The following is a 57,671-nucleotide window of genomic DNA, read 5'->3' as shown; positions in this document are numbered from 1 at the left end:
TGGCCTCGACCGGCCGGCTGGCGCTGACGTACTCGGACGACTACGACGGCAACGGCTTCAACGAGATGCGGCTGCGGGACGCGTTCAGCAACTCCTGAGTCTCGGGGAGTGCCCTCACTCCTGAGTCCCGCACAGTCTGAACGCCCAAGGGCGGCGCCCCTGGAAGGGGTGCCGCCCTTGGTACTGCGCGGTTAGGGTGGCTGGTGGCTCCCGCGCGGGCCGGGTCGGACACGACGGGGGGGGGCTCGTTGGTGGAGGGTTGGCGCCCGCAGAAGCCGAAGGCGCAAGCCGAGGTACCGACGGGACACACAGGCCGTGGCGTGCCCCCGTCGCTGCGCGGGTGGCTCGGGCCGACCGCGGCCCTCGCCGCGCTGGTGGTCGTCGTGCTCGGGGTCCTGTACGCCGGCCAGGGTGAGCCCGGGGCGGTGGACAGGTGGATCATCCAGCCGACGGCGGACGGCGTGCGGCCGCCCTGGCGGTACGTCGCTCTGGCCGTGGACTTCCTGGGGGAGCCCGCAGGAGCGGCGACGCTGGTCGTGGCCGTCGTGACGGGGTGCCTGCTGCTTCGGTGGCCTCGGGCGGCGGTGCTCGTCGTCGCCGGCGCCGGCACGACCGTGGGGACGGCGACGCTGCTCAAGCACCTGGTGGGACGCACCATCCACGGCGACGACAACCTGTCCTACCCGAGCGGGCACACCGCCTTCGCCACCGCGCTCGCCTTCGCGGTGGCGCTGCTCGCGGCCGGCCGGCTCGGCCTCGGCAGGACGGCCGGCACGTCACTCGTGCTCGCCGCGACGCTGGTGGCCGGCGCCGCCATGGGCTGGGCGGAGGTCGCCCTGGGCGCGCACTACCCGACCGACGCCCTCGGCGGCTGGTGCACCGCCCTGGCGGTGACACCGGCGACCGCGTGGCTGGTCGACCGGATGGCCGACCGGCCGGCCGGGCGGACGGCCGACGCCGGCCGACGGGAACGTCACTGACGTCACGTCAGGCTGAGCGGCGGAACACGGGCTTCACCGGCCGTCCGGCCAGCCAGGGGGTGGGGTCGCCGGCGTCCAGTGCCTTCCGGTACACCGCGCATGCCTGGGCCACCACGTCGACGGTGTGGTCGATGTCGGCGTCGCCGAGCGCGCTGCTCACCACGAACGACGGGGCCAGCACCCCGCCCGCGAGGAGCCGGCGCAGGAACAGGGTGCGGTACTGCTGCGACGGCTGCCCCTTCTCGTCGAGGGTGGCGAAGACCAGGTTGCTGGCCCGGCCCCGGACGACGACGTGGTCGCCGACGCCCATGGTGGCCGCGGCGTCGCGGACACCGGCGGCCAACCGCTCGCCGAGGGTGTGCAGCCGCGCGGTGACGCCCTCTTCGACGTACGTGGTGAGCACGGCCATCGCCGCTGCCAGGGAGTGCGTTTCCGCACCGTGCGTGGTGGACAGCAGGAACACCCGGTCGCCGGAGTGACGCAGCCCGCCGCGCTCCATCAGCTCGCGGCGCCCGGCCAGCGCCGAGACGGCGAATCCGTTGCCCAGCGCCTTGCCGAACGTGGAGAGGTCGGGGACGACGCCGTACAGGCCCTGGGCGCCCGCCTCGGACCAGCGCAGGCCGGTGATCATCTCGTCGAAGATCAGTACGCAGCCGTGCCGGTCGGCCAGCTCCCGCAGCCCGGCGAGGTACCCGGGCGGCGGTTCGGTGTGGGTGGCGGGTTCGAGGATCAGGCAGGCGACCTCGCCCTGGTACCGGGTGAGCAGCTCCTGGGTGGCGGCCAGGTCCCCGTAGGGGAACGTCACGGTGAGTTCGTCGGTCGCCGCCGGGATGCCGGCGGACATCGGCGTGGTGCCGATGAACCAGTCGTCGACGGAGAAGAACGGATGGTCGGCGCAGAGGGCCACCCGCGGGCGCCCGGTGACGGCGCGGGCGAGGCGCACCGCGGCGGTGGTGACGTCGGAGCCGTTCTTCGCGAACTTCACCATCTCGGCGGTCGGCACCGTCGCCAGGAAGCGTTCGGCGGCCTCGACCTCCACGATGGACGGCCGGACGAAGTTGCTGCCGCGGTCGAGTTCCCGCCGCACCGCCTCGATCACGCGTGGGTGGGCGTGGCCGAGGCTGACCGACCGGAGGCCGGAGCCGTACTCGATGTAGCGGTTGCCGTCGATGTCCCACACGTGGGCACCGCGGCCGTGGCTGATGACGGGGGCCAGGTTCTCGGGGTACTGGTCGTCGCCCTTGGCGTAGGTGTGCGCGCCCCCGGGGATCATGGCGTGCAGCCGCTCGTTCGCCGCCTGCGACCGGGGCAGGAGGAACTCTTCGGTGTCCAAGCCGACTTCACCCTTCCTTGTGCTTCAGGACCTCGGCGAGGCTCGGCGCCTCCCGGTCGCGCTGGGACATCGATGTGGCCGGCAGCGGCCACGGAATGGCGAGCTCCGGGTCGTCGAAGGCGATCGTCACGTCCTCGGCCGGATCGTGCGGGCGGTCGATCCGGTACGCGGTGTCAGCCGTTTCGGTGAGCGCCTGGAAGCCGTGCGCGCACCCCGCCGGGACGTACACGGTCACCTGCGTCTCGCCGGACAGTTCGAAGAAGGCACGGCCCAGGTACGTCGGCGAGTCCGGGCGCAGGTCCACGACGACGTCGAAGATCCTCCCGTACGAGCACCGCACCAGCTTGGCCTCGCCGGCGCCGGAGCGCAGGTGCAGGCCGCGCAGCACGCCCCGGACCGAGCGGGACACGCTGTCCTGGACGAAGGCGTTCGGGTCGAGGCCCACCGAGCGGACCACGTCGGCGTCGAAGGTGCGGCAGAAGAAGCCGCGTTCGTCGGCGTAGGGCGCCGGCTCGAACAGGTACGCGCCGGCGATCTCCGGGACTTGGGTCGCTTTCATGGAGCCTCCTGCCGGGCGGGGGTGCGGGCGTGGCCGGTGGCCGGAAACAGGGCCGCGGTCAACTCGGTGAACTGGAACTCCAGTTGCCGGACGGCGGCCAGGTTCCGTTCGGCGAGGGTCCGCCGCAGCTCCGCCGATCGCTTCTCCAGCTCCCGGAACTGCCGGAGCAGCCGGTCGGCGTCGAGTTCGCGCGCCGGGTGGCAGTACGCGCCGAGGCCCATCCGGTCCATGAGCGCCTCGCTCTTCGCCGCATAGGTGACGGCGAGCGTCGGCGTCCCGGTCTTCAGCGCGCAGATCAGGTTGTGGTAGCGGATCGCCACCACGGTGTCGGCAGCCGCCATCTCCTTCATCAGGTCGGCCAGTGAGGACGGTTCGGCAGCGGTGACCAGCGGCGAGTCCACCGCGTCGAGGATCGCGGCGACCACCGACGCATCGCAGTCGTCGCCGGTGAGCAGCCGGACCGGTCTGCCGTCGTCCGCCAGCGCGCGGACGAACCGGATCGTCCCGTCCAGGTAGCGCCGGTGGATCTCCTCGGCCCGGGCGCGGTCGTCGTTGCCGCCGTGGAAGTCCATGACGCCGACACAGACGGGGCCCGGCGAGCTCAGGGCCTGTTCCGAGGGCGCGTTCGCCCCCGGCGTCGGCAGGGCGAACGCGAGGTCCGGGTAGACCTCGTCGCGGGCGGTGTCCACGCCCATCGCCCGCATCGCGTCGCGGGACTGGGCGTCCCGGTACGACCGGTACGCGGCCAGCCGCGCCGACCAGCGCACCAGGGCCCGGGTCGGCCTCTCGCCGATCTCGGCGGCGCCGACGCTGACCAGCGCGACCCGGGTGCCCAGCAGCCGGCCGGTCGCGCAGAGCAGGAAGAGCGAGTACGGCAAGCCCCACGGCCGCAGCGGCAGCGTGGCCTCCAGGACGCCCATGCCCGGCACGATCACCACGTCGTGCCGGCGCACCCAGGCGGCGGTGCGGAAGGCGTCGACGAGTTTGCCCAGGCCCTTCCCCGCGATGGCGCCCGCACGCGACGCGGTCCGGTACTCCCCGCGGTACCAGTGCAGCCGCGTCGCGGGGATCCCGAACCGGGCCGTGACGGCCTCGGGTCCGCCGCACAGCGCGTCCACGGCCGCCTCCGGGTGCTCGGCGCGGAGGTATCCGAGCACGGCCTCCAGCGAACCGTCGTTGCCCAGGTTGCCGGAGCCGAGCAGGCCGAACACCCCGACGCGTGGCGCGGTCTTCATGCCCGCCTCCCCTCACGGCCGGCGACGAGCGCGTCGACCGAGACGGTGAGCCTGGCCGGGTCGACGGGGGCGCGGTCCTCGACCCTTTCGCCGGCGCCCGGACGGGCCCGGCTGGCCATCCACGCGGCCAGGTGGCGGTAGCAGGCGCGCCGGTCGGCCGGGGACAACGGCGCCCGCCGGATCGCCGAGACGAAGCCCCAGACGTACTCGGTCAGCAGCCGCGGCGTCGGGTGCAGCGGGCCGGCCCGGCGCGGGTCCAGGTTGACGCAGCGGGCACGCTTGCCGGGGTTCGCCCGCTCGGCGCGGGTGGGGTGGTCGCGGCGGAAGTACAGCAGCTGAGGCACCTGGTGGAAAGGCCCGCGCAGGCCGATCTCGGCGACGAACGTACGGTCCGCGTGATGGTAGCTGTCCATCGGCTTCACCCGGCGCAGCACGTCGGCCCGGATCACCCCGTAGAAGTCGTCGCCGCCGGGCTCGAACAGCATGCTGCGGAAGCGCTCCGGGGCGTGCGGGGAGCCGGTGGCGAGCGTGTACTCGTACGGGACCTTCACCCGGCCGTCGCCGTCGATGACCGCCTGGTCGGCGTGCGCGAGGATCACGTCCGGCCGCTCGTCCAGCGCTTCCACGCAGCGCCGCAGCAGGTCCCGGGCGTACAGGTCGTCGTGCGAGGCCCACTTGAAGAGCTCGCCGCGGCACTGGGTGAACACGTAGTTGTGGTTCGGCGTGGCGCCGACGTTCCGGGGCAGGCGGATGTACCGGATGCGGGAGTCCTGCGCGGCGTACGTGCGGCAGATGTCCTCGGTCCCGTCGGTCGAGGCGTTGTCGGAGATGACCAGCTCGAAGTCCTCGTAGGTCTGGCCGAGCAGGGCGTCGAGCGACTCGGCCAGGTACTCCTCGCCGTTGTACACGGGCAGGCCGATGCTCAGCCTGGGATGGGCGGTCATGGCGTCCTCACTTCGCGGATGGTGTCTTGATGGTGCTCGCGCAGGGCGGACCGCAACTGCAGCCACCACACGGCCGAGCCGCTGACGGTCGCGGCGGCGACGCCCCAGGCCGAGCCGACCGTGCCCGCGACGGCCGCCCCGCCGAGCCCCGCGCCGGCATAGCAGGCGGAGGCGAACAGTTGGGAGCGCAGGCTGCGCCGGGCCGCGCCGAGCGCGCGCAGCCCGGCCGCGGCGCCGGTGCCGAGGCCGGCGCCCGCCACGCCGAGGGTGACCGGCACGACGAGCTGCGCGGCGGAGTGCCAGACGCCGCCGAGCACGAGTTCACCGAGCCGGTCCGGCATCAGCAGCAGCGCCCCGCCCCAGAGCAGCGCGCCGGCGGCCTGCCCGCCGCCCAGCAGGAGGCAGAACGTGCCGAGCCGGTGCGGGGCCTGCCGCAGCACCCGGGCCGCCTCCGGGACGGTGACCAGCGAAAGCCCCATCAGCACGGCGAGGAACGGGCCGAGCAGGAGCTCGGCACCCCGCACCGCACCCACCGCACCGACGCCGACGATCGCCCCGAGCCCGTACGCCCGCACCTGGCTCGCGCCGCTGAGGCTGACGTTCTCCACCAGGTACCGGTAGCCGAGGTCGCGGTGCTCGCGAAGCCACTCGCGTACTCCGCTCACCTCGGGGCGGATACCGGACTGGAAGCAGCCGTACGCGGCGGCCACCGCGGCGGAGGCCCCCCAGGCGAGCACGAACGCGGCCACGCTGCCCACGTGGGCCGCCACGACCATGGCCGGGACGAGCGCGACGCACCACACGAGGTCGTTGACGAAGGCCTTACGGCCGGTGCCGGCGGCGAAGAACGAGAACCGCCAGGCGTCCTGCAGCAGCAGCCCCGGCAGCAGGACGCCGAGGCAGGCGAACGCGGGCCCCACACGGCCGCCGAGCCCGAGCCCGGCCACCAGACACACCGCACCGATGGCGGCGCCCACGCCGAGCGCGGTGCCCGACGACCGGGCTGCCGCCCCGCGCCAGGACGCGTCCGGCACGCCGCTGAAACGCACCACGAGAGGGTCGGTGGCGAGGCCGCGGGAGACGTTGAGCACCACGCCGTAGGTCACCCAGGCGAGGCTGAACACGCCGAACGCGGTCACCCCCAGCGAGCGGGCCACGTAGATCCCCACCGCGAAATTGCTGATGCTGGAGGCCGCCTGGTCGGCGAGCCCCCAGGACAGCCGGCCGGCGACGGCCCGCCTGGCGGTCCGCCGGGCGTGTCTGGCCGCCGGTGTCGTCTTCTCCCCCTCGGTGGTCACCGGCGTCATGCCTTGATCAGTCCGGCGCCGTGCAGGGCGTCGCCCGCGGCGGCGACGGTGTCGAAGGGCAGCCCGGACCGCTCGGCGACGTCGAGCAGACTGTGCTCGCCGTCGGAGAGGCTGAGCACCCAGAGCATGGCCATCTGGGCCTGCTTGGTGTCGCTCCGGCCGCCGAGCGCGTCGTACAACCCGCGTCGGCCCAACTGCGGTTCGCCGTAAGGGCTCAGGTTGACGTACTGCCGGTTGCCGTCCAGGACGGCGAACGCCTCGCGGCAGACGGCGAGCGTGTCGGCCATCGCCTCCGGGGAGACGAAGTCCAGGTTGTCCGCCGAGGTGTGGTACTCGGGATAGCCCGCGTAGGGGGTCCGGGTGAGCGAGCCCACGCCGAGGTCGAACCCGGGCGAGCAGTACTGTCGCTCGTCGTAGCCGTACGGCGTGAACCCGGTGACGCGGTGCGGGCGTTCGGAGGCGGCCAGCACGTGCCGCATCACCCGGTCGATCTCCGCGTCGCCCCGCCGGCTCTGCTTGTACGTCAGCTGACCCGCGTCGCCGGCGCACGCCAGCACCAGACCGTGCTTGACCCGGTCCACCCGCTCCGCGTTGCGGGCCAGCCATGTGATCGCCCCGATGGTGCCGGGCGCGAAGACGAACCGGTAGGTGTAGTACGGCCTCTGCCGGGCCAGCGCCCGGGCCAGGAACGTCGCCACCGCGACGCCGGCCAGGTTGTCGTTGGCCAGCGACGGGTGGCAGACGTGGCAGGAGACGATCACCTCGTCGGGGACCTGCCCGGGGACGACGTGCTCGGCGTAGGTGAGGTGGCCGTCCGCGAGGGTGGAGTCGATGCGCACCTCGTAGTCGCCGTCGGGCATCGCGTCCAGGGTCTCCTGGGCCAGGCAGAACCCCCAGTCCGGCTTGTAGTAACTGGTCCGGTACGGCACCCAAGTCGGCTGCTCCGGCAGGGTGTGCAGGTGCGCGCGCAGCTCGGACAGGGGCATGGTCGCCGACACCGGCACGCTGTAGCCGAGCACGTGCAGGCTGGACGCGGCGAAGTCGACGACCCGGTTCCCGGCGGTGTCGGCGATGTACGCGTCGCGGATGTTCCACTCCTGCGGCACGGTCCAGTCGAGCACCTGCGTGCCGGTCGGCACCTCGTGCCTCTGGAGCGGAATGTACTCCCCGACGATGTCCAAGGTGGCGCGCACACCGTCGCCGGTGATGCTCCGGCACAGCGGGTACATCCGCTCCACCAGCGTGTACATCTCCTCACCGATCCCGGTCACGGGCGCCACCGCAGGGTGTCGTCGACGGCGCCGGACCCGGACGCCGCGCGCAGCACGGCGAGGCGGGTGAAGCGTCGCTCGAAGTCCTCCCGGGTCAGCCCGAACTCGCGGTAGACATCGGCGAGTTCGAGCGCGCCCTGCTTCACCGTCCACTCGCAGTCGAAGCCGGGCACCGCGGCGCGGAAGCGGGAGAAGTCCACCCGGTACGACCGTGGATCGGCCCCGGTCTCCCCGGTGATCACCACCTTCGCCCCGGACACCGCCTCGGCGACCTGCCCGGCGATCTCGGCGACCGTGACGTTGTTGGTCTCGCTGCCGATGTTGAACGCCCGGTCGTGCACCGCTTCCCGCGGCGCGCTCAGCGCGGCCGTGAAGGCCCGTGCGATGTCGGCGGCGTGCACCAGCGGGCGCCAGGGGGTGCCGTCGGAGAGCACGAGGACCTCGCCGGACAGGAGCGCGTGGCCCACCAGGTTGTTGAGCACGATGTCGGCGCGCAGCCGGGGCGAGTAGCCGAAGGCGGTGGCGTTGCGCATGTACACCGGGGTGAAGTCGCCGTCGGCCAGGGCGTGCAGGTCGTCCTCCACCCGCACCTTGGACTCCGCGTACGGCGTCACCGGGCGCAGCGGGGCGTCCTCGGCGACCAGGTCGTCGCCGCCGGCGGCGCCGTAGACCGAGCAGGTCGACGCGTACAGGAAGCGCCGCACCCCGGCGTCGCGGGCCAGCCGGGCCAGCCGTACGGACGCGTGGTGGTTGATGTCGTAGGTGAGCTCCGGCGCCAGCGATCCCAGCGGGTCGTTGGAGAGCGCGGCCAGGTGGATCACGGCGTCCACCCCGGCCAGGTGGCCGGCCGTGACGTCGCGCAGGTCCACCCGGTGCCCCGGCGGATCGGCGGGCGCCGGGCCGAGGACGCAGTCGGCGAACAGGCCGGCGTCGAGGCCGACGACTTCGTGTCCGGCGGCCGTGAGGACCGGGGCCATGACGGTGCCCAGGTAGCCCTGGTGTCCGGTGAGCAGTACGCGCAAGGTTCATTCCCCCAGGTCGAGCGTGAGTTTGGTGGCGGCGAACGCCTCGGCGTAGCGCGCGTGGCATTCGATGCCGCGGATCCGGGCCAGGCCGAGGAAGGCCTCCCGGTCGTACCAGGGCCGGTGCCGCTGCGAGGGGTAGTGCTCCTGCAGCAGCCGTACCTTCTGCTCGGCGATCTCCGGCGACAGCGGCTGGTAGGCGGCCGGCCGGCCGAGATCGCCGTCCCACTTGACGATCTCGTAGCCGAGGACCAGGTGGTCGCGGAACGCGGTCGGAATCAGCCGCGCCAGGCCGCGGTGGTCCTGGTGCGCGTCGTCGGTGCGCGGGGCGAGGACCAGATCCGGGTCGGTCCGCTCGCGCAGCTCCTCGACGGCGGACTTGGCCTCCTCCCAGTGCGCGGGAAGCCGGCCGTCCGGCAGCTTGTGCACGGTCAGCCGCAGGTCGGCGCCGGGGCAGAAGGCGGCGAGCGCGGCCTGCTCCTCCTGCTCGCGCTCGCTGCCGCCGCCGGAGAGCACCAGCGCGTCGACACGGACACCCGGCCGCGCGAGGCACAGCGTGAGCAGCGTGCCGCCGGCGCCGATGGCGATGTCGTCGCAGTGCGCGCCCACCGCGACGATCCTCTCAAGGCGCCCCGCCCCGAGCCGGATCACGCGCTCACCCCGGCGCCGTCCCGCTCCCACACGGCCCACGGGCGGTCGCCCCGGGCGTAGGCCTCGTCGAGCGCGGCCCGCTCCTTCACGGTGTCGGTCGGCTTCCAGAAGCCGCGGTGCTGGTGCGCGACCAGCCGTCCTCGCTTGGCCAGTTGGGCGCATCCGTCGGAGACCAGGTCCCCGTTCTCCGGGATGTGGTCGAAGACCTCCTGGCGGAGCACGAAGTAGCCGCCGTTCTCCCACAGCGGCAGTTCGCTCACCGCGGTGATGCCGCCGACCAGGCCGTCCTCGCCCAAGTCGACGCAGTGGAACGAGGACTGCGGCGGGACCACCATCATCGACGCACCGGCGTCGCGCCGGGCGAAGTTCTCGATCATCTCCGGCAGCGGGGCGTCGGTGAGGACGTCGGCGTAGTTGGCGAGGAACATCTCGTCGCCGTCCAGGTGGTGCCGCACCCGGCGCAGCCGCTCCCCGATCGGTGACTCGATGCCGGTCTGCGCGAACGTGATCGTCCAGTCCGCGATGTCGGTGGACAGCAGCTCGGTCCGCCCGCCCCGCAGCACGAAGTCGTTGGACGTCGTCTCCTCGTAGTTGAGGAAGAAGTTCTTGATGTGGTGAGCCCCGTACCCGAGGCACAGGATGAACTCCGTGTGCCCGAAGTGCGCGTAGTAGCGCATGACGTGCCAGATCAGCGGCCTGGGGCCGACCATCGCCATCGGCTTGGGCACGTCGTCCGCGGCACCGCTGCGCATCCGCATCCCGTAACCGCCGCAGAACAGAACGACCTTCATGCTGTGACCTTTCGGGACGCGGCCTCGACAACGCTCAGTTCCGGGATGGGAAAGACCAGCCGGCCGCCCCAGTCGTGCACGTAGGACAGCTGCTCGACCAGCTCGGCCCGCAGGTTCCACGGGAGGACGAGGACGTAGTCCGGTCTGTCCGCGGCGATCCGCTCGGGCGGCAGGATCGGGATGCGGGTGCCCGGGGTGAACCTGCCGTGCTTGTAGGGGTTGCGGTCGACCGTGTACGCGAGCAGGTCGGGCCGGATGCCGCAGTGGTTGAGCAGGGTGTTGCCCTTGCCCGGGGCGCCGTAGCCGACGACCGTCTCGCCGCGCTCGGCCGCCTCGATGAGGAACTTGAGGAGGTCCCGGCGCACCTTGGCCACCCGGGCGGAGAACTCGGTGTACCCGGACAGCTCCTGGAGCCCGGCGGCCTTCTCCCGGGCCAGCACGTCGGCCACCCGCTGCGTCGGCCCGCCCGCCACCTCGGCCGGCCGGGCCCACAGCCGGACGGAGCCGCCGTGCGTGGGCAGCAACTCGACGTCCACGAGCGCGAGTCCGCCGCGGGCCAGGGCCCGGGTCGCGGAGGCGACCGTGTAGTACTGGAAGTGCTCGTGGTAGATCGTGTCGTACTGGTTCTCCTCGATCAGGGTCAGCAGGTGCTGCACCTCGATGGAGACCCAGCCGTCGTCGGCGACCAGGGCGCGCAGTCCCCGAGTGAACCCGACCACGTCGGGAATGTGCGCGTACACGTTGTTGGCCACGACGAGGTCCGCCGGGCCGTGTTCGGCGCGCACGGCCGAGCCGGTCTCCGGGCTCAGGAACTCCGTGAGCGTGGGCACACCCGCATCGCGCGCCGCGGCGCCGACGTTCACCGACGGCTCGATGCCCAGGCAGCGGATGCCCCGGTCCACCACGTGCTTGAGCAGGTATCCGTCGTTGCTCGCGACCTCGACCACGAAGGCGTCCGGGCCGAGCCCCACCCGCCGCACGGCATCGGCGACGAACGTGCGCGCGTGCTCCACCCAGGACGTCGAGTACGAGGAGAAGTACGCGTACTCCTTGAACGTCTCCTCCGGCGTGATCAGCGGCGGGATCTGCGCGAGCCAGCAGTCGGTGCAGACCCGCAGGTGCAGCGGGTACGCGGGCTCCGGCTGGTCCAGTTGGTCCGCGGCGAGAAAGCTCTCGCACGGCGGCGTCGCCCCCAGGTCGACGACGCTCGCCGGCGTCGCCGAGCCGCAGAGTCGGCATCGTGTCATCTAGTGCCCCCCATTGATTCCGTCCCCCATCGACTGCGTCCGCCCCGCGATCGCGGCGCGGTACTCCTCCTCCAGGCGCGCCAGCCCGACGGCCGGGCTGAAGCACTTCTCGTAACGGCGCCGGGCCGCCTGGCCCATCTCCCGGCCCAGGTCCGCTCGGGCCGCGATCCGGCGTATGCAGGACGCGAGCGAGGCGGGCTCGCCCGGCCGGTGCAGCAGCCCGGTCACCCCGTCCTCGACGAGTTCGACGAAGGCGCCGTGACCGGCGGCGACCGCCGGCACCCCCGCCGCCATCGCCTCCGCGACCACGAGGCCGAACGTCTCCATGGCCACCGAAGGAGCCACCACGGCGACCGACCGCGCCACGGCCTGCCGGACCTGAGCGGGGTCGAGCAGACCGGCGCAGCGCACGTCGTTCCGGCCCGCCGCCCACGCGGCCACCTCTCGCTCCAGCGGCCCCGCGCCGGCGAGCACGAGCGGCACGCCCACACCGCCGTCCGCCGCGATCTCGTCCCACGCGGCCATGAGCAGCCGCACCCCCTTGGCCTCCGCGAGCCTGCCGAGAAAGAGCAGTTGGTCTCCGTCGCCCGCCCGGCATGCGCCGGGGTCGGGTACGAAGTTGTGCTTCACCGTCAGCAACCCGGCCGGCATGCCCGACCGCACCAGGACGTCGCGCTGCGCCTCGGAGATGCAGAAGAACCGCTCCACGCCGGACCACCACCGCCGCCGGTTGACCGACAGGCTCACCGCGAGCGGCACCGTCGCGAGACGGGAGCCCCGGTAGCAGCCGTGCCGGACGGCGGGCAGCGGCGCCGCCGAGCCGACGCAGTCGGTGCACAGCCGGCCGTCCCGTTGCAGCGTGCCGGGCGGGCAGATCTGGGTGTAGTTGTGCAGCGTGGCGACGACGGGCACGCCGGCGTCGGCGCAGGCGGCGAGGACGGCGGGCGACAGGAGCGGGAAGACGTTGTGGACGTGCACCACATCCGGCCGCTCGGCGCGGAGCCTGGCGGTCAGCTCCGTGCGGACGGCCGGGTTCCACGGCACGAGCAGCGGCACCGCGACCTTGCCGAGCAGGGACCGGCCGGCGATGTCGTCGCTGCGCCGCTCGAACACCTCGACCCGGTGGCCGGCCGCGCGCAGCAGTTCCACCTCCTCGTCGACGACCCGGTTCTCGCCGCTCGGCTGCGCCGAGGAGTAGCGGTTGTGCACCACGAGGACGTGCATGGTCAGCTCGCCTCCCGATCCCGGGCCCAGCGCGGGATACCTGGTCGTGGGACTGGGGGTGTCGACAGCGGTGTGGCCGCGGCGGGCACCGCGAGCAGCGAGGCGGCCAGGGCCAGATGCAGCAGGTACGGTGAGGCGTCGCCGAGGCCGGCCTCGGTGTACGACGAGATCGCGACGTAGCTGATCAGGAAGATCGCGCAGGCCCTCGGCAGCGACGGCGGTCGCAGCAGCGCGACGCCGCCGAGCACGAGGATGACGGCCGCCACGAGGGCGACACCGATCAGACCCTGCTCGTTGTAGACGGCCAGCCAGCTGTTGTCGATCGGCAGCCCGCCGAACGACTTGTCGCCCAGGCCCACGCCGAAGAACTGCTCCGCCGTCGTCCGGGGCGCCGCCAGCAGGGCGTCCCAGACCTTGGCCCGGCCGGTGAGGCTGGAGAAGTTCTCCTTGCTCTGTCCGCGCAGGAACCACGCCTGGAGCGCGGAGGCGAACCCCACCGCGGCCACCGTGGCGCACAGCACCGCCCAGGTGAAGAAGCGGCGGGCCGCGGCACTGGTGAGGACGAGCGAGCCGATCGCCAACACCAGCCCGACGAGCAGGCCGACGGTGGCCGTCCGGGTGTGGGTGAGCGCGAGCAGGACGAGTGACGGAACCATGACCACCGCCGCGCCGGCCTTGTCGACCTGGCGGCCCAGGAGGAGCAGCACGGTCAGCCCGGTGATCACCGCCGTGTACTGCCCGATCTGCGGCGGGGTGAGCGGCCACAGCGCGCCGACCAGGCGCCCGCCGTAGAGGTCGGGCATGGCCGCGCCCGGTGAGATGGCCAGGCCCGCGGCCACCGACACGAGCACCGCGAAGTACATCCGGATGTGGTGGCGGACGAACGTCACACTGCCGTCCCACCAGCGGCTCACCAGCCACAGTGTGCTGACGAAGAGGGCCAGCCGGGTGCAGCGGAACAGCGCGCCGAATCCGGACTCCAGGTGCACGCTGGAGATCACGCTCGGCACCAGCAGCAGGGTGAGCAGGAACACGAAGGCGCTGGGTCTGATGCGCAGCCGCACATTGAGCACGAGCGCCAGCGCGAACGCGACGACCAGCGAGCCCATGGTGACCAGCTGGATGAGGGAGCGGGGCAGCGGGACGATGGTCTTCGCCCCGGCGGAGCCGAGGGTGTTGAGGCCCAGCAGCAGCCAGACGATCCCGACGGCCTTCGGTGTGGTGGCGGGGGCACGGTCCATCTCAACCACCGGCCCGTTTCGGGAAGGTGCTGCCCGCGTCCTGCCGGTAGGGCGGGCCCTGCCACTGCCATGCGTCGAGCACCTGGCTCGGGTCCTGGACGACGAACTGCCACGGTCCGCGGTAGGTGTTGTCGTGCCAGCGGTTGTGCTGCTCGAGGGTGATCGCCTCGGCCACCCGCTTGCCCTTGTACGGCGACCAGTCGGGATAGGTGCCGTAGTTGGCGAGCACCGCCATGCGGTCGCACTTCTCCGCGCACTTGACGACGGACGTGTCCAGGACGAAGCGGTTGTCGTGGATGTCCACCCGCTGCGTCTTCCACCGGCAGTCGGCGTACAGCGGTGCGCGGGCGATCGCCGGTTCCGCGCAGCGGTCCTTGTCCTTCACCAGCAGCGTGCAGTCACCGGACGAGGTGTTGGCCGGACTGTTGCAGAACCGGTCGGCGTTCTCCCACAGGGTGATCCCGTTCCAGTTGTTCTCCAGCACGTTCCGGTAGACGTCGATCTTGTCCGTACGGGCTTCGACCCGCGGTTCGCCGCCGGCCTCGGACAGGTAGACGGCCGCGAACGGGAAGTCGTCGCCGCGCTCGGCCTCCTTGCGGCCCTCGACCCAGTTGTTCCGCCGGATCGTGTTGTTCCGGATGACCGCGTTGTAGCTGATCTCGTAGATCAGCGCGGCGCCGTCGTTCCCCTCGATCAGATTGTCCTCGATGCGGAAGTCGTTGTTGTTGGTGTCCGCCCACAACCCGGTTCCGCGGTTGTCGTGCACCCAGTTGCCCCGTATCTCGGCGCCGTCGACGGCCCAGAACTTGATGCCTCCGGTGCAGCCGCAGCCGGGCTTGCGCCGCTCCCAGTCGCCGGTGTTGTTGCCGACGATCTCGTTGCCCTCGACCACCAGGGCGCGGATGGTGTTGCCGGTCTTGTACGCGTTCATTCCGTACTGGCCGTTGTCGCGCAGGCAGTTGCCGCGGACCCGCTGGCGGGCGCCGGCCATCAGCCCGGCGCCGTCGTTGTTCCGGATCGTGTCGTGTTCGATCACCCACCCGTCGGCCATGTCGTGGTTGACCACGCCCTCGTCGGTCGGCGCGACGAAGCGCTGCACGGTCAGGTAGCGGATGGTGACGTCGCGGGCGGTGCCGCCGAACGCGTACGCGTTCTTCTTCCCGCCGTCGATGACCGCGCCCGGCGCGCCGAGGTAGCTGTTCCCCTTCTTGGGCATGACCTGCGCGTAGCGCTCCGGCTCCAGCCGATGCGTGCCGGGTCGCAGCCAGAACGTGGTGCCCGGGGGGTTGCTCTTCGTCTTCTCAGCCAGGTCACCGACCACATCGGGGTCGACCGTCACCGCGCCCGCCGGCGCCTTCGCGGGCCCGGCCCCGGGCGTGGCGCACACCCGGGCCACGGCTGACGCGGCCGGTTTCCCCGGTGTGTCCGGCGAGTTCGTACAGCCGGTCGCCGCCAGCAGGGCCAGCGCCAGAGGTGCCGCGGGCCACGCCCGACGCCGGCACTTGATCCCCACGGGTCCCCTCCCCCCTAGCCCTCGAACGTCAGTACGGTGGTGAACCCCTGCACGCCGTCGGCGAAACCGGTGCCGATCAGCGTGGTGGTGGGTTCCTTGCGCCCGAATCCTGCGGAGTACCAGCCCAGCGGCGGCTCGGTCTCGCCGCGATGCGCACGCCAGGACAGCTCCCCGGGCAGGACGAGCACCGCGGAGCGGTCCTCGCCGTCCCGGGTCCAGGTGAGCTGTGCCCGGTTCCCCGCCAGGTCCGCGGCGATCGCCGGGCCGAGGTGGAACGCCAGCCGCACGGCCCGGCGCGGGCCGCGCACCTCGTCGACCACCCTCAGCTCCTGCTCGGCGGCCGTCAGTTCCACCCGGCGGCGGTGCACGGAGGGCCGGTAACCGTCGTGCTCCGCGCACCAGCGGGCCGTCCCCCCTGAGGAGGCGTCGGAGGTGTCCGCGACCAGGACGCGGCTCCTGGCGTGCCGGGTCCACAGGAACGGGCCGCCGGAGACGGACTGGTCACCGCCGTCCAGGCGCAGGGTGTTGTGGCCGAGGGTCGACCGGAAGTACCGCCGCCACTCGGGTTGCCCGTGGTAGCAGTACGTCCCCGGGTCGGCGAGCACGTCGACCCCGTCGTGCCGGACCTCGACGGACAGCGCGTCCGCGTGGGCGTGCGCGGCGATGGACAGGAAGCCGTGCGGACCACCGTCGCAGCGGCACCAGATCTCCCCCGGGCCGCGCAGGATGGTGAGCCCCGCGTCGGCGAAGTGGGCCGGCCGGCTTGCGGGGCGGGTCACAGACAGTTCGGCGGGTTTGATGAGCGCGGCCAGCAGCGGGGTGCGCACATCGGTGCCGGTCACCTCCGGCCACCAGGCGAGCCGGCCGAACACGGCGTCCCCGGTGGCCAGCAGCGAGGCCCAGCGGTCGGTGCCCGCGCCGTCCACGACCAGACCGTGCCCGTCGTCCGCGTCGCCCTGGCGCGGCGGCCTCAGCCGGTTGTCCACGACGGCCGCGAGCGCGTCGGTCATGCGCAGCAGCACCAGCCGGATCGACGCGGGGACCGGCGCTCCGGCGGCATCCGCCTCGGCCACCGCGGCCAGAGCGAGCTCCAGCACCAGGCCGTGATACTCGGTGGCCAGCTCGCGGTTGAGGCCGGAGGCGAAGGTGTTGCCGCGCAGATGCCGCTCCAGCGACCGCAGAGCGTCGGCTCGCCAGCGCGCCGAGGAGGGGAACCACCCGAACGCGCAGGCCGCGGCGAACTGCCCGGCGGCCTCGGCGATCACGTGGTTGTTCGCCGACGACCCCCGGCTGGGGAAGGCGGCCAGCCAGCGCTGGTGGTGCCAGATCTGGTGCAGCGCCACCGGGTTGTCCTCGAACAGAGTGGCCGCACCCGGCCAGCCGTCGAGCAGCCGGCGGATCCACACCCAGGACAGCAGCCGGATGCCCAGCTCGATGCCGCTGGTCCAGTGCACGCCGCGCAGCGGTGGGTTGGCCGTCCACCACGACCGCAGGTGCTCGGCCACGCGCTCGGCGTACCGCTCGTTCCCGGTGATCGCGTAGGCGGCGGCGAGCACGGTGAGGTACTGGTGCCGGGACGGCTCCCAGATCTGCTTGATGTCCCCGACCGCGACCTCGTTCCGGTACGGCACGTCGAAGGCGTAACCCCCCGGAGCCCGGCGCCCGGTCTTCGGGTCGTACCACCAGTCCGGGTCGGTCAGGTCGTCGCGGACCACCCCGAAGTACTCGGCGTGCCCGTCCATCAGCCGGTCCGCCTCGGCGAGGAGGCGTTTCGCGGCGTCCGGTGGCACCGCGGCGATCGTCCCCGCGGGCAGCACGGCGGTGAACCGGGCGCCGGTCACGCTCGGGCAGGCCGGCGGCGGCGCCGACCGCCACCGCCGCCTGCGCACCGCGTCGCCCACCCGGCCGCCGACCTCCCGCGGTCCCATCCGGGACAGCCGCCGCAGGTACCAGCCGGCGCTCATGGTCATCGTGCCTCCGCCAGCGTCACCGGGGCGCCGGCCGCCAGGCCGGCCTGCACGGCGAGGGTGGCCGCCGTGGTGGCGACCAGCGATTCCAGTGGCACCGGCATCGGCCCGCCGCTTCGCACCGCCTTGATGAACGCGGCGAGTTCGGCGTTCTGGCCCTTGTCCCGGGCCTTGGGCAGCCGCGAACTGACCCACTGCCGGCGGCGGCCGTCGTAGACAGTGGCACGCACGAAGTCGTCGAGCCGCAGCGCACGGCCGTCCGCGATCAGGTCCAGCGTCTCCTTCGGGAACCCGGACGGGCCGGAGGTGACGTAGCCGAGGGTGGCGGTGGACCCGTCCGGATAGCGCAGCACGACCTGGAGGTCCTCGTTGCCGGACGTGGCGGTCGCGTACACGGACACCGGGTCGGCGTCGAGCAGCCAGCTCGCCGTGTCGATGAAGTGCCCGCCTTCGCCCGCGAACCGCGAGCCCTCGGTGCCCTGTCGGAGGTACCAGCTGCCGTGGTCGAGGCGGCCGGCGTTGACCAGGTACCGCAGGTGCGCCGGACCGGTCCGGGTGCCGAACCGCTGCCTGGCCTCCCGCAGCAGCGGCGCGAACCGGCGGTTGAAGCCCACCTGCAGCCGGTCGTTGCCGGACTCCTCCACCGCCGCGAGCACGCCGGCCAGCTCGTCCTCGGTGAGGGCCAGGGGCTTCTCCACGAACACGGCCTTGCCGGCGAGCAGTGCCTTGCGGGTCAGTTCGGCGTGCGAGCTGTGCCGGGTGACGACGAACACCGCGTCGATGGACTTGTCGCCGAGCACGGCGTCGAGGTCGGTGGTCGCCTCGGCGAAGCCGAACTTCCGCTGCGCGTTGGCCGCGGACAGCGCCGTCGTGGTGACGACGGTCGACAACTCGACGCCGTCGCGCTGTGCCAGGTGCGGCAGCAGCATCGACGTCGCGTAGTTGCCCGCGCCGACGAACGCCAGCCGCACCGACGAGTTGGCGGCCCGGGCCGGAGCCGGCTTCACGTTCACCGAGGGCACGGCCACCGCGGGGGCCTTTGCCTCCTCCGCTTCAGCCGTCTGCCGGGGGTACCGGAACAGCACGGCCACGGCCTTCCGGTCGCCGTCCTTCAGGCTCTGGTACGTCTCTACGGCGTCATCGAAGTCGGCGACGTGGGAGATCAGGGGCTCGACGTCGACGCTGCCGCGGGCGAGGAGATCGAGGAAGCACGCCAGGTTGCGGCGCTCGGTCCAGCGGACGTAGCCGATCGGGTAGTCCCGCCCCTCCAGCTCGTACTCCGGGTCGTAGCGACCGGGGCCGTAACTGCGGGAGAACCGGACGTCGAGCTCCTTCTCGTAGTACGCGTTCCACGGCAGGTCCAGGCGGCACTTGCCGATGTCGATGACCCGGCCGCGGTCCCGGCAAAGCCGGGCGGCCAGTTCGACGGGCTGGTTGCTGCCGCCGCCGGCGGCCAGGTACACCTGGTCCACGCCCAGACCGCCGGTGAGTTCGGCGACGGCGGTTTCCACGGCCGCGGACGCGGGATCGCCGCAGGCCGCGGCGCCCAGGCGCGCGGCGAGTTCGCAGCGCACCGGGTCGGGGTCGGCACCGACGACGCGCACTCCCGAGGCGGCGAGGAGCTGCACCACCAGCTGCCCGATCAGCCCGAGGCCGATGACCAGCGCGACTTCGCCGAGCTGCGGCTCGCCTCGGCGGACGCCCTGCAGCGCGATCGACCCGACGGTGCCGAACGCGGCGTGCCGCGGCGCGAGGCCGTCCGGCACCCGGGCGTAGAGGTTCTTCGGCACCCAGTTCAGCTCGGCGTGCAGCGCGTGCTCATTGCCGGCGCAGGCCACGAGGTCACCGACCTGCACACCGTCGATCCCGGCGCCGACCTGCTCGACCACCCCGCACAGCGAGTAGCCCAGCGGCGTGTAGGAGTCCAGCTTGCCCATCACCTTGCGGTAGGTGGCGGGCACCCCGTTGGTGGCGACGCTCTGCATGACCTTGGCCACCTGGTCCGGCCGGGAGCGGGCCTTGCCCAGCATCGACATGCCGGCCTCGGACACCTTCATCAGCTCGGTCCCGGTGGAGATCAGCGAGTAGGCGCTGCGGACCAGTACACCGCCCGGCTTGCACCCCGGCACCGGCACGTCGAGCACCGCCAGCTCGCCGCTCTTGTAGTTCTGCACAACCTGCTTCACCCGAACTCCTCTGTTCCTAAGCCGTTTACCGAGTGCTCTGGCCGGACCCAGAGGTCGCGTCGCGATACCAGTACTCGAGGGTCAGCACATGCCACAGATGCTTGGAGAAGTCCCGCTGCCCGGCGGCGTCCTCGGCGGCCATCCGCGCCAGCGCGTCGGGGCGCAGGAAGCCGGAGCGGACGAGCACGCCGTCGTTGACCACCTCGCGGACCAGCGGTGCCAGGTCCCGGCTCATCCAGGCGCGCAGTGGGGCGCTGAACAGGCCCTTGGGCCGGTACACGATCTCCCGGGGCAGGACCGACGTGGCCGCCTCCTTGAGGACGGCCTTGCCCTGCCGTCCGGCGATCTTGCGTTCTCCGGGCACGGCGAACGCCGCCTTCACCACCTCGACGTCCACGTACGGCACCCGCACCTCGGTCGACGCGGCCATGCTGGAGCGGTCCGTGTAGGCGAGGTTCAGGCCCGGCAGGAACATCCGGGCGTCGGTCAGGCACATGCGGTTGACGAAGTCGTCCAGGTCGTTGTCCTGGTAGACGTCCGCGTGTTCGGTCAGCACGTCCTCGACCGTCCCCGCCAGGTCCGGACCGACAAGGGCGAGCAGCTCCTCCTGGTCGTACATGGTGTAGCTGCGCCGGAACGCGGTCTCCTCCGGCAGCCCGGCGAAGGAGAGGAACCGCTTCGCGAAGCGCACCGACCGGTACCCGCGGCGGGACGTGGCGACCGGCAGCCGGTCCACGGCCGCGGACACCCCGCGCCGAAGGGGCCGGGGCACGCGCTGGTAGCGCAGCGCGATCAGGTTGGCCAGGTGCTTGCGGTACCCGGCGAACAGCTCGTCGGCGCCCATCCCCGAGAGCATCACCTTGACGCCGGCCTCCCGGGCGGCCGAGCAGATCAGGAAGGTGTTGATCGCGGCGGGGTCGCCGATCGGCTCGTCCAGGTGGTACGTCATCCGCGGCAGCAGGTCGAGCACGTTCGGGGCGATCTCGATCTCGTGCAGGTCGACTCCGAAGCGCTCGGCCACCTGCCGGGCGTAGCGCAGGTCGTCCGGCATCGCCTCGAACTTGGCGTCCTCGGCGCGGAACCCGATCGTGTAAGCGGAGATCCCGGGCTGGTGACGGGCCGCCAGCGCGGTCAGATAGCTGGAGTCCAGCCCACCGGAGAGGAAGGCCGCCACGGGTACGTCGGAGAGCAGGTGGCGCCGCGTCGACTCCTCCACGACGGCGGCGATGTCCGGCCGCTCGCCCGCCCGGGCCCGCTCCCGGCCCTCGGCGGCGACGTCCTTCAGGTGCCAGAACCGGCCGCGCTCCAGCCGGCCGTCGGGCCGGCACCTCAGCCAGCTCCCCGGCGGCAGCTTCTCCGCCTCGCGGAACGCGCACCGTGAGTCCGGCACCCAGTAGTACAGCAGCGAGGCCACCAGCGCCGCATGGTCCACCTCCAGCGACCCGCCGGTCACGGCGGCGAGCGCCTTCAGCTCGGAGGCGAACACCAGACCCTCGCCGCGCCGGAGCAGGAACAGCGGCTTGACGCCGAGCTGGTCACGGGCGAGCACCAGCTCACCGGTGCGCTCGTCGAAGATCCCGAACGCGAACATGCCGCGCAGCCGGGGCAGGCAGCCGGTGCCCCAGCGCCGCCAGGCCTCCAGCAGCACCTCGGTGTCGGAGGTGCCGCGGAAGCGCACCCCGGCGGCTGCCAGTTCGGCACGCAGCTGGGGCGCGTTGTACAGCTCGCCGTTGTACGTCAGGGCGAGGCCGTCCTTCACCATCGGCTGGGCACCGGTCTCGGACAGGTCGATGATGGACAGCCGGCGGTGCCCGAGGTGCACTTCGCCGTCGCCGACGGAGTCGCTGTACCGGCCCGCCCCGTCCGGACCGCGGTGGGCGAGGGCGTCGGTGAGCCGGTCGGTCACGATCTTGCCGTCCGGCCAGCGGTACGTACCTGCGATGCCACACATGTCCTACCGCGCCTCCTGGTCGTTGTCCGCGCCCCGTGCGGCCCACATCGGCTGCCGCTCCGTCCGCCGCCGGCCCGTGTTGTGCTGCTGGGCCGGCCGCTCGCTCCGGCCGCGCAGCGCGGTGTGCAGCCCGTCCCACAACGTGCCGTCGGTCCGGTCCCGCGGATCGGGGTCGATCAGCACCACACCGGTCACCGCGATGTGCTGGTCCGCGAGCTGCCGCGCCACGGTGTGCAGCCATGCGGCGCTGCCGTGCCCGGCACGCACGACGAGCACGGTCTGCGTGCCGAGGTACCGCAGGTCGGTCCACGCCGTGCCGGGCGCCACCGAGCCGACGCCGAGCCGGCGCTCCTGAGGCGACACGGCCGCGGCACGCTCGCCGCTGACCACGGCCGGGTCTCCGGGCTTCGCGCGGCGGGCCGCGAGCTGCGGACCGGGCAGACCGTCGATGACGGTCACCGCCCCCTCCGCCGCCATCGCCCTGGCGAGGTCGAGGGCGATCACGCTCGTGCTGCGCGCACAGCCGAGTTCCAGCAGCGACACCGGTTCCGTGGAGCCGCGCACCATGCGGGCGAGGTGCGCGGTGAGCCGCTCGCGGGTCACCCGGGTCCGTCGGCGCCGCCAGGGCCTGCCCGACCGGCGGGGCAGCTCAGCGATGACCGAGGCGCCGAGGTTCGCCGCGATGTCCCGGCGCAGCACGGGGCGGTCCGCGACCACGACGCCGACCGCGGCGAGGGCGAGCCCGAGGACGAGGCCGAGGACGAGCCCGATCGCGGCGTCGGTGGCGGCGGCCTCGGCCAGGGAGTGCTTCACCGGGCGCGGGGCGTCCACGATCTCCGTGCCGGCGATGACCTGGGGCGTGCCGACACGCGCCTCCTCTGCGCGCTGGCTGAAATCGGCGATCCGCGTCGTGAGTTCGGCCCGGCGGGCGAAGAGCGACTCGATGCTCGCCGACTCCTCCGGGTCGGTCTCCGTCTCCGGTGACCGGTCCCCGATGTCCTTGTTGACCTGGGCGAGTTCCTCCTTCATGCGCTCACGCTGGTCGAGCAGGGCCTTGGCCTCGGCGTTCGCGGTCGCCCGCATCCTCCGCACGTGGTCCGCGACGAACGCGTCGGCCAGCGCCTCGGCCCGGGCCACCGCTTGGGCGTTGCTGTCGCCTGTCACAGTGATCTGCAGCAGGTTGTTGGTGACGCCGGTGCCCCGGTAGTCCCGCATGAAGTCTTCGGGGTCCTCGGACGAGTGGAGGGACCGCAGGGCCTTCTCGGCGATCCGCGTGGTCCCCAGCACCTCGACGTCGGTGCGGATCAGCGTTCCGGTGTCGTTCGGCTGGTCCTCCTTGTGCGCGACCAGCACCTTGGTGACCGCGGTCGGCGGCGGTGGCATCAGGACCGCCACGGCCGCGCCGGCCAGCAGTCCGAGGAGCGCCATGGCGCACCAGAGGCGGCGGCGTCTGCGGACCGCGACCACCAGTGCCTGCAGGTCGATGAGCGGGGTGGTGGCCGACGACTCCGGTGTCGTGCTCGTCGTCACGCTGAACCTCCCGTCGCGTGGCCGCGCACCGCGAGCGCCAGAGTGGCCTCGTCCGAAGGCCGGCCGGCCGTCCTCGCCGGACGGGCCCGGACCAGGCCGGCGACGACGATGCCGACGACCTCGTGCCGGCCGTCCGCGCACGCCTCGGCGATGCCGGCGAGTTCCTCCGCGGTCCAGCTCCCCGCGCTGAGGACGACCAGGGCGCCGGACTCGGTGTCGCGGTCCGGCACGACCGGCCGGTCCACCGAGACCCGCACCACCCGCAGCTGCGGGTCGCTCCTGGCCTCGGCGGCGAGCTGTTCGGCGGCCCGGCGGGCGATCTCGTCGCCGTCCGGTACGACAGCCAGCAGCCGCCGTGGGGACGGCAACTGCTCCCGGAGCCGGGCGCACACGCGCCGGTAGCGGATCCGTCGGCCGGCCTCGTCGCCGGACGTCCGCGGGGCCGGGAGGTCCCACCGGGTGTCGATGCCGAGGAGCCGGCGGATCCGGGCCCGTGGGCCGCGGTCTTCCGGCCGGTGCCCGCCGCGCCGTTCGGCGGGCACGTCTACGGTGCCGAGCAGCGCCGAACCCAGCGCCGCGGCGATCTCCGGTTCGGTGCGCAGCCGGCGATTCGCCCGTGCGGCGGCGAGATGGCCGATGACCGCGAGCAGGAAGAACAGCAGCGCCCCGGCGACGACGAGCTGCGTCCTGGTCGGCGGCGCCTCGCCGGCCGGGCGGGCCGCCGGCCCCATGACGACCATGCCGGCCACGGTGTGCGCCGGGTCGGCCTGCTCCAGCTTCGTCATGGCCTCTTCCAGGGACGTGCGCAGCTTCTCCAGCTCGGTGCGGGTCTGCACGCTCTCCACGGTCTGTCCCGGATCGGCCGCGTCGGCCAGTTCGCTGATGCGGCGGTTGGTCTCCTCGACCTTCTTGCGCAGCGCCTCGGGACCCGTGGCCGCTCGGGCGTCGGTGGTGCCGCCCGCGATCCGCGCAGCGAACTTCACGAACTGGCCGGCCACCTGGTCGGAGAGCCGCTGCGCGCGCTCCGGGGTGTCAGCCGTGCCCGAGATCTTGATGATGTTCCCGTCGGCGGCCTCGGCGGTCACGTGATCCCGCAGCTCGGCGCCGCTGACGCCCGGCCAGTCGAGCGCGGCCGCGGCGCGGTCGACCACTGTCGAACTGGTCGCGATGTCCACCTGGGTGAGCAGTTCGCGCTCTTCCCACTGTCCGGGCAACAGGACCGATGCCGACGTCGTGTACCGCGGCGGAAACAGCACGGAGGCGCCGTAGCCGACGAGGGCCCCCACCAGGGCGAGGACGGCGAGGAACCGCCCGCGCCGACGGAGTATCCGCCCGATCGTGGCCAGGCGTATCGTGTCATCGCTCAACGGCGCTGCCTCTTCCCTGCCCGGCCTGGGGCGCCCGTCGGCACCGGAGCGTGGTCACGGCAGGCAGCGGCGTAGGCGGCGAGCAGCGACGCTTGCGAGTTCCGCCAGGAGAGCGGCCCGCTGATCCGCTCCTGGCCGGTCTTGCCCATCCGGGCCCGCTGCTCCGGATCGTCCAGCAGCAGCGCGATGAGCGCCGCGAACTCGGCCTCGTCGTTGGCGGGCGCGTAGACGGCGGCGTCACCGGCGGAGACCCGCGCCTCCTTCAGGTCGAACGAGACGATCGGCCGGCCCATCACCATGTACTCCAGGACCTTGTTCATGGTCGACACGTCGTTGAGCGGATTGAGCGGGTCGGGGGAGAGGCACACGTCCGCGGTGGACAGGTAGCGCACCAGGTCGGCGTCCGCAACGCGCCCGGTGAACTGCACCTGCTCAAAGAGCCCGAGCCGCCGGGACAGCTCCACCATCGCGTCGAAGGTGTCGCCGGCGCCGACGAACACCGCGTGCCAGTCGGTCCGTCCGAGCTCGTCGCGCAGCTTCGCGAGGGCCCGCAGGGCGTAGTCGACGCCGTCCTGCGGACCCATGACGCCGAGGTAGCACAGCAGATGAGGCTTGCCGCGCTTCAGCTCCGGCTCGGGCGGTACGGGCTGGAACCGGGCGGTGTCGGGCGCGCTGCGCACCACGAAGACGTCCTCCGGCCGCCGGCCGCCACGGCGCAGCGCGACGTCCCGGTAGCTCTCGTTCGTGGCGAGCACGACGTCCGCGGCCCGGTAGGTCAGCCGTTCCAGCGCGCACACGGCGCGGTAGAGCAGATCCTTGCCGCGGTCGAACCGGGAGAGGTACAGCTCGGGTACCAGGTCGTGCTGGTCGAACACGAACCGCGCGCCGCGCCGCTTCAGCCACAGGGCCGGCAGGAACAGCAGGTCGGGCGGGTTGCAGGCGTGGACCACGTCGACCGGGCCGACCTTGCGGGCCAGCCGGACCGTATGCCACAACGCCGATCCGTACTCCCGCAGGTAGCCGGCCGGTCCTCCGGTGGCCGCGCGCAACGGGTAGCGGTGGATCCGCACCCCGTCGATCACCGCCTCCGGCTCCGTGTCCCGCTTGGTCCCCCGGGGACAGATGACGTGCACCTCCCAGCCCGCGTCGCGCAGCGTCGTGCACTCCTGCCACACCCGCCGGTCGAACGGCACGGACAGGTTCTCCACCAGAACCAGCGCGCGCCGGGTGGGCCCGGCGCCGCTGCTCGCGTCACCAGGCAAGGCCCACGTACCCCGGTTCGGCCCGGCGCGCCTCGGCGTCGGGAAGGCGGACGAGGTCGACGAGCACCGGGCCGTCGCCCTGGGGCAGCGCCGACAGCACGGCCGGATCCCTGGTCCCGACCAGGCAGACCTCGGCGTGCTCCAGCACCTCGCCGACGGAGTCCGCGAGCAGCTGTGCGAGGTGCGGCAGCCGGTTCTCGATGTACTCGCGGTTCGCGCCGATCAGCCGGGAGAGGTTCACGTTGGCGTCGTAGATCCGCAGGTCGTACCCCTTGCCGAAGAGCCTCTCCGCCAGTTCGACGAGCGGGCTCTCACGGAGGTCGTCGGTGCCGGGTTTGAAGGAGAGCCCGAACATGCCTATCCGGCGTCTGCCGGTGCGCTCGACCAGGTCCACCGCGCGTTGCAGATGGTCGGAGTTGGAGGGCAGCACGTGGGCGAGGATGGGCACCGAGACATCGGCCCGCTGTGCCGCGTGGACCAGGCTGCGCAGGTCCTTGGGCAGGCAGGAGCCGCCGAAGGCGAAGCCGGGCCGCAGGTAGGCGGGGCTGATGTTCAGCTTGTGGTCGGCCAGGAAGACGTCCATCACCTGGTGCGAGTCCACGCCGAGCGCCTGGCACACCGCGCCCAGCTCGTTCGCGAAGCCGATCTTGAGGCCGTGGAACGCGTTGTCCGCGTATTTGATCGCCTCGGCCGTGGGGACCGGCACCCGGAACACCTCGCCGGGCAAGCCGGCGTACAGCGCCGTCACCGCGTCGCCGCTCGCCGGGTCGAGTTCGCCGATGACGGTCTTGGGCGGGTCGAAGAAGTCCCGCACGCTGGTGCCCTCGCGCAGGAACTCGGGGTTGACCGCGACCCCGATGTCCACCCCGGCCGTACCGCCGACGTACTTCTCCAGGATCGGTACCAGCAGGTTCAGGCAGGTGCCCGGGAGCATGGTGCTGCGGAACACGACGGTGTGCCGTCCGCCCCGCTCGGCCAGCGCCGCGCCGATCTGCTCGGTGACCCGTTCCAAGTACGTGGTGCACAGGCTGCCGTTGGGCTCCGACGGCGTGCCCACGCAGACCAGTGACACCTCGCTGCCCGTGATCGCTTCGCGGACGTCGCCGGTGGCGCGCAACGCCCCGGTCCGTACGACGTCGGCGGTGAGTTCGCCGATCAGCTCCTCGACCACCGGGGCCTTGCCGTCGTTGACCAGGTCGACCTTCACCTGGTTGACGTCCACCCCGATGACCTCGTGACCCATGCTGGCCAGGCACGCGGCCGACACGCAGCCCACGTAGCCGAGCCCGAAAACGCTGACTCTCATGACTCGTTCCTCCCCCCAGGCAGGCCTCCTGGCCTGCGGTCCGCGCGCCCGGCCGGTCGACGGCCCCCGCGCATCAGTAGGCGCCCTGCCCGTACAGCACCGCACGCAGCGTCTTCCACAAGATCACTGTGTCCAGGGCGAGCGACCAGTCCTCCACGTACCGCAGGTCCAGCCGGACCGCCTCCTCCCACGACAGGTCGCTGCGTCCGCTGATCTGCCACAGGCCGGTGAGTCCGGGCTTGACCAGCAGCCGTCGCCGGATGTCCGGCCCGTACGCGGCGCACTCCTCCGGCAACGGAGGCCGCGGACCGACGAGCGACATCGATCCGGTGAGCACGTTGAACAGCTGCGGGAGCTCGTCGATCGAGTACCGGCGCAGCACCGTTCCCATCCGGGTCACCCGCGGATCCCGGCGGAGCTTGAACAGTGGGCCGGCGCCCTCGTTGAGGGCGGCCAGCTGGGCACGTGCCCGGTCGGCCCCGGCGACCATGGTGCGGAACTTGTACATGGTGAACTCGCGGCCGTCCTTGCCGACCCTGCGCTGGCGGTAGAACGCCCCGCCCCGGCTGTCCGCCACCACGAGCAGCCCGACGAACACCATCAGCGGGGCGAACAGCACCAGCAGGATCGCCGCGCCCATCCGGTCGACGACCTCTTTGACCGCCCGGCGGCCCCCGGTGAAGGTCGGCATGCTGACCCGCAGCAGCGGGATCCCGAGCACCGCGTCGACGTGCAGCCGCGGGCCGGCCACCTCCATCAGCACGGGTGCCACGACCATCTCGGCGTCGCTGCCTTCGAGGTTCCAGGCCAGCCGCTGCAGCCGGTCCGGTGACCAGTGCGCGTCCGGTGTGACCGCGACGACACGGTAGCCGTCGCGGCGGACGTGGTGGGCGACGTCCGTCAGCCGGCCGACGATCGGCACCCCGTCCAGTTCCTCACTGTCGAGCCCGAGACCGTCCGTCGTGCACACCGCGTCCACGCGCCAGCCGAGGTGCGGGAACTTGCGGGTCCGGATGATCAGGTCGCGCACGGTGGCCACGCTTCCGGCGGCGAGCACCGGTCGCAGGCACCGTCCTTCCTTCCGCTGTCTGTGCAGCCACAGGCGCAGCACATACCGCGCGGTCATGGTGACGAGCGCGATCGCGGGGATGGCGACGAAGATCCAGAGCTTGATGTTGCGTGAGGTGAGGGCGATCCCGCCGAGCGCCAGGACGACGGTCGCCGTGAACAGTGAGCGTCCGAGCCGCCGGAATTCCTCGGCACCCTGGCCGAGTACGGCCGGAGCCCACGCCCGGCTCACCGCGAGCGCCCCCAGCACCAGCAGTTCGGTGCCGAAGGCGAGAATCCCCCACTTCTCATGCCAGTTGGCCGCGTCCCGGGCCCCGAAGAAGTTGCCGATCGCCGCCACCACGAAGGCGGTGGCCGCGGTGTCGCCGATGATCACGGTACGGCGGTACCGCTGCTCCCAGTCGATCGTGGGCCGGCTGATCGCCCCGTTCGCCAGACGCTCGCGCGCCGACGGAAACGGGCTGACAAGTCCCCCTTGCCGCACAGAACCCCCCCAGGTCCCAGTGGTTCGACGTGTTCGCCCAACACTGTTCCGCCCCCTCGGGAAGCCCCCGCCTCCCGTACTGTTCCTCCCCCGGGAGGCCCCCGCCCCCCGCGCATCCCTCCCGGCTATGTCGGAGCCACGTGGACAACCCACCCCGGGCGGCAGCGGATTCGCATGTTCTGCGAGACGCTCACGGTGCGCGGGAACCCGTCGAAACCTCGGGTGCTCCCCGCACCCAAGGACCTTTCCCGGGCTCCCGGAATTGATCCTTCACACGTCCGGCGCCGGGGACGCGACTGCTGACTTCCCTGGCGCCGGACTTAAAGATCATTATTGGTCGCCTCGTGTCCGAACAGCTGAAGCACGGTCAATCTAGACCATCGGGGCCGATCTGAAGAGAGGATGTGTGGAATTTGTGCTCAAGCTTTTGAGACGTGGTGAACCGCCCGGTGACCGCCTGCGGGCGCCTTTGCGCCACCGCGCGCTCCAGCGGATCGCCCGGCCCCCGGCGCGGCCTGTACGCGATGTGATCGTGCGCGTAAAGGGCCTCTGACCTGCGGTCGGCATAAATTGCCGGAGAAGGGCGGCGTGATCGAATCCGCATGCTGCGGTATGGCCGGTCTTCACCGGTTACCGGCAGCCCCTCATAGAATTCGGGAACTGACGTTCCTGTGTTCGCGCGCTTGTTCGCGTTGCAGTGCCCGGGAAACCGAAGACCGGCCGACGGGCCGGGACGGCCGGTGGCCCGCCGCACCGATGGGGCGCGGCGGGACCGGGCGTCGCTCAGCCTTCGGCCTCAGGTGCCGTACGGCCCTCGAAAGCCGCCAGGATGCGTTCCGCCGCCAGTGTGGCCGTCAACCGGCCGTCCCTGACCCGCTGTTCCAGATCCGGCGCGGTCGCGCGGACGGCAGGGTCGGCGTGCAGGCGGCCGAGGAGTTCGTCGCGGACCATCGCCCAGGTCCAGCCGACCTGCTGGTCCCGGCGCTTGGCGGCCAGCCGGCCGGTGGAGTCGAGCAGGGAGCGGTGCTGCTCCAGACGCTCCCAGACCGTGTCGAGGCCGGTCGACTCGCGGGCGCTGCAGTGCAGCACCGGCGGGGTCCAGAAGGCGTCCTTGCCGTGCATCAGGCGCAGCGCGCCCGCCAACTCCCGTGCCGCCGCCCGCGCGTCGCGCTCGTGCGGGCCGTCCGCCTTGTTGACGGCGATCACGTCGGCCAGCTCCAGGACGCCCTTCTTGATGCCCTGCAACTGGTCGCCGGTGCGGGCCAGCGTCAGCAGCAGGAAGGAGTCCACCATGTCGGCGACCGTCGTCTCGGACTGGCCGACACCGACGGTCTCGACCAGGATCACGTCGTAGCCCGCCGCCTCCATCACCACCATCGACTCCCGGGTGGCCTTCGCGACCCCGCCCAGCGTGCCGGCGCTGGGGGAGGGGCGGACGAAGGCGGCCGGGTCGACCGCCAGGCGTTCCATCCTGGTCTTGTCGCCCAGGATGGAGCCGCCCGTGCGGGTGGAGGACGGGTCGACGGCGAGGACCGCCACCCGGTGGCCCAGCGAGGTCAGCATCGTGCCGAACGCGTCGATGAACGTGGACTTGCCGACACCCGGCACCCCGCTGATGCCGATGCGCCGCGCCCGGCCGCTGTGCGGCAGCAGCTCGGTGAGCAACCGCTGTGCCAGCGCCCGGTGCTGCGGCCGGGTGGACTCGACGAGCGTGATGGCGCGGGCCACCAGGGCCCGCTTCCCGTCGAGCACACCCTTCACATAGGTGTCCAGATCGATCGCGGCCATCGCGGCCCTACAGCTCGTGGCCGAGATCGGCCGACAGGCGCTTCACCAGGTCGTGGGCGGCGTCCGGGATCACCGTCCCCGGCAGGAACACCTCCGCCGCGCCCATCTCCCGCAGGGTCGGCACGTCCTGCGGCGGGATCACCCCGCCGACCACGATCATGATGTCCTCGCGGCCCTCCTCGGCGAGCTTCTCGCGCAGCGCCGGGACGAGCGTGAGGTGACCGGCGGCCAGCGAGGAGACCCCGACCACGTGCACGTCCGCCTCGACCGCCTGCCGGGCGACCTCCTCCGGCGTCTGGAACAGCGGGCCGACGTCGACGTCGAAGCCGAGGTCGGCGAAGGCGGTCGCGATCACCTTCTGGCCGCGGTCGTGGCCGTCCTGGCCCATCTTGGCGACCAGGATGCGCGGCCGGCGCCCCTCGGCCTCCTCGAACGCGTCCACCAGGGCCCGGGTGCGGTCCACGGACGGGGACCGGCCTGCTTCGTTGCGGTACACGCCGGAGATCGTACGGATCTGGCTCGCGTGCCGCCCGTACACCTTCTCCAGGGCGTCGGAGATCTCACCGACCGTCGCCTTGGCGCGGGCCGCGCGCACGGCCAGCTCCAGCAGGTTCTCCTTGCCGTCGGCCGCCCGGGTGAGCGCGTCCAGGGCGTCCTGGCAGGCCTGCTCGTCCCGTTCCTCCCGCAGCCGGCGCAGCTTCTCGATCTGCTGGGCGCGCACCGAGGAGTTGTCGACCTTGAGGACCTCGATCTGCTCGTCGCTGTCGACGCGGTACTTGTTGACGCCGATCACCGGCTGACGCCCGGAGTCGATGCGGGCCTGGGTGCGGGCCGCCGCCTCCTCCACACGCAGCTTGGGGATGCCGGCGTCGATGGCCTGCGCCATGCCGCCCGCCTGCTCGACCTCCTGGATGTGCGCCCACGCCTTGCGGGCGAGGTCGTACGTCAGCCGCTCCACGTAGGCGCTGCCGCCCCACGGGTCGATGACCCGGGTGGTGCCCGACTCCTGCTGGATGAGCAGCTGGGTGTTACGGGCGATCCGCGCCGAGAAGTCGGTCGGCAGCGCCAGCGCCTCGTCGAGGGCGTTGGTGTGCAGCGACTGGGTGTGGCCCTGGGTCGCCGCCATGGCCTCCACGCACGTGCGCGTGACGTTGTTGAAGACGTCCTGCGCGGTCAGCGACCAGCCCGAGGTCTGCGAATGGGTGCGCAGGGAGAGGGACTTGGTGTTCTTCGGGTCGAACTGCTTCACCAGCTTCGCCCACAGCAGGCGGGCCGCGCGCAGCTTGGCGACCTCCATGAAGAAGTTCATGCCGATCGCCCAGAAGAAGGAGAGGCGAGGGGCGAACGCGTCCACGTCCAGGCCCGCCTCCCGCCCGGCCCGGATGTACTCCACGCCGTCCGCGAGCGTGTACGCCAGCTCCAGGTCGGCCGTCGCGCCCGCCTCCTGGATGTGGTAGCCGGAGATGGAGATGGAGTTGTAGCGGGGCATCCGCTGCGAGGTGTACGCGAAGATGTCGGAGATGATCCGCATCGACGGCTTCGGCGGATAGATGTAGGTGTTGCGGACCATGAACTCCTTCAGAATGTCGTTCTGAATGGTCCCGGCCAGCTTCTCGGGCGGTACGCCCTGTTCCTCCGCCGCCACGATGTACAGCGCCAGCACCGGCAGCACGGCGCCGTTCATCGTCATCGACACGGTCATCCTGTCCAGAGGGATGCCGTCGAACAGCTGCCGCATGTCGTAGATCGAGTCGATGGCCACGCCCGCCATGCCGACGTCACCGGTCACGCGCGGGTGGTCGCTGTCGTAGCCCCGGTGCGTGGGCAGGTCGAAGGCGACCGACAGGCCCTTCTGGCCGGCCGCCAGATTGCGCCGGTAGAAGGCGTTGGACTCCTCGGCGGTGGAGAAGCCCGCGTACTGGCGGATCGTCCAGGGCTGGTTGACGTACATCGTGGGGTACGGGCCGCGCAGATACGGCGCGATGCCCGGGTAGGTGCCCAGGAAGTCCAGGCCCTCCAGGTCACGGCCGGTGTACAGCGGCTTGACCCCGATGCCCTCCGGGGTCTCCCACAGCGGTTCCGTGCCCCCGGTGGCCCGCTTCAGGGCCGTGCGCCACTCACCTTCGGTGGCGTCGGCGGCCGGGGTCCCCAGTTCGATGCCGGAGAAGTCGGGGATTCCCATCAGGACACTCCCATGCGGTCGAGGGTCGCGGACAGGACGTCCACGGCGTCACAGCCCGCGAAGACGTACGAGTCGATGCCGGCGTAGTCGCCGCGGCCCGCCAGGAAGACATGCCGGGCACCGGCCGCGCGCAGCGCCTGCGCGGTCTCCTCGGCCTGTTCGGCGTAGAGCGCGTCGCTGGAGCACAGCACCGCCTCGGTCGCGCCGCTGTCCTCGAAGCGGCCCTCGGTGACCGGTTCGATGCCGCCGGCCTGGAAGAGGTTCGCGGCGAAGGTCGCGCGGGCGGTGTACGCGGCGGCGGAGCCGATCGTGGCGAGGAAGATCCGCGGCCGGGTGCCGGTCGCCGCCAGATGGGCGTCGGAGCGGGCGCGCAGCTCCTCGAACGCCTCGTCGCGGCGCACGCGCGGCAGCCCGCCGGACGGCGGCTCGGGCGCGGGCGCGCGCTCCACCGGCTTCTCGGCCAGCAGCGGGAACTCGCTGACCCCGGTGATGGGTTCGCGCCGCCTGGCGAGCCGCTTGGAGCGCTCCGCCCAGGTCGTCGCCAGGTCGGTGCGCAGCCGGCCGGAGCGCAGGACGGCCGCCTGACCGCCGTCGCGCTCGATCGACCGGAAGAACTGCCAGGCGGCTCCGGCGAGTTCGTCCGTCAGCCGCTCGACGTACCAGGAGCCGCCCGCCGGGTCGATGACCCGGGCCAGGTGGGACTCCTCGATCAGGATGGAGGAGGTGTTGCGGGCGATCCGGCGCGCGAACGCGTCCGGGAGGCCGAGCGCGTGGTCGAACGGCAGCACCGTCACGGAGTCCGCGCCGCCCACCCCCGCGGCGAGCGTCGCGACCGTCGTGCGGAGCATGTTCACCCAGGGGTCGCGGCGGCTCATCATCACCGGCGACGTCACCACGTGCTGCACCTGCGCGCCCGCGGCCGGCGCCCCGCACACCTCGGCGACCCGTGCCCACAGCCGGCGGGCCGCGCGCAGCTTGGCGATGGTCAGGAACTGGTCGGCGGTGGCCGCGTAGCGGAACTCCAGCTGGGCGGCGGCCTGTTCGACACCGAGCCCGGCCTCGGTCAGCTCCCGCAGGTAGGCCACGCCGGTGGCCAGCGAGGCACCCAGCTCCTGCGCGGCCGAGCCGCCCGCCTCGTGGTAGGGCAGCGCGTCCACGGTCAGCGCGCGCAGGCCCGGGTACCGCTCGGCGCAGCGGACGGCCAGGGCGGCGAAGGGGGCGAAGTCCAGTGCGGTGCCGGTGCGGGCCTCGTACCCGAGCGGGTCGCCGCCCAGGGTGCCGCGGGCGGCCTTCGGGTCGATGCCCTTGTCGTCGTACAGCCGCAGCAGCGCCTCCGCGGCGGCTCCGGTGTCGCGGCCCGCGTCCAGGGCGACCGGTGCCAGGTCGAGGTAGACGCCGTCGAGGGCGCGGCCCAGCTCGGAGACCGGGATGCCGCCCTCGCCCAGCACCAGCCACAGGGAGGTGCCGCCGTTCTCCAGGTCGGCGAGCACGGCGTCCGCCGTGCCGTCGGCGAGTGCCGTGTGCCGCTGCCGTACGTCCCAGCCGCTCGTACTGGTGCCCTCCGGGCGGCTGCCCCGCACGAAGGGGGCGAAGCCCGGCAGGCCGGGGTCGGGCGCGCTGTCGCGCGCGGTGTACAGGGGCCGGGTGCGCAGCCCGTCCTCCAGCGTCGTGGACAGGGCGTCCTCAGCTGCCGCGCCGGTCAGTTCCTTGCCCGACTTGCGCAGGACGCCCTCGACCAGGCGTTGCCACTGCTCATGTGTCGCGTCAGGGAACTCGGCGGCCAGGGAGAGCCCGTCGTCAGGCAGGACCGTCATGGCTCGGATGCTAGGGCAGGGTGTCGCGGCCCAGGCGGAGCACGGGCTGTGAGTTTTCTCTTCTTGCGGTGGTGACCTGTGTCTCTCCGGTCCCGGCGGCTCAGTGGGTCTCGGTCTCCAGGTCCGGTACGAGGGCGCACATGGCCGCTCGCTGCTCGTCGGGGGAGACGTCGAGGACACGGTCCGGGTCACCGGACAGCTGACCGTCCGGGGGGCATCAGCCGGCCCCTGTCCCTCACCGCCCGCCTGACCGGCGTGAACGCCGGGGCCGGTCCGGCATGGGCTGGGACCAGCTCGGCATGATGCGCGGCCTGACCACGGGGTCACGGTCACGGCGACGCTCCGCTTCACCCGCGCGGCGGCCTGGGGCCCAGCTGAGCCCGGCGCACGTCCCGGGTGGACAGCGTCTGCGGGTTCGCCGTGAAGGCGCGCAGCCGGAGCCGGGTGCCGGATTTCGCCGGCACCTGGAAACCGCCGGACGGCGCCCAGAGTTCGACGGTCGCAGTGCCGTGCGCGGGAATCGTCGCCGGGCCGCGCATCAGCGGCCAGTACCGGCTCATGCCCTGGCCGGCGCTGAGCATGTAGTGCGGGGTGAGCGCGGTGCCGCCCGTGTTGGTGACCCGCAGGGTCAGCCGGGACAGGGTCTGCGCCGAGGTGTGCCGGGCCGCCGTGACGTCCATCCGCAGCGGCGGGGTCCCCGTCGCCGCCAGGGCCGCGCTCACCAGCGCGGGCGTGATCAGCGCCACGACGGCCAGGGCCGGCGCGGCCCGGCGGCGCGGACCGGTGAACGGGCGGGGCCGCGGCTGCCAGGCGTGGGCGAACTCCGGCAGGGGCGCGGTGACCGCCGCCGCCAGCCACAGCGGGGTCATCATCAGGTAGTAGCCGTCCTGGGACCGGGTCGCCAGGTAGAAGGCGCACCAGGGCAGTACGGTCGCGGCCGGCCCGAGCCGCCGGACGAACAGCACGAACACCGCCGGCAGGGCGACGGCGAGCAGCACGCTCGCCCGGCCGTACCAGTCGAGCCGGTCGCTGCCGTGGGTGAAGTACAGCGAGACGTCCACCAGCCCCTGGCCGTGCGGCACCGCGCCCTGGGTCAGCGGCAGGGCGATGCCCCGCAGCCACGGGCCGGGCTCGCTCACGACGAAGTACGCGTTGATCAGCAGCCAGGTGAGCACCGCGGTCCCCGCGATCCGCAGCACCACCCGCGCCGCCCGCCGGCCGCCCAGTTCGCCGCGTCGCACGGCGTAGATCCCGGCCAGCAGGAACGGTGTGACGAACCACGGCAGTTGCTGGGCGGCGCACGCGGCGCCGAGACACGCGGCCCGCGCGATCCCGGCCGCGCCCAGACGGCCGCGCGCGCCGAGCCGGGGCCAGCGCACCACCACCGGCAGCAGCAGGACCAGGCCGGTGATCGCCGGGTAGCCCTGGCGGGCGTACATCGGCAGGAAGCCGAAGCCGAGGCAGACCATCGTCGCCGCCGAACGCCAGGGCACCGGGAGCAGCCGCCACAGCACCACCGTGCCCACGACCAGCGCGACCGTCGCCGCCGCCGTGGCCGGGGCGCCGCCGTGGCCCAGCCACAGCAGGGGCGCGGTGAGCAGCGGGGCCAGTGGCGGATAGCCGTAGGTGAAGTCGTATCCGCCGTCCATGGTGGGCGTCAGCGCGACGCCCTTGGCGTGGAAAAGCCAGGGCCAGGGCTGCTCGTACACCGGGTGCCCGGCGACGAGTTCCCGCGCGGCCTGGGAGGTGAGGACCGCCTCGTCGCCGCCGCCGTGGTTGAGCGCCCAGGCGCACAGGACGAGGGTGGCGGCGGTCGCCAGGACCACCAGGTCCAGGCGGGCCAGCGAGCGCGTCCGGCGGACGGTGAGGGCGAGCACGCCGGTCACCAGGACCGAGGCGTAGCAGACGGAGATGACCCCCGCGAGGACCAGCTGGTGCCTGACCGCCTGGGTCCACACCGAGCGCGTGCCGATGAACAGGCTCACGTCGGCGAGGAGCGTCAGCACGCGGTGCCACTGCGCGGGTCCGTCCGGCGCCGCCGCGCGGGCCCCCGGATCGGCGGACACCACCGACGATGTCCGCCGGCCGGCTGTCACCTGCTGTGTCTCTGCCACATGCACGGCACGGGACGCTAGCGGGGAGGAGTGAGCTGGGGACGGAGGCCGGTGAAGAGTCGGGTATGAGCCCGGTAAGAACCGGACTAATCCGCACATCTGACGCAGGGTGTGACGCGGGAGATACGGCCGGTCCGGTCGCGCACCGTGTCGTTGTTGGGCCGAACGGGTGACTTGGCGTAAGAATTGACTGTGCAGGGATTGAGTGCGAGTCAGATCAGGGGGAGCCGGTGAGCCGTTACGACGTCACCGATGAACAGTGGGAAGGGCTCGCCCAGGTCGTGCCGCTGCGGGGCCGGGACGCCTGGCCGTCCGCGGTGGACCACCGCTCGCTGCCCGACGCCGAGACCGAGACCCGGCGCCGGTTCGTGGTCCTGCGTGTCAACGTCTTCGCGGACGCCCGGGAAGTCGCCGAGACCCTGATGGCCGGAGCGCCGGTGCTGCTCGACCTGTCCGGTGCGGAGGGTGACGTCGCCAAGCGCGTCCTCGACTTCAGCACGGGCGTCGTCTTCGGCCTGGGCAGCGGCATGCACCGCGTCGACCGGAACGTCTTCCTCCTCACCCCGCCCGGGACGGAGGTCAGCGGACTGATGGAGGGCGCGGCCATCTCCGGCGGCTGAGCGGCCGCCACCGGCCACTCGCGCCTCACGGTGCCCGACCCGGGCCCCGGCCGCGCCGCCGGGGGCCCGGCGTGCGCGGCGCGGGCCACGGTGGTGCGCGGCGCGGCCTCGGATCCGGCGCCCGGCGGCGCGGCCGGGGCTGTCGGACAGCGCGCTCTCAGTGCCGTACGGCTCCCGCCGCCGGGTTCGGGGTGCGGGCGGGGAACACCCACACGCCGTGCGACTGCGTCGCTCCGATGACGCGTCCCTTGCTCAGCAGCCAGGGGTTGTCCTTCTGGAACGGGGCGAAGTTGTCGTTGGAGACGATGATGCCGCCCACTTCCTCGGCGATGCTGATGACCAACGCGTCACCCCGGCCCTCCGTGCCGGCCGGCGGCTGGACGACCTGGTGCTCCGCGACCGCCTGCTCGACCAGCGGCCTTTCCTCCGCGCTGACCTGGTGCCGCAGGGAGGCGTCCACGACCACGTGGATGTCGCGCTGCGGATGCTTGAACCGCAGCGCGGTCACCGCCGCCTGGAGCGCCGCGAAGCTCGGCCGGCCGCCCTGCGCCCGCGGCGGCCTGCCGTTCCAGGCGAGGTTGGAGCCGTCCACGACCAGGGGCTCGGTGGACTCACCGGACTGCCGCGGCCTGCCCGCCGGGGCCTGCGGATGCGTGGGCCTCGGCACCGGCCGCGAAGCCGGGGACAGGGCCAGCAGCCGTTCGAGCTCCTTCGTCACCTCCGGCTCCACCGCGCCGTCGCCGAACACCTTGACCTCACCGTTGAGCACGACCTCACCGGTCCGCTGCAGGGTCGCCTTGACCGACAGCAGCCCCTCCTTGCTGTAGGTGAACTCCAGGTCGAAGACGCCCTCGCTCCGGTCGCGGCAGGGCTCCGGATACGTCAGCTGAAGCTCGGTCAGCTTGACGTTGTCCGGGTGCTCCACCGGCCGGTCCGGCGCCCCTTCCCAGACCTCGACCGTCAGCTTGGTGACGTTGTCCTTGTTGGGCTCGTACGACTTCACCCGCTGCTGCGGCAGCCGCAGATTGCGCGGGATCAGCGTGCTGAACCGCCTGTTGCCGTCGCTCCCGGTCGTGACCGTGCCGAGCGCGTGCGTGTTGACCACCCGGATGATGCTGTCCAGTTCCCCGGCCATGGCGGCGGCGCAGATCGCCGCGCCCTCGGCCACCGCCGTCATCGGGTCGAACGCCTCGACGGACACCGGATCCCGGTCGAGCGCCTCGGCGACCGCGGCGCGTACCGCCGGAATCTGGCTGCTGCCGCCGATCATCAGTACGGCGGTCAGGTTTTCCGGATCGAGCTGTGCCTGGGCGAGGCACTCCTCGACGGGCTCCAGCGCCCGGGTGATCAGGTCCTGGATCTCGTACGAGAACTCGTCCTGGCCGATCTCCACCGACGCGCCGTCCGGGGTCAGCACGCTGACCGACTCCTGCTGGGACAGCAGGATCTTGCTGCGTTCGATGTCGAGCCGGAACTGCCGCTTCTCCGACTCCGTCCAGGCCCGCTGCGCGGGGGACCGCTCCAGGACCATGCGGCGCAGCCGTTCGTCGATCTCCAGACCGCCGAGCCGGTTGACACCACGGCTGGCCTTCTCGTCGAAGAAGCCGTCGTCGTGCAGCAGGAGGGTGGCGTCCATCGTGCCGCCGCCCCAGTCGAAGACCAGGAACTCGCCCTCCTCCTCCAGGTAGTGGGCGTAGGCGATGGCCGCGGCGGTCGGCTCGTTCAGCAGGGCGCGCACCCTGATGCCCGCGGCACGGGCCGCCTCCCGGGTACGGAACCGGGCCGCGCCGGTGGCGTTGGCCGGTACGGTGATGACCGCCTCGTCGATGTCCGTGGCCGCCTCGTCCTGTGCGGCGAGGACCATCGACCGGAACACCGCGGCCGCTGCGGTGGTGGCGGCGAACCGTTCGCCCCCGATGGTGACGAGCGGTTCTTCGCGCAGCATCCGCTTGCACGCCTCCACGGCGCGCTCGGAGCGCAGCTTGGCCTCCCAGCCGAACAGGGTGCCGGTGCGCAGCGAACTGGTGCCGACCACGGACGGGTACAGGCGCTCGAAGCCCGGACGGCGCCAGGTGGCGTCCAGCCCATGGCCGCCGATCTCCAGCACCTCGGCGAACTCGCCACCGGTCCACTGCGCGGCCACCGAGTTCGTGGTGCCGAAGTCGATACCGGTGGCCGTCATGCGTCTTCTCCCGTGGTGTGCTGTGCGGCGTCCGGCGCGATCCGCCGGAGCTGACCGGCCAGGATGACCTTGCCCGTCAGATCGTCGACGTAGGCGGGGCGGAGCAGTTCGAAGGCATCGCCCGTACCCTCCGTGACGACGAACGCTTCCGCCTGGTCCGGTGTGTCCAGCCGCCGGATCCCGAGGGCCTTCAGATGGTCCGCCATCGAGGCGCGGACGGCCGGACCGCCGTGGTCCGGCTGTGTCCACAGCAGGGCGTCCATCTCGGCCACGCGGCCGGTGAAGGCCGCGCGGGTCCGGAACTCGTCCAGAACGGCCTTGCGCACGGCCGCGGTGAGCGCGCCCGGCGCAGGCGCGTCGCCCGCCGCGGCCTTCGCGAGAGCGGCGGGGACGCGCTCGACGATGCCCTTGATCAGCGTGGGCGCGTCGACCGGAACCCGGGTGGGCGCCGACGCCGGGGCCTCGATGGGTGCGGGCGGTTCGGTGGGCTCGACGGGCGCCTCGGTGGAGTCGGGTCGTTTCGCGGCCGGTGCAGGCCGGGCGGTGGCCGTGCGGCCGGCCTGGCGTATGCGCAGACCAGTGGGCTTGGGGCCCTTGGCGCGCGCCTCCGCCCCGGGCTGCACACCGCCGCACGCCGGGCAGATACGCCCGGGGCGGTCGGCCTTGTCGACCCTCTTCCTGGCGGCGGCCTTCCTCGGCGCGGCCTTCTGGTCGGCTGACCGGCCCCGCGAGCCGGTGGATCGAGAGGGGTTCTTGCTGGGGGACATTGCGGACGATTACCTCGCAGAGAGGGTGTGGAGAACGGCCGGGCGGTGATCAGGCCCGTCGGTCGTGGCGGTCGAGACGTGGTGGCGTGCTGCGCAGGTCGTCGAGGAGTTCCACGGCGGCGCGCGCCCGGATCCGCTCCAGTTCCGCGCCGCTCACCGCGGGCGTGCGCCGTGGCAGCGCCGCCACCGGCGGTACGAGCGTGGCGGGAACCGAGTCCGGCATCAGATACCGGTCGGGCTCCAGGGGGATCCGGAAGAAGACCGACAGACCGGCGTCGGTGCCCTGCGCGGCGCGGATGCGTTCCTCCGCGTCGTTGATCCGGGCCTGCTCGGTGTGGTCGCCCTCAGCCTCGCGGAACAGCTCCCGGCAGTGCTTCTCCCAACGGGACGAGCCGTGGTCCAGACCGAGTTCGATGAAGGGGTTGGTGACCCGGTCGCGCCTGTTCTTCGGCGTGGCCCTCCAGCCGCGCACCAGAGCCAGATTGGCCACCGCCTGCTCACCCAGTCTGGCGGCGGCCTCCGCGAGCGCCTCGGCCTGCGCGAGGTCGCCCTCCACCGCGGCGGCGTACGCCCTGATGGTGAGCGCCTCCTGACGCAGTCCGGTGCCGGCCTTCCTGCCGGTGCCGCCCTTCTCGAACCGGGCCGCCTGCTGCCCGGCCTCCTCCAGCCGGCCCGCCTTCAACAAGTCGTACGCGCGGTTCAGCGCCACCAGCGCGTGGAACGGGCTCAGTTGGGGACTGACGCTCTGCTGCGGCTGCCACAGGCTGGCCATCAGCAGCCACAGCCCCGTGTCGGCGACCGTCTCGCGCGGCCATTCCCCGTTGATCGCCCCGGACCTGAGGTCCCGGAGCTGGATCTGCTGGGTGCGGGGCAGCAGAGCGTCCAGCTCGTCGATCCGCGTGATGTCCCCGTCGGCGACGACGTCGTACAGCAGGTCCCACAGATCGGCGGGGTCGAGCCGCTCCAGCCGCGCACCGCTCAGGAACGCCTCGCGCCGCAGGTAGTCGGTCCACTCCAGGGCGGCCGCGTCCTGCGGAGCGACCTTGTCCGGCACGAGGCGTGCGCGCAGGTAGAGCGCCTCGTCCGGGTCCCGGTCCGCCCACGGCCTGTCCTCGGGCAGCAGACCGCCGTGGTCCACCAGGTCGTCCAGGACGGGCAGCGGCGCCCAGGGCAGGATGTCGGGCAGATGGCGCGTGGGCACGGGGACGGCGCCGCGGGTGGCGGCAGCGGCGAAGAGGGAGAAGGCCGGACCGCCGGAGACGGCGCGGGCCCGGCCGCTGACGAGCAGCAGGCTCGGCGCGCTGGAGCAGATCACCCGGCAACGCTCCGCTCCCGCGTCGGTCAGCCAGGGAATGTCCGCTTCCCACAGGGCCCGTATGTGCCCCAGCACCTCTTCCGGAGCCGCGTGTTCCAGCGCCCTGCGCACCGCCGGGAGGAGCGCCTCGCGGTCCGGCGCGCCGGCGGTCGCGGCGCGCAGCACGGCGCGCGGTTCGGCGGGCAGACCCGGTGCGGCCGAGAGTGCGTCCAGAATACCGTGCACGGCGGTGACGGCATCCCCGGTCACGCCCAGCCAGGCCCATTTCCGGCGCAGGAAGCCGCTGACCGCCGTGCGGTCGCGGGATTCGCGCCGCTCACGGTCGCGGGCCAGCCGGTCCTTCTCCGCGGCGATCGCCGCACGCCTGCGCGCGGCGGGATCGCCCCCCTCGAACTCCTCGTACACCCCGGCAGAGTAACGGTGAGCACCGACAACGACCACAAGACCGTCATCTTCTGCAAAATTCCTGGTCTGCGCGGGATGTCGGCTGCCGTCAGGTCCCCCGATCGTAGGAACGTCCCAGCAGTGAAACGGTTCGGCGTACGGGTGGAGGCCTACGGTCCGCATATGGCCGTGCCCTCCGTGTCCGCTGAGCCGCCGGCGGCCGACGCGTCAGCCGCCACCGTCCCCGCGCAGTCCCCTCCGTCCCCCGACATCCGCTCCCGGATCACCGAACTGCGGCTGTCGGCCTTCGCCGGGCACCGGCGGGCCGGATTCCCGCTCGGGCCGGTCACCGTGTTCGCGGGGCCCAGCGGGGCGGGCAAGACCACCGCGCTCGCCGCGTACGAGGCGCTGGCACGGCTCGGCGGCGGCGCCCCCCTCGGGGAGGCGTTCCCCGACCCGGTCGCCTGCGTGCCGGAGCGGGCCCGCCCCGACGCCGAGGGGCGGCGGGGATTCCGGATCGGCTGTACGGCCGACGGCGCCGAGGGCCCGGTCCGGCTCGACCTCGCCGTCCAGGCCGAACCGTACCCGCGGATCGTGGGGGAGCGGCTGACCGCGCGCGGAGTCGTCCTGCTGGAGACGGCCCTGCGCGACCCCGGACGCCGGACCGTCCAGGCCGCCTGGCACACCGCCGGCTCCGCCGCGGTCACCCGCGCCCCGCTCCCCGACGACCGCCTGGGCACCGCCCTGCTGCCGCTGCGCGTGGCCGGCAAGACGGACGGCCAGCGCCATGTGCTCGCCGCGGCCGAACAGATGGTCGTCGCCCTGCGCTCCGTCTTCCCCTGCGATCCGCGCCCCGAGCACATGCGCGCCCCCGTCCCCACCGGCTCGGGCCGGCTGCTGCGCGGCTGCGACAACCTCGCCGACGTGCTGTGGCGTACGCGCGCGGAGTGCGGCCGGCGGCACGGCCTGCTGGTCGAGGCGCTGCACGCGGGATGCGCCGGGCGGGTGACCGACCTGGTCGCCGAGCCGCTGGCCGACGGCACGGTACGGGCGCTGCTCGACCGCGGCGACGGCTTCCGCACCGAACTCGCCCGGCTCGGCGACGGCGAACTGCGCTATCTCGCGCTGACGCTGGTGCTGCTGACCGGACCGGGCGTGCTCGACGTGGACACCCCGGGCGAGGTGCCCGACGCACTGCGGACCCTCACCGTCCTCGCCGACGGCTTCGACCGTGGCCTGGATCCGTGCCAGCGCCGGGAGGTGCTGCGGACGGCCGCGCGGATGGGCGAACGGGGGCACATCCGCTGTGTGGCCGCGGTGAGCGACGCCTCGTGGGCCACCAGGACCCCCGGTGTCACGGTGGTACACCTGAACCCGTGACCGAACACCCCGATCCCGGCCTGGCCCGACTCCAGCGCAGACTGGCCGAGTTCGCCGCCGCGCGGAACTGGCAGCCCTACCACACGCCCAAGAACCTCGCCGCCGCCCTCTCGGTGGAGGCCTCCGAACTGGTCGAGATCTTCCAGTGGCTGACGCCCGAGGAGTCCGCCCGGGTGATGGACGACCCCGGCACGGCTCACCGCGTCACGGACGAGGTCGCCGACGTCCTGGCCTATCTGCTCCAGCTCTGCGAGGTCCTCGGCATCGACCCGCTCGCCGCGCTGGCCGCGAAGATCGACCGCAACGAGCGCCGCTTCCCGCTTCCAGGTAGCGGGGACCAAGAATCGGACGATTGAACTCCGTTATTACTCTGTGGAGTCAAAATGCCGGGCGAATCCGAATTGTTGTCCACAGATTTCGGTCTTCCTCTGGCTTTTCGCCCCACGGCCCCTCACGCTGGGTAGTGAACAAGGGAGTTCGGGCAGCCGTGCGAGGTGGCGCGGCGGAGGGACGGGGGCACCATATGGATGCGGTACGGCTCATTCTCACGAGCAGGCGAGCCCTGGCGGGTGGCGCCGACGCGGCGGAGATGATGGCGGAGGTCTGGCAGGCGCAGGCCCTGGCGCAGGCGATCGGGAGCCGCCTCGCGGTCTCCGGCCCGCCGGAGCTGCGCGGGGAGGCACTGGGACTGACGGAGCTGGCGGGCCGGGGCTGCGGAGTCCTGGACCCGCCCGAACTCGACCCCGGCGACCTGCGCGCCGCCCAGCTCACCGAGCTGGACGACGCCCGGGAGACCCTGCTCTGCCTCGGCGGCCTGCTCGGCGAGGTCGGCATAGCCCTGGTCGGCATGGCCAGCGCCGCGGCCGACGAGACGACGTACTGGCAGTGCATGGAGGCGATCGACGCGGCCGACGAGTCCCGCGACCGCGTCCTGGACATGCTGCGCAAGCTGGCGGCCCGGGAGGACGTACTGCCCGAGGACATCCAGGACAGCCCGTCGGGCGTGTGAGCGGGGCTCCAACGCGGGGTGGCGCGGCAGGTGGGCGGCACGTCCGGCGGGTGCGGGTGCGGGCCTCAGTTCGGCTCGGCCCGGTTTTGGGCGACGGCCGTGCGCGGGCGGCGGGTGCGGGGGACGGCGGGATGAGCGCGAGGGAAGCCACCGTCCGGCGCGGGCTACCGACGGTCCGGCTCCGACGACCCGACGAGAACGAATTTCACCCGACCGGGGACGGCCGTGCCGGACGGTACCGGCGCGGTTGACGCGGGCGGCGCCGTGCAGGATGGGTGTATGGACCTTCGAATCTTCACCGAGCCCCAGCAGGGGGCTACCTACGACACCCTGCTCACCGTGGCCAAGGCCACCGAGGACCTGGGCTTCGACGCCTTCTTCCGTTCCGACCACTACCTCCGCATGGGCAGCGTGGACGGCCTGCCCGGCCCGACGGACGCCTGGATCACCCTGGCCGGCCTCGCCCGCGAGACCAAGCGCATCCGCCTCGGCACGCTGATGACCGCCGGCACCTTCCGCCTCCCCGGTGTGCTCGCCATCCAGGTCGCCCAGGTCGACCAGATGTCCGGCGGCCGGGTGGAACTCGGCCTCGGCGCGGGCTGGTTCGAGGAGGAGCACAAGGCGTACGGCATCCCCTTCCCGAAGGAGAAGTTCGCGCGGCTGGAGGAGCAGCTCGCGATCGTCACCGGGCTGTGGGCGACCGAGGTCGGCAAGACCTTCGACTTCCACGGCACGTACTACAACCTCACCGACTCCCCGGCGCTGCCCAAGCCCGCCCAGAAGAAGGTCCCGGTGCTCATCGGCGGCCATGGCGCGACCCGGACCCCGCGGCTCGCCGCCCGGTACGCCGACGAGTTCAACATCCCGTTCGCGTCGATCGAGGACAGCGAGCGGCAGTTCGGCCGCGTGCGGGCCGCCGCGGTGGAGGCGGGCCGCGACGCGGACGACCTGACGTACTCCAACGCGCTCGTCGTCTGCGTCGGCAAGGACGACCAGGAGGTGGCCCGGCGTGCCGCCGCGATCGGCCGTGAGGTGGACGAGCTGAAGGCCAACGGGCTGGCCGGTTCCCCGGCCGAGGTCGTCGACAAGATCGGCCGGTACGCGGAGATCGGTTCCCAGCGGATCTACCTCCAGGTGCTGGACCTCGGCGATCTGGACCACCTGGAGCTGATCTCCAGCCAGGTCCAGGCCCAGCTGCCGTAGCCACCCGGTGACCCGCCCCCGTCCCGGGGCCCAGCCCCACGAGCCCCGGGACGTCGCCCTGGGGCCCACTCCAACGGCCCCGGCCTCTCACGCCTGAGACCCGGCCGAGGGGTCCCGGCCCACGGGTCCCGGCCGAGGGGTCCCGGCCCACGGGTCCCGGCCCATGGGCCCCGGGCATCGGTCCACCCGCCCGGGGCCCAGCCCGCGAGCCGCCGTCCCGGGCATCCCGCGAGCCCACCGGTCCCGGGGCCCCGCCCCGGTGCCGAGGCCCCGCCCCCTGCCCGCCGCGCCCCTCTGTCAGGGCCGCCCGCGTGTGCCAGGGCCCCGCCGTCTGCCAGGGCCGCGCCCCCCGCCAGGGCCGCGCCCGGTGCGAGGGCCCCACCCCCTGCCCGCCGCGCCCCTCTGCCAGGGCCCCGCCCCGTACCAGGGCCCCGCCCCCTTCCAGGTCCCGCCTCAAAGCCCCGCCCCCTCTCCCCGCCCTGTGACGAGGCTGTGGCCGGAACTGTGGCTTCCGTCACGGTCCGGACGGTGCGGCCCTGCTGGGATCACCCGATGGACGACGACTCCGCGCTCGGCATTCTCTTCGGCTTCCTGCTCTTCCCGGCCGTTGTCGCGGTCCCCGCCTGGGTGATCGCCGTCCTCGTCAAGGTCCTGTCCGTGGCGATGCCCGGCAGGCGCCCGGACTGGCGGTTCGACCTGGTGCGCTGGTCGGCGTGGATGGCGGGCTGGGCCGCGGTCGTCCTCTATTTCCTGGGCGCGGGATCGGTCGCGCTCTCCGTGCACGAGTCCTCCTCCGGCGCGGACTCCACACCGGCCCACGAGTGCCGCGACGACTTCCCGCCCGGTGTGCTCGTCGGCCAGGAGGCCTCCTGGGTGCCGCTCCGCTTCGACTGTGTCCTGGCCGACGGCAGCACCCGTCCGAGCAGCCCCGGCTACTTCTGGGTCAACACGGGCGTCGCCGGCCTCGGCCTCGCCGCCGTGACCCTCGGGATCCTCGCCGGAGCGATCTGCGAGCGCCGGCCGGAGCCGGGTGGGCCGGTCACAGATCCCGGGTCAGGAGACGCTCGCCGTCCCGCGTGAGGAGGAGCAGGTTCCAGGCGACGCCCGTGTCTCCGTCGTCGCCGTCCCACCACTCGGCGAACACGTCGGCGAGGTCCGCCGCGCGGTCGCCGGGGCCGTGGGCGCTGGTGAGTTCGACGTCGTAGTCGTGGTCGCCGAGGTGGACCAGGACGACCTGGGTCGCCTTCGCCGCGGAGTCCTGCGCACCGTGCCGCGCGGCCCAGGAGCGGAAGTCGGCCAGCAGACGCGGGTCCGTCTCCCGGCGGGTCAGGGGACGGGCCGGGGGCCGGCGGGGTGCGCCGGAGACGCCCTGCCGGCAGCCGAGGACCCAGGCACCGCGGTCCCGCTCCACGACCTCCCGCGGCCGGGCCGTGAGCGAGCGGCGCACACAGCCGCCCCAGACCACTTCGCGGATCGCCATCCCCTTGCCGCCGGACGCGTAGATCCCTTTCCCGGTGCGCCAGCCGGCGTCGTAGGCCGCGACCTGGGCCGGTACCGTCGAGCGCGCGGAGGGCGGTGGCTGCCGCGCGCCGGTGTCGCAGGACACCGTGAGCAGCGCGAGCAGTCCCAGTGCGGCCGGCGTCCACGCCCCCCGCTTGGCCCTCCGGTCGGTCATGAGCACGTGAGTTCCCCCTCAAGGACCCTGCGTCGTCTGTCCGCTCGGTGAGAGGGCTCTCGTGCCGGAAGGGTTGCCCGCGCGGCCCCGGCGGACCGGCCCGACGCGGGTGCCGGGGGGACCCGCGGATCCCCCCGGGCCGGCTCAGCCGCGCTGGGTGAAGCCGTAGTCCAGGATCTTCGTCGCGTCCTTGAAACGCTGGTCCGCCGACGTGTCCGCGAGAATCGTGCCCACGACCGTCTTCGAACCACGGGTGGCCGCGAACACCAGGCAGAACTTCGCCTCCGGGCCGGATCCGGTCTTCACGCCGAACGCGCCCCGGTAGGAGGTGAGGAGCTTGTTCGAGTTGTTCCACGGCTTCATGGCGTGTGTTCCGCCGCCGGGCCGGTACGACTGCATGTCGTCGTAGACCTTCGTGCCGACGACCTTCTTGAAGGTCTTGTTCTTCAGCGCGGCCCCGGCCAGCTTGGCCAGGTCACGCGGCGAGGAGTAGTTCTTCCCGTTGGACACCCCGTCGAAGGAGTCGAAGTGGGTGTTCTTCAGGCCGAGTTCGCGTGCCTTGGCGTTCATCTTGCCGATGAACGACTTGGTCCGCTGAGCCGTCGTCGAGCCCGTGCCGTAGGTGTCCGCGAGCGCGTAGGCCGCGTCGCAGCCCGACGGGAGCAGCAGGCCGTACAGCAGGTCGCGGACCTTCATCGAGTCGCCGAGGATCAGGTTCGCGCTGGAGTACCGCTGAACATGCGTCACCGGGTCGATGACGTAGTCCGTGTACTCCCTCTTGATCTTCACCTTCTTGTCGAGGTTCACGTTCCGCTGCGACAGCACCACGAGCGCCGTCATGATCTTCGTCGTGGAGCCGGTCCGCAGCCGTCCGTCCGGCGCCTTGCCGAAGAGCTGCTTGCCCGTCGCCGGGTTCATGGCGTACGCGCCCTGGGCCGGCACCTGCGGTGCCGCGGCGGCGGAGCGCGGGGCGCTGGCCGCGGCCGGCGCCGTGGCCGCCTGGGCGGGAGCGGTCGCGAGGACGCCCGCCCCGAGGACGGCACCGGCCGCCATGGCGACGGCGGCTCTTCCGCGTACCCGGGTTCCCTGGCCGTTGGTCATGGTTCCCCCTTCTGTCAGTGGTCAGTTGACGGGGGCTCACTCCATCAGACGCGGGGCCGGGCGGCCGTAACGGAGATCACATGGGCGTTCTGTGAACACCATGTGCCGGAACTATGGCTTCCATCACAGCGCACATGATCCCTGCCTGGTCGTATGACCGGGTGCGTAAAATCCTCCCCCTTGCTCTCACCGGCCTGCTCGCCGTGTCGGCGTGCCAGTTCGCCGGCGACGACGACCCCGGCGACGAGGCCCGCCGCCTCAACACCATGAAGTCGTTCCCGCTGAACGCCTACATGCCGGACGCGACGTCCCGCGACGGCAAGGCCGTCGGCACGGCGCAGTGGATCCTCGCCAAGCGCTGCATGGTCCGGCTCGGGTTCACCGGTTTCAAGACGCTCGACCTCAGGACCGTCGAGTCGACCTACCCGGTGCGGCAGGGCACCCTCACGAGCGGCAGCGAGGTCGGGGACGACAGCCCGTACGGCGTGGACGACCCCGGCCTGGCGGCCGAGCACGGCTACCACAACGCGAGGCGGGACGAGTCCGACGCCCAGCCCATGGAGTGGCCCGCCGACCAGTACGCGGCCCTCACCGGCACCTTCGAGTCCGGCGACAGCCACCGGGCGCACGGCCACCTCATTCCCGAGAAGGGGTGCATGGGGGAGGCGGTCCGGAAGATCTACGGTCCCGAGCCCAAGCCGACGAAGATCGGCGGCGTGCGGCTCAGCGGCTACTACTCGCTCCCCGCGCAGTACTGGTACCAGGCGCACAAGCAGGCGCGGAAGGACCCCGCCTGGAAGAAGGCCGAGCGCGAGTGGTCGGACTGCATGAAGGACAAGGGCTTCCGCTACTCCGACCCGGACCAGGCGTCGGCCGACTCCGACTGGTTCCGCGGTGACGAGCCGACGGAGAAGGAGAAGAAGACCGCCGCCGCGGACGCCCGGTGCAAGCTCGACACCGGCTTCATCCAGGCCGTGCACGCCGTCGAGAGCCGCGCGCAGAAGGCCGCCATCAGCAAGAACAAGAAGGCGCTGGACGCACGACGCGCCGATGACCAGCGGGCCATGGCGAAGGCCCGGACGATCGTCGACGACGAGTCCTGAGCGGCGCGGTCGGTCCGCGCGGCGGACCACCGCCGCACGGGAAAACCTGTGGTCGGCGGGGGTCCGGCCAGGGAGACTCGACAGCATGTTCGTGACGATCTCCACCACCGGTACGCCCGGGAACCCGGCCACCGACCTGGGGTACCTGCTGCACAAGCACCCCGACAAGGCGCAGGCGTTCTCCACGTCGTACGGCACGGCGCACGTCTTCTACCCCGAGGCGGACGCCGAGCGCTGCACGGCCGCCCTGCTGCTGGAGACCGACACGCTCGCCCTGGTCCGCCGGGGCAGGGGCAAGGGCCGCGGCGGCGCCCCCGACGCGGCCCTCGCGCAGTACGTCAACGACCGGCCCTACGCCGCCTCCTCGCTCCTCGCGGTCGCGCTGAGCAACGTCTTCTCCAGTGCCCTGCGCGGGGTGTGCGCCGCCCGCCCCGAGCGGGCGGCGGCCCCGCTGCCGCTGCGCATCGAGGTCCCGGCGCTGCCCGCCCGCGGCGGAGCCGAGCTGGTACGACGGCTGTTCGCACCGCTCGGCTGGACAGTCACCGCCGACCCCGTCCCGCTCGACACCGCCTTCCCGGAATGGGGCGACTCGCGGTACGTCCGGCTGGTGCTGGAGTCGGAGCGGCTGACCCTCGCCGAGGCGCTGCGCCACCTGTACGTCCTGCTGCCGGTGCTGGACGACGCCAAGCACTACTGGGTCTCCGCCGACGAGGTCGACAAGCTGCTGCGGGCCGGTGAGGGCTGGCTGGCCGGGCATCCGGAGCAGCACCTGATCACCAGCCGGTATCTGTCCCGGCGCTGGTCGCTGACCCGGCAGGCCCGCGAGCGCCTGGAACTGGTGCGGCTGGCCGAGGCCGACGACAGCGAGGTCGAGGACATCGACAACGCGGTCGCGGAGGAGACCGAGGCGGAGGAGAAGCCGACCCCGCTCGCCGAGCGGCGCCGGGCGGCGATCCTCACCGCGCTGCACGCGTCCGGGGCCGCGCGCGTGCTCGACCTCGGCTGCGGCCAGGGCCAGTTGGTGCAGGCGCTGCTCAAGGACACCCGGTTCACCGAGATCGTCGGCGTCGACGTGTCCGTGCGGGCCCTGACCATCGCGGCGCGGCGGCTCAGGCTCGACCGGATGGGGGAGCGGCAGGCGGCCCGCGTCAGGCTCGTCCAGGGCTCCCTCGCCTACACCGACAACCGGCTCAAGGGGTACGACGCCGCCGTGCTCAGCGAGGTGATCGAACACCTCGACCTGCCCCGGCTGCCCGCCCTGGAGTACGCCGTGTTCGGGCACGCGCGCCCGCGCACGGTCGTCGTGACCACCCCGAACGTCGAGTACAACGTCCGCTGGGAGAGCCTGCCCGCCGGACACGTCCGGCACGGCGACCACCGCTTCGAGTGGACCCGCGAGGAGTTCCGCTCCTGGGCGGCGACCGTGGCCGGACGCCACGGCTACGACGTCGAGTTCGTTCCCGTCGGCCCGGACGACCCCGAGGTCGGGCCGCCCACCCAGATGGCCGTGTTCCACCGCACCGGCACCGAGAAGGAGGCGAAGGCCGCATGAGCGAGACCCGTAAACCGGGACGGGAACTGCCCGTCACCGACCTGTCCCTCGTCGTTCTCGTCGGCGCCTCCGGCTCCGGCAAGTCCACCTTCGCCCGCCGGCACTTCAAGCCCACCGAGGTGATCTCCTCCGACTTCTGCCGCGGTCTGGTCTGCGACGACGAGAACGACCAGAGCGCGACCCCGGACGCCTTCGACGTCCTGCACTACATCGCCGGCAAGCGGCTGGCCGCCGGCCGCCGCACCGTCGTCGATGCCACCAGCGTGCAGCAGGACGCCCGGCGCCGGCTGATCGACCTGGCCAAGCGGTACGACGTACTGCCCATAGCCATCGTGCTGGACGTGCCGGAGGAGGTGTGCGCCGAGCGCAACGCGGCCCGCACCGACCGCGCCGACATGCCCCGCCGGGTGATCCAGCGGCACGTCCGCGAACTGCGCCGCTCGCTGCGCCACCTGGAGCGTGAGGGCTTCCGCAAGGTGCACGTCCTGCGCGGTCCGGAGGAGGTGGAGAACGCCACCGTCGTCACCGAGAGGCGCTACAACGACCTGACCCACCTCACCGGCCCGTTCGACATCATCGGCGACGTCCACGGCTGCTCCGCCGAACTGGAGGCGCTTCTGGCCAAGTTGGGCTACGTGGACGGAGCGCACCCGCAGGGCCGTACCGCCGTGTTCGTCGGTGACCTGGTGGACCGCGGTCCGGACAGCCCCGGGGTGCTGCGCCGGGTGATGTCCATGGTGAAGGCGGGCGACGCCCTGTGCGTCCCCGGCAACCACGAGAACAAGTACGGCCGCCACCTCAAGGGCCGCAGGGTCCAGCACACCCACGGGCTCGCCGAGACCATCGCGCAGATGGAGGGCGAGAGCGAGGAGTTCCGGCGCGAGGTACGGGAGTTCATCGAGGGCCTGGTCAGCCACTACGTCCTGGACGGCGGCCGGCTCGTGGTCTGCCACGCCGGCCTGCCCGAGAAGTACCACGGCCGCACCTCCGGCCGGGTCCGCTCGCACGCCCTGTACGGGGACACCACCGGCGAGACCGACGAGTTCGGGCTGCCGGTGCGCTACCCGTGGGCGGAGGACTACCGGGGCCGGGCCGCGGTGGTCTACGGCCACACACCCGTGCCCGAGGCCACCTGGCTCAACAACACCATCTGCCTGGACACCGGTGCCGTCTTCGGCGGCAAGCTGACCGCGCTGCGCTGGCCGGAGCGGGAGCTGGTCGACGTACCGGCCGAGCGGGTCTGGTACGAGCCGGCGAGGCCGCTGCGCGCCGAGGCGCCCGGCGGGCAGGACGGCCGGCCGCTGGACCTGGCGGACGTGCACGGCCGCCGGGCCGTGGAGACCCGGCACGCGGGCAGGGTGGCCGTCCGGGAGGAGAACGCGGCGGCGGCCCTTGAGGTCATGAGCCGCTTCGCGACCGACCCGCGCCTGCTGCCGTACCTGCCGCCGACCATGGCACCCACGGCCACCTCCGGGATCGAGGGCTACCTGGAGCACCCGGCGGAGGCCTTCGCGCAGTACGCGCGGGACGGGGTCGCGCGGGTCGTGTGCGAGGAGAAGCACATGGGGTCGCGGGCCGTGGCCCTGGTGTGCCGGGACGCGGAGACGGCCCGCGAGCGCTTCGGTGTGGACGGGCCCACCGGGTCCTTGTACACCCGTACCGGGCGGCCGTTCTTCGACGACCAGCAGATGACCGAGGAGATCCTCGGCCGGCTGCGCTCGGCGATCGGGGACGCCGGTCTGTGGGACGAACTCGGCACCGGCTGGCTGCTGTTGGACGCCGAGCTGATGCCGTGGTCGCTGAAGGCCACGGGGCTGCTGCGCGGCCAGTACGCGGCCGTCGGCGCCGCGTCCGGCGCGGTGTTCCCGGACGTGCTCGCCGCCCTGGAGGCCGCGGCGGCGCGCGCCGCCGACGTGGGCGGCCTGCTCGCCCGGCAGCGCGAACGCGCCGCCGACGCACGCGCGTTCACCGCCGCCTACCGCCGCTACTGCTGGACCACCGAGGGCCTGGACGGGGTCCGGCTGGCCCCCTTCCAGCTCCTGGCCGTCCAGGGCCGCAGCCTCGCCGCGCTGCCGCACGACGAGCAACTCGCCCTGATCGACCGGCTGGTGGAGCACGACGGCACCGGACTGCTGCGGACCACCCGGCGGCTGTACGTCGACACCGCCGACCCCGGGTCGGTGCGCGCGGGCGTCGACTGGTGGCTGGAGATGACCGGCCGGGGCGGCGAGGGCATGGTCGTCAAGCCGGTCGGCGCCCTGGTCCGCACCCCCGAGGGACGGCTGGTGCAGCCCGGCGTCAAGTGCCGGGGACGGGAGTACCTGCGGATCATCTACGGTCCCGAGTACACCCGGCCGGACAACCTGGCCCGGCTGCGGCAGCGGTTCCTGAACCACAAGCGGTCCCTCGCCCTGCGCGAGTACGCCCTCGGCCTGGAGGCCCTGGACCGGCTCGCGGACGGCGAACCGCTGTGGCGGGTGCACGAGGCGGTGTTCGGGGTGCTGGCGCTGGAGTCGGAGCCGGTGGACCCGCGGCTGTGAGTACGACCGTCACACAACGCCCTTGTGCCGCACACACATCTGTCCATATGGTGAACAGCTGTGCGGCGCAAGGGCGTTCGCATGCCATGAGGGGAGTGGCGAGCGTGGAGATCAAGAAGATCGTGGTGCGCGAGGACCAGCGGAGCACCACCCGCCGGCCGGCGATCCTGGAGAAGCGGCCGACCCGCTGAGCATGCGCGTTCACCTGGTCACGATGCCGTGGCATCCGCTCGACCTGCCCTCGCTGCAACTGGGCCTGCTCCACCGGATCGTGCGGCGGTCCCGCCCCGGCGACGAGGTGACCGAGTTCCACGGCTCGCTGCGCTGGGCGGAGTTCCTGCTGGAGCGCTCCGGCGGCCGGCTCCGGCCGGACGACTACGTCGCGGTCGGCAGCGACGCCATCTTCCACGGCCTCGGCGACTGGGTCTTCTCCGGCGTCCTGTACGACGACCCCGGCTGGGGCGAGGCCCGGCTGAAGGAGTACGCGGCCGGCCGGGACGTCTTCATCGACACGGCCCTCGCGATGCGCCCGTACGCGGCCGGCTTCATCGACGCCTGCGCCACCGAGGTGCTGGCGGCCGGACCGGACGTGGTCGGGTTCACCAGCACCTTCATGCAGAACGTGCCGTCCCTCGCCCTCGCCCGTGAACTCAAGCGGAGACGGCCCGAGGTGACGGTCGTCCTCGGCGGCAGCAACTGCGACGGCCCGATGGGCCACGCCCTGCACCGCAACCACCCCTTCGTCGACCACGTGGTCCGCGGGGAGGCCGAGTACGCCTTCCCCGCCCTGCTGCGCCACCTGGACGCGGGCACCGCCCCGGCGGACGTCCCCGGACTGTGCTGGTGGGACGGCACGGTGTCCCGGGCCAACACGGAAACCCGGCGGACCGTGGCCCCGGCAGACATACCCTCGCCCGACTACGACCAGTGGCAGGCCGCCCTGGACGCCTCCCCGGTCCAGGAGCACATCCACCCGAAGCTGGTCGTGGAGGGAGCCCGGGGCTGCTGGTGGGGCGAGAAGCACCACTGCACGTTCTGCGGGCTGAACGGCACGGCCATGGCCTTCCGCGCCAAGCCGGGGGAGCGGCTGTGGACGGAGATCGACCGGCTGGTGCGCCGCCACCGCCTCCTCGACGTGGTCACCGTCGACAACATCATCGACATGGCCTACTTCCGCGACTTCCTGCCCCGGGTGACCGAGAGCGGCTGGGACCTGCGGCTGCACTACGAGGTCAAGTCGAACCTCACCCCCGCCCAGCTCGGACTCCTCGGCGCCGCCGGCACGGTGCACATCCAGCCCGGCATCGAGAGCCTGGGCAGCCGCGTCCTGGACCTCATGGACAAGGGCGTCACCGGCGCCCGTAACGTCCGCACCCTGCGCGAGTGCGAGAACCACGCCCTGACCTGCTCCTGGAACCTGCTGTACGGCTTCCCCGGCGAGACCGCCGACGACTACACGCCCGTCATCGACCAGATGCCCGCGCTGGTCCACCTCCAGCCGCCGAGCGGCGCCCACCGCATCCAGCTGGAGCGGTTCAGCCCGCACTTCACCGACCCCGGCCTCGGCTTCGGCGAGCGCCGCCCGGCCGCGATGTACCAGCACGTCTACGACCTGCCCGAGGGCGAACTGGCCGATCTGGTCTACCTGTTCGACACCGAGCCGGCGGGCATCGGCGGGCCGGTCGAGCGGCGGTTGAAGGAGGCGGTGGCCGCCTGGCGGGCCGGGCACGCGGACTCCCGGCTGCTGTTCGAGGAGGACGGGGCGGAGCTGCTGGTGCGTGACCGGCGGTACGGCCGCCCGCCCGCCACCCACCGCTTCACCGGCTGGCGGGCCGCGGCCCTGCGCCGGCTGGAGGACGGCCGGACCGTTCCCGCGCTGCACCGCCTGCTGACCGCCGACGGCCACGAGGTGCCGGCGCGGGCCCTGGACGCGTGGGTCGACCACGCGTTCTCCCTGGGCCTGCTGTTCCGCGACGGCGCCACGTACGTCTCCCTGCCGACCTGGGGCGAGCCGGTCCGGCTGCCCGAGGGGGCCGGATGAGCCGCCCGAGGGGGACGGGGTGAACGGACCGCCCGGCACCGTGCCGCACCGGCGCACCGGGCGCCGGGTCGAAGCCGTCGAGCCCCTGGACATGAGCGGCACGGGCCGTACGACAGCGGAGGCGGTACGGTTCCTGCGCGAGTGCCAGGGCCTGGGCCTCAGCGTGAGCTGGCGGGCGACGGGCACACCGTCGTACGACCCCCGCCTGCTGCGCCACCTTCCGCCGCCCACCGAACTGCCGGCCGATCCGGGCGTGTTGGCGTCCTGGCGGGCCGGCCACGCCCACGGCACCCTCTACCACCGGCGCGGCCCGGACTTCGTCACGGTCCTGGACCGCAGGGAGCGGGGCACGGCCGTCCGCCTGACCCTGGACCACCCCGCGCTGCACGCCACGTTCCTGCGGCTGCTGGAACCCACGCCCGTCGCGGAGCTGGACGCCACCGGGCGGGAGGCACTGGGGCTCCTGGCGGCCGAGCGGCTGGTCCTGACGGGCGGCGGCTGGGCGGTGACCCTGCCCCCGCGCATCCGGCGGTGGCCGGTGCCCTGCACCGCGATCTGAACCCCGGTCCGACGCACCGCCCCGCGTGTCGCGGATCGGAAGCGCATCGGAAGCGCGAAACCGGCGCCCGGCCCGACGGATGTCGGGCAGAGTGACTGTCGTCATAACGACGGAACGAGCGAGATCCCGGCCGTCTGCCGGGAGTTGCGAGGACCCATGAACCACACCTACGAGCCGCCGAGCCTCTTACCCGCCGGCGGTAGAGAGCGGACGTACGCCCTGCTCATCGGTGGTGTCCCCTTTCTGTTGATCCTGCTCATGGGCATCGCGCCCCACCTGGGCTCCGAGGACGGCGGCGGCAACTCCGGCGGCTACTCGGACGACTACTCCAGCGGCTACTCCGGCGGTTACGGCTCGTCGTCCCCGGACACGCCGGCACCGGACACCTCCACGGCGTACGAGACGCCGACCTGGGCGTCCACCGACAGCGCCGAGCCCACGGACACCGCCTCCAGCCCGGCCGGCACCGAGAGCGCCGAGGCGACCGACGGCCCCGCCGGCACGGTGACGCGTTTCTTCGAGGCCATCAACGAGCAGGACTTCCAGACCGCCTGGGACCTGGGCGGCAAGAACCTGGACGCGTCCTACACCTCCTTCGTGTCGGGCTTCGCCACCACCGAGCGGGACGACGTCACCATCGAATCCGTCCAGGGCGGGACGGTCTGGGTGGATCTCCTCGCCGTACAGACCGACGGCACGCGGAAGTCGTACAGCGGCCGGTACACCGTGGTCGACGGTGTCATCACCGACGCCTCCATGACCCCCACCGGCTGAGCAGAGCGGAGCGAGAAGACAATGGCGAGCGACTTCCTCACCGTGCCCGCTCCGTCGCCGGAACCGGACCGGGCGGCCGGGGCCCGCCCGGCCGCGGACGCGACGAGCAACGCCACCCGGCTGCTGTGCGCGGGCACCTACCTCGACCCGGTCTACCGCGCCGGTGTCATCCGCGAGCTGCTGACCCACCGGTACCGGGTGGTGGCCCCGTCGTACGGGTACGACGCGGTGCCCGTGCTCGCGCACGCGCTGGCGGCGCGCCGGCTCCAGCGCATCCGGCTGGCCGTGTTCGCCGCGGGCGCCGCCGTCACCTTCGTCCTCATGGTCACCGGCGCGCTGAGCGGGTTCACCGCGCTGCTGGCCGTGCTGTGGCTGCTGTGGGTCACCGCCTTCCTGCGGCGGGTCGTCACCCTGCAGACGCTGACGCGCCGGCTGGCCCCTGCGACCGGCGAGGGACGCCGGGGCCGGGGGTTCGACGGTTCGTACCCCGAGCACCCGGAGCTGACGCCCGAACTGGTGGCCAAGATCAAGCGGGAGCAGACCTCGGACGGCACGGTGATCCGCTACGGCGGCTACAAGCCGTTCGTCGGCGCGGGCACGCAGGTGCGCCGCTGGTCCAACGCGGAACTGCTGATCGGCGCGCCCCTCGGGGTGTTCGACGGCCGGCCCGGCGCGGGCCCGCCCGTGGCGCCCGGTGTCACCGGCCAGGAGCCCAAGCGCAAGGAGGTCGTCCCCTTCACCGTCGAGGAGCTGACCGCCTACGTCGCCGACCGCATGACCGCGCGGCTGCGCGCCCAGGCCGGCCCGGCGCAGCGGATCGAGGGCCTCGCCGTCGAGAAGAGCACCTTCACCACGGCCGTCACGACGCTCCGGGGTGTGGCGGAGCCGACCCCCGAGCAGCTCGACGGCGACTGGCAGGACGTCCACGACACCGGCCGCGACTATCTGTGCATCCGGGTGGGGTCCTGGGACCAGGAGCTGGTCACCACGGCGTTCGTGGGCTTCGACCTCAAGGGGAACACCCTGCACACCGAGTTCTACTCGTACGTGCTGGCGCCGGTCCGGGCGAGCTTCCAGCTGGTGGACCGGCTCCCCGCCGCCCTGGACGAGCGGCTGCTGCTCAAGCTGG

At 72.7% G+C, this 57,671-nt stretch carries 45 protein-coding genes (2 of these 45 cut by a window edge); 15 read left to right on the top strand and 30 right to left on the bottom strand.

Features of this window, described 5'->3' with window-relative positions; all coding sequences use genetic code 11:
* Together AB0L21_RS12030 and AB0L21_RS12025 are read left to right on the top strand one after the other, a co-directional pair.
* Positions 1 to 98 carry the 3' portion of a phospholipase D-like domain-containing protein gene (locus tag AB0L21_RS12030; RefSeq protein ID WP_365783660.1) on the top strand. The gene continues 2,395 nt to the left of window position 1, outside the view, so the window shows 98 of its 2,493 coding nt (coding positions 2,396-2,493); its start codon lies beyond the left edge, outside the window; the stop codon is at positions 96 to 98.
* A 222-nt stretch (positions 99 to 320) separates the two neighbouring features.
* Entirely contained in the window at positions 321 to 980 is a 660-nt protein-coding gene (locus tag AB0L21_RS12025) for a phosphatase PAP2 family protein (RefSeq protein ID WP_365701124.1), read from the top strand.
* 7 nt (positions 981 to 987) lie between these two features.
* On the opposite strand, the gene AB0L21_RS12020 is transcribed toward AB0L21_RS12025, so the two are convergent.
* The 25 genes from AB0L21_RS12020 to AB0L21_RS11900 all read right to left on the bottom strand — a co-directional run bounded on the left by AB0L21_RS12020 (position 988) and on the right by AB0L21_RS11900 (position 36,292).
* Positions 988 to 2,313: a glutamate-1-semialdehyde 2,1-aminomutase gene (locus AB0L21_RS12020; RefSeq protein ID WP_365783658.1), complete on the bottom strand. Its 1,326-nt coding sequence runs from the start codon at positions 2,311 to 2,313 to the stop codon at positions 988 to 990.
* Positions 2,314 to 2,320: 7 nt separating this feature from the next.
* Complete coding sequence (gene rfbC, locus AB0L21_RS12015; RefSeq protein ID WP_365701128.1) at positions 2,321 to 2,872, bottom strand: dTDP-4-dehydrorhamnose 3,5-epimerase; 552 nt, start codon at positions 2,870 to 2,872, stop codon at positions 2,321 to 2,323.
* Complete coding sequence (locus AB0L21_RS12010) at positions 2,869 to 4,107, bottom strand: polysaccharide pyruvyl transferase family protein (protein ID WP_365783656.1); 1,239 nt, start codon at positions 4,105 to 4,107, stop codon at positions 2,869 to 2,871. The genes rfbC and AB0L21_RS12010 overlap by 4 nt, the downstream gene beginning before the upstream one ends.
* Positions 4,104 to 5,051 carry a glycosyltransferase family 2 protein gene (locus AB0L21_RS12005; RefSeq protein ID WP_365783654.1) on the bottom strand — a complete coding sequence of 316 codons (948 nt, stop codon included), beginning with the start codon at positions 5,049 to 5,051 and terminating at the stop codon, positions 4,104 to 4,106. Before AB0L21_RS12005 ends, AB0L21_RS12010 begins: the two co-directional genes overlap by 4 nt.
* Positions 5,048 to 6,358: a hypothetical protein gene (locus AB0L21_RS12000; protein WP_365701135.1), complete on the bottom strand. Its 1,311-nt coding sequence runs from the start codon at positions 6,356 to 6,358 to the stop codon at positions 5,048 to 5,050. Before AB0L21_RS12000 ends, AB0L21_RS12005 begins: the two co-directional genes overlap by 4 nt.
* Positions 6,355 to 7,638 carry a DUF4910 domain-containing protein gene (locus AB0L21_RS11995; RefSeq protein WP_365783652.1) on the bottom strand — a complete coding sequence of 428 codons (1,284 nt, stop codon included), beginning with the start codon at positions 7,636 to 7,638 and terminating at the stop codon, positions 6,355 to 6,357. Before AB0L21_RS11995 ends, AB0L21_RS12000 begins: the two co-directional genes overlap by 4 nt.
* The gene (locus AB0L21_RS11990) at positions 7,626 to 8,651 is read right to left on the bottom strand and encodes an SDR family oxidoreductase (protein WP_365783650.1); all 1,026 of its coding nucleotides are present in this window, start codon (positions 8,649 to 8,651) and stop codon (positions 7,626 to 7,628) included. Before AB0L21_RS11990 ends, AB0L21_RS11995 begins: the two co-directional genes overlap by 13 nt.
* 3 nt (positions 8,652 to 8,654) lie before the next feature.
* Positions 8,655 to 9,302: a PIG-L deacetylase family protein gene (locus AB0L21_RS11985; RefSeq protein ID WP_365701141.1), complete on the bottom strand. Its 648-nt coding sequence runs from the start codon at positions 9,300 to 9,302 to the stop codon at positions 8,655 to 8,657.
* Positions 9,299 to 10,093, bottom strand: coding sequence for a glucose-1-phosphate cytidylyltransferase (locus AB0L21_RS11980; RefSeq protein ID WP_365783649.1), 795 nt, complete (start codon positions 10,091 to 10,093; stop codon positions 9,299 to 9,301). Before AB0L21_RS11980 ends, AB0L21_RS11985 begins: the two co-directional genes overlap by 4 nt.
* Positions 10,090 to 11,340 (bottom strand): class I SAM-dependent methyltransferase, encoded by a 1,251-nt coding sequence (locus AB0L21_RS11975; protein WP_365783647.1) that lies wholly within the window; start codon positions 11,338 to 11,340, stop codon positions 10,090 to 10,092. The genes AB0L21_RS11980 and AB0L21_RS11975 overlap by 4 nt, the downstream gene beginning before the upstream one ends.
* Positions 11,341 to 12,564 carry a glycosyltransferase family 4 protein gene (locus AB0L21_RS11970; protein WP_365783645.1) on the bottom strand — a complete coding sequence of 408 codons (1,224 nt, stop codon included), beginning with the start codon at positions 12,562 to 12,564 and terminating at the stop codon, positions 11,341 to 11,343.
* Positions 12,565 to 12,566: 2 nt separating this feature from the next.
* Positions 12,567 to 13,805 carry an O-antigen ligase domain-containing protein gene (locus AB0L21_RS11965; RefSeq protein ID WP_365783643.1) on the bottom strand — a complete coding sequence of 413 codons (1,239 nt, stop codon included), beginning with the start codon at positions 13,803 to 13,805 and terminating at the stop codon, positions 12,567 to 12,569.
* Position 13,806: 1 nt separating this feature from the next.
* Positions 13,807 to 15,318 carry a right-handed parallel beta-helix repeat-containing protein gene (locus tag AB0L21_RS11960; protein ID WP_365783641.1) on the bottom strand — a complete coding sequence of 504 codons (1,512 nt, stop codon included), beginning with the start codon at positions 15,316 to 15,318 and terminating at the stop codon, positions 13,807 to 13,809.
* 14 nt (positions 15,319 to 15,332) lie between these two features.
* Positions 15,333 to 17,288, bottom strand: coding sequence for an alginate lyase family protein (locus AB0L21_RS11955; RefSeq protein WP_365783639.1), 1,956 nt, complete (start codon positions 17,286 to 17,288; stop codon positions 15,333 to 15,335).
* Positions 17,285 to 19,471 (bottom strand): bi-domain-containing oxidoreductase, encoded by a 2,187-nt coding sequence (locus tag AB0L21_RS11950; protein ID WP_365783637.1) that lies wholly within the window; start codon positions 19,469 to 19,471, stop codon positions 17,285 to 17,287. The genes AB0L21_RS11955 and AB0L21_RS11950 overlap by 4 nt, the downstream gene beginning before the upstream one ends.
* 25 nt (positions 19,472 to 19,496) lie before the next feature.
* Positions 19,497 to 21,422 carry an asparagine synthase (glutamine-hydrolyzing) gene (gene asnB / locus AB0L21_RS11945; protein WP_365783635.1) on the bottom strand — a complete coding sequence of 642 codons (1,926 nt, stop codon included), beginning with the start codon at positions 21,420 to 21,422 and terminating at the stop codon, positions 19,497 to 19,499.
* A gap of 3 nt (positions 21,423 to 21,425) precedes the next feature.
* Positions 21,426 to 22,952: a Wzz/FepE/Etk N-terminal domain-containing protein gene (locus AB0L21_RS11940; protein WP_365783633.1), complete on the bottom strand. Its 1,527-nt coding sequence runs from the start codon at positions 22,950 to 22,952 to the stop codon at positions 21,426 to 21,428.
* Positions 22,949 to 24,319: a polysaccharide biosynthesis protein gene (locus AB0L21_RS11935; RefSeq protein ID WP_365783631.1), complete on the bottom strand. Its 1,371-nt coding sequence runs from the start codon at positions 24,317 to 24,319 to the stop codon at positions 22,949 to 22,951. Before AB0L21_RS11935 ends, AB0L21_RS11940 begins: the two co-directional genes overlap by 4 nt.
* The gene (locus tag AB0L21_RS11930) at positions 24,316 to 25,581 is read right to left on the bottom strand and encodes a glycosyltransferase family 4 protein (protein ID WP_365701163.1); all 1,266 of its coding nucleotides are present in this window, start codon (positions 25,579 to 25,581) and stop codon (positions 24,316 to 24,318) included. Before AB0L21_RS11930 ends, AB0L21_RS11935 begins: the two co-directional genes overlap by 4 nt.
* Entirely contained in the window at positions 25,571 to 26,887 is a 1,317-nt protein-coding gene (locus AB0L21_RS11925; RefSeq protein WP_365701165.1) for a nucleotide sugar dehydrogenase, read from the bottom strand. The genes AB0L21_RS11930 and AB0L21_RS11925 overlap by 11 nt, the downstream gene beginning before the upstream one ends.
* A 73-nt stretch (positions 26,888 to 26,960) precedes the next feature.
* A complete protein-coding gene (locus AB0L21_RS11920; RefSeq protein WP_365701167.1) occupies positions 26,961 to 28,439 on the bottom strand; it encodes a sugar transferase in 1,479 nt (492 codons plus the stop codon).
* A 783-nt stretch (positions 28,440 to 29,222) separates the two neighbouring features.
* The gene (gene meaB / locus AB0L21_RS11915) at positions 29,223 to 30,227 is read right to left on the bottom strand and encodes a methylmalonyl Co-A mutase-associated GTPase MeaB (protein ID WP_365783629.1); all 1,005 of its coding nucleotides are present in this window, start codon (positions 30,225 to 30,227) and stop codon (positions 29,223 to 29,225) included.
* A gap of 7 nt (positions 30,228 to 30,234) precedes the next feature.
* A complete protein-coding gene (scpA, locus tag AB0L21_RS11910; RefSeq protein WP_365783627.1) occupies positions 30,235 to 32,409 on the bottom strand; it encodes a methylmalonyl-CoA mutase in 2,175 nt (724 codons plus the stop codon).
* Complete coding sequence (locus tag AB0L21_RS11905) at positions 32,409 to 34,223, bottom strand: methylmalonyl-CoA mutase family protein (protein ID WP_365783625.1); 1,815 nt, start codon at positions 34,221 to 34,223, stop codon at positions 32,409 to 32,411. Before AB0L21_RS11905 ends, scpA begins: the two co-directional genes overlap by 1 nt.
* A 347-nt stretch (positions 34,224 to 34,570) precedes the next feature.
* The gene (locus tag AB0L21_RS11900) at positions 34,571 to 36,292 is read right to left on the bottom strand and encodes a hypothetical protein (RefSeq protein ID WP_365783705.1); all 1,722 of its coding nucleotides are present in this window, start codon (positions 36,290 to 36,292) and stop codon (positions 34,571 to 34,573) included.
* A gap of 275 nt (positions 36,293 to 36,567) precedes the next feature.
* On the opposite strand from AB0L21_RS11900, the gene AB0L21_RS11895 reads away from it, so the two are divergent.
* Positions 36,568 to 36,957 (top strand): cell division protein SepF, encoded by a 390-nt coding sequence (locus AB0L21_RS11895; protein WP_132783268.1) that lies wholly within the window; start codon positions 36,568 to 36,570, stop codon positions 36,955 to 36,957.
* A gap of 157 nt (positions 36,958 to 37,114) precedes the next feature.
* Here the strand turns inward: AB0L21_RS11895 and AB0L21_RS11890 are convergent, their stop codons facing one another.
* Genes AB0L21_RS11890 through AB0L21_RS11880 form a run of 3 tightly spaced genes read right to left on the bottom strand, consistent with a single transcriptional unit; the run spans position 37,115 to position 41,626 of the window.
* Positions 37,115 to 39,139: an Hsp70 family protein gene (locus tag AB0L21_RS11890; RefSeq protein ID WP_365783623.1), complete on the bottom strand. Its 2,025-nt coding sequence runs from the start codon at positions 39,137 to 39,139 to the stop codon at positions 37,115 to 37,117.
* Positions 39,136 to 39,906 (bottom strand): hypothetical protein, encoded by a 771-nt coding sequence (locus AB0L21_RS11885; protein ID WP_365783622.1) that lies wholly within the window; start codon positions 39,904 to 39,906, stop codon positions 39,136 to 39,138. The genes AB0L21_RS11890 and AB0L21_RS11885 overlap by 4 nt, the downstream gene beginning before the upstream one ends.
* Positions 39,907 to 39,955: 49 nt before the next feature.
* Entirely contained in the window at positions 39,956 to 41,626 is a 1,671-nt protein-coding gene (locus tag AB0L21_RS11880; protein WP_365783620.1) for a hypothetical protein, read from the bottom strand.
* Positions 41,627 to 41,788: 162 nt separating this feature from the next.
* Between AB0L21_RS11880 and AB0L21_RS11875 the strand changes: the two genes are divergently transcribed.
* The 5 genes from AB0L21_RS11875 (at position 41,789) to AB0L21_RS11855 (ending at position 46,277) form a co-directional block, all read left to right on the top strand.
* Positions 41,789 to 42,985, top strand: a complete 1,197-nt coding sequence (locus tag AB0L21_RS11875) for an ATP-binding protein (protein ID WP_365701182.1) — start codon at positions 41,789 to 41,791, stop codon at positions 42,983 to 42,985.
* Positions 42,982 to 43,341 carry a nucleotide pyrophosphohydrolase gene (locus AB0L21_RS11870; protein WP_365701184.1) on the top strand — a complete coding sequence of 120 codons (360 nt, stop codon included), beginning with the start codon at positions 42,982 to 42,984 and terminating at the stop codon, positions 43,339 to 43,341. The genes AB0L21_RS11875 and AB0L21_RS11870 overlap by 4 nt, the downstream gene beginning before the upstream one ends.
* Before the next feature lie 167 nt (positions 43,342 to 43,508).
* Positions 43,509 to 43,994: a DUF6099 family protein gene (locus tag AB0L21_RS11865; RefSeq protein ID WP_365701186.1), complete on the top strand. Its 486-nt coding sequence runs from the start codon at positions 43,509 to 43,511 to the stop codon at positions 43,992 to 43,994.
* 279 nt (positions 43,995 to 44,273) lie between these two features.
* Positions 44,274 to 45,197 carry an LLM class F420-dependent oxidoreductase gene (locus AB0L21_RS11860; protein WP_365701188.1) on the top strand — a complete coding sequence of 308 codons (924 nt, stop codon included), beginning with the start codon at positions 44,274 to 44,276 and terminating at the stop codon, positions 45,195 to 45,197.
* A 552-nt stretch (positions 45,198 to 45,749) separates the two neighbouring features.
* Positions 45,750 to 46,277 (top strand): hypothetical protein, encoded by a 528-nt coding sequence (locus AB0L21_RS11855; RefSeq protein ID WP_365783618.1) that lies wholly within the window; start codon positions 45,750 to 45,752, stop codon positions 46,275 to 46,277.
* Here the strand turns inward: AB0L21_RS11855 and AB0L21_RS11850 are convergent.
* Together AB0L21_RS11850 and AB0L21_RS11845 are read right to left on the bottom strand one after the other, a co-directional pair.
* Positions 46,237 to 46,872 (bottom strand): hypothetical protein, encoded by a 636-nt coding sequence (locus AB0L21_RS11850; protein ID WP_365701193.1) that lies wholly within the window; start codon positions 46,870 to 46,872, stop codon positions 46,237 to 46,239. The two genes, AB0L21_RS11855 and AB0L21_RS11850, sit on opposite strands and share 41 nt — an antisense overlap.
* Before the next feature lie 144 nt (positions 46,873 to 47,016).
* Positions 47,017 to 47,973 (bottom strand): serine hydrolase, encoded by a 957-nt coding sequence (locus AB0L21_RS11845; protein ID WP_365783616.1) that lies wholly within the window; start codon positions 47,971 to 47,973, stop codon positions 47,017 to 47,019.
* A gap of 113 nt (positions 47,974 to 48,086) precedes the next feature.
* On the opposite strand from AB0L21_RS11845, the gene AB0L21_RS11840 reads away from it, so the two are divergent.
* The 7 genes from AB0L21_RS11840 to AB0L21_RS11810 form a co-directional block, all read left to right on the top strand.
* On the top strand, positions 48,087 to 49,076 hold the full coding sequence (locus tag AB0L21_RS11840) for a hypothetical protein (protein WP_365783614.1): 990 nt from the start codon (positions 48,087 to 48,089) through the stop codon (positions 49,074 to 49,076).
* 85 nt (positions 49,077 to 49,161) lie between these two features.
* The gene (locus AB0L21_RS11835; protein WP_365783612.1) at positions 49,162 to 50,628 is read left to right on the top strand and encodes a 3' terminal RNA ribose 2'-O-methyltransferase Hen1; all 1,467 of its coding nucleotides are present in this window, start codon (positions 49,162 to 49,164) and stop codon (positions 50,626 to 50,628) included.
* Positions 50,625 to 53,168 (top strand): polynucleotide kinase-phosphatase, encoded by a 2,544-nt coding sequence (locus AB0L21_RS11830; RefSeq protein ID WP_365783610.1) that lies wholly within the window; start codon positions 50,625 to 50,627, stop codon positions 53,166 to 53,168. The genes AB0L21_RS11835 and AB0L21_RS11830 overlap by 4 nt, the downstream gene beginning before the upstream one ends.
* A gap of 193 nt (positions 53,169 to 53,361) precedes the next feature.
* Positions 53,362 to 55,209 (top strand): RiPP maturation radical SAM C-methyltransferase, encoded by a 1,848-nt coding sequence (locus tag AB0L21_RS11825; RefSeq protein WP_365783608.1) that lies wholly within the window; start codon positions 53,362 to 53,364, stop codon positions 55,207 to 55,209.
* Positions 55,210 to 55,228: 19 nt separating this feature from the next.
* The gene (locus AB0L21_RS11820) at positions 55,229 to 55,768 is read left to right on the top strand and encodes a DUF5825 family protein (RefSeq protein ID WP_365783606.1); all 540 of its coding nucleotides are present in this window, start codon (positions 55,229 to 55,231) and stop codon (positions 55,766 to 55,768) included.
* 156 nt (positions 55,769 to 55,924) lie between these two features.
* Positions 55,925 to 56,542 carry a hypothetical protein gene (locus AB0L21_RS11815; protein ID WP_365701207.1) on the top strand — a complete coding sequence of 206 codons (618 nt, stop codon included), beginning with the start codon at positions 55,925 to 55,927 and terminating at the stop codon, positions 56,540 to 56,542.
* A 21-nt stretch (positions 56,543 to 56,563) separates the two neighbouring features.
* A protein-coding gene (locus AB0L21_RS11810; protein WP_365701209.1) for a hypothetical protein crosses the window boundary here: on the top strand, positions 56,564 to 57,671 show its 5' portion. It continues 470 nt past the right edge of the window; 1,108 of the gene's 1,578 nt are visible here — the first part of the coding sequence; the start codon lies at positions 56,564 to 56,566; its stop codon lies beyond the right edge, outside the window.

Source organism: Streptomyces sp. NPDC052721 (genome assembly GCF_040678315.1).
Lineage (GTDB): Bacteria > Actinomycetota > Actinomycetes > Streptomycetales > Streptomycetaceae > Streptomyces.
Note: the sequence above shows the minus strand (reverse complement) of the source record. Positions and strands in the feature narration are given on the sequence as shown.

What these genes read in the sequence shown, in the direction of transcription:
- AB0L21_RS11835 (WP_365783612.1), top strand. Translation starts at nt 49,162, where the DNA reads ATGTTCGTGACGATCTCCACCACCGGTACGCCCGGGAACCCGGCCACC.
- AB0L21_RS11875 (WP_365701182.1), top strand. Translation starts at nt 41,789, where the DNA reads ATGGCCGTGCCCTCCGTGTCCGCTGAGCCGCCGGCGGCCGACGCGTCA.
- AB0L21_RS11975 (WP_365783647.1), bottom strand. Translation starts at nt 11,340, where the DNA reads ATGACACGATGCCGACTCTGCGGCTCGGCGACGCCGGCGAGCGTCGTC.
- AB0L21_RS11890 (WP_365783623.1), bottom strand. Translation starts at nt 39,139, where the DNA reads ATGACGGCCACCGGTATCGACTTCGGCACCACGAACTCGGTGGCCGCG.
- AB0L21_RS11885 (WP_365783622.1), bottom strand. Translation starts at nt 39,906, where the DNA reads ATGTCCCCCAGCAAGAACCCCTCTCGATCCACCGGCTCGCGGGGCCGG.
- AB0L21_RS11830 (WP_365783610.1), top strand. Translation starts at nt 50,625, where the DNA reads ATGAGCGAGACCCGTAAACCGGGACGGGAACTGCCCGTCACCGACCTG.
- AB0L21_RS11925 (WP_365701165.1), bottom strand. Translation starts at nt 26,887, where the DNA reads ATGAGAGTCAGCGTTTTCGGGCTCGGCTACGTGGGCTGCGTGTCGGCC.
- AB0L21_RS11980 (WP_365783649.1), bottom strand. Translation starts at nt 10,093, where the DNA reads ATGAAGGTCGTTCTGTTCTGCGGCGGTTACGGGATGCGGATGCGCAGC.
- AB0L21_RS12010 (WP_365783656.1), bottom strand. Translation starts at nt 4,107, where the DNA reads ATGAAGACCGCGCCACGCGTCGGGGTGTTCGGCCTGCTCGGCTCCGGC.
- rfbC (WP_365701128.1), bottom strand. Translation starts at nt 2,872, where the DNA reads ATGAAAGCGACCCAAGTCCCGGAGATCGCCGGCGCGTACCTGTTCGAG.
- asnB (WP_365783635.1), bottom strand. Translation starts at nt 21,422, where the DNA reads ATGTGTGGCATCGCAGGTACGTACCGCTGGCCGGACGGCAAGATCGTG.
- AB0L21_RS12000 (WP_365701135.1), bottom strand. Translation starts at nt 6,358, where the DNA reads ATGACGCCGGTGACCACCGAGGGGGAGAAGACGACACCGGCGGCCAGA.
- AB0L21_RS11965 (WP_365783643.1), bottom strand. Translation starts at nt 13,805, where the DNA reads ATGGACCGTGCCCCCGCCACCACACCGAAGGCCGTCGGGATCGTCTGG.
- AB0L21_RS11825 (WP_365783608.1), top strand. Translation starts at nt 53,362, where the DNA reads ATGCGCGTTCACCTGGTCACGATGCCGTGGCATCCGCTCGACCTGCCC.
- AB0L21_RS11905 (WP_365783625.1), bottom strand. Translation starts at nt 34,223, where the DNA reads ATGACGGTCCTGCCTGACGACGGGCTCTCCCTGGCCGCCGAGTTCCCT.
- AB0L21_RS11840 (WP_365783614.1), top strand. Translation starts at nt 48,087, where the DNA reads ATGGCTTCCATCACAGCGCACATGATCCCTGCCTGGTCGTATGACCGG.
- AB0L21_RS11865 (WP_365701186.1), top strand. Translation starts at nt 43,509, where the DNA reads ATGGATGCGGTACGGCTCATTCTCACGAGCAGGCGAGCCCTGGCGGGT.
- AB0L21_RS11850 (WP_365701193.1), bottom strand. Translation starts at nt 46,872, where the DNA reads ATGACCGACCGGAGGGCCAAGCGGGGGGCGTGGACGCCGGCCGCACTG.
- AB0L21_RS11970 (WP_365783645.1), bottom strand. Translation starts at nt 12,564, where the DNA reads ATGCACGTCCTCGTGGTGCACAACCGCTACTCCTCGGCGCAGCCGAGC.
- meaB (WP_365783629.1), bottom strand. Translation starts at nt 30,227, where the DNA reads ATGGCCGCGATCGATCTGGACACCTATGTGAAGGGTGTGCTCGACGGG.
- scpA (WP_365783627.1), bottom strand. Translation starts at nt 32,409, where the DNA reads ATGGGAATCCCCGACTTCTCCGGCATCGAACTGGGGACCCCGGCCGCC.
- AB0L21_RS11955 (WP_365783639.1), bottom strand. Translation starts at nt 17,288, where the DNA reads ATGACCATGAGCGCCGGCTGGTACCTGCGGCGGCTGTCCCGGATGGGA.
- AB0L21_RS11860 (WP_365701188.1), top strand. Translation starts at nt 44,274, where the DNA reads ATGGACCTTCGAATCTTCACCGAGCCCCAGCAGGGGGCTACCTACGAC.
- AB0L21_RS11845 (WP_365783616.1), bottom strand. Translation starts at nt 47,973, where the DNA reads ATGACCAACGGCCAGGGAACCCGGGTACGCGGAAGAGCCGCCGTCGCC.
- AB0L21_RS11855 (WP_365783618.1), top strand. Translation starts at nt 45,750, where the DNA reads ATGGACGACGACTCCGCGCTCGGCATTCTCTTCGGCTTCCTGCTCTTC.
- AB0L21_RS12005 (WP_365783654.1), bottom strand. Translation starts at nt 5,051, where the DNA reads ATGACCGCCCATCCCAGGCTGAGCATCGGCCTGCCCGTGTACAACGGC.
- AB0L21_RS11815 (WP_365701207.1), top strand. Translation starts at nt 55,925, where the DNA reads ATGAACCACACCTACGAGCCGCCGAGCCTCTTACCCGCCGGCGGTAGA.